Below are 56,468 nucleotides of genomic sequence, written 5' to 3'. Positions count from 1 at the left end.
ATCGGCTGAAAGCGCGGGGGCTGTTTCGCCCGCGGGCGTCAGCACCGGCGCGGTGATCACGGCGATCGCCCGCTCCAGCGGCAGCGCGGTCGAATAGCCCACCGTCAGCGAGGCGCGCATGTCCTCTTGCGTCAGCTTGTAGCTTCGATCGCCCAGTTGCAGCGACTGGCCCGAGGGCAGGTAGGCGATCACTTTATTGGGTTCGTATCCCAGAGCGAAGAGCTGCGCAAAGGGTGCGCTCCAGTGCCACAGGCCGCCCTGATCCTTCAGTTCGGGCTTGTCGAAGGTGAGATCGAAGCGCGAGGGGAAGCCCGCCAGCGAGACCGATTGCGCATCGCCCCAGCCTTCCTGCCGGGCCTGCGCGAGCATGTCGCGCGCGCCGTTTTCGATCTTGTGCGCGCCGTAGAACCAGTAGCCGCAATAGGCCAGCGTCGCGACCAGCACCAGAATGATCAGTTTGCGCATCTTCGCCTCTTTGCAAATCGGGTGAACCCCATGTAAGCCGTGTTCTCATGCAGGACCAGTGCGACGACAACAGGATCTGGGTCTTCGGCTACGGCTCGCTGATCTGGAACCCCGGCTTCGATTTTGACGAGCGGATGCTCGCCCGTGCGCCGGGTTGGGAGCGCAGCTTCTGCCTGCGCTCGCTGGTGCATCGCGGCACGCCCGAAGCGCCGGGGCTGGTGCTGGCGCTCGACGAGGGGGAGGGCGCCTGCGCGGGGCTCGCCTTCGCGATCCGGCCCGGACAGGAAGACGAGGTGATGGCCTATCTGCGCGAGCGCGAGCTGGTGACCTCGGCCTATCTGGAACGTGAAATCGATGTGGAACTCGACGACGGGCGGCGCCTGCGCGCGGTGACCTATGTGATCGACCGCCATCACGATCAGTATTGCGGCGGTCTTTCCGATGACGAGCAGGCGCGGATCATCGCCAGCGCCACCGGCGGGCGCGGGCCAAACCGCGATTATCTGTTCAATACTGCCCAGCATCTGCACGAATTGGGCATCCCGGATCCCCATCTTGATGCATTGGTGGCACGGCTGCACGACTTGTCGTGATAGCCCTTGGCGAAGGGCTGCACCCTCGCTAGGCTCTGCGCAAACAGGCAAGAGGGGCAATAATGGAAGAGCCGATCCGGCTGGAGCCGCAATTCTCACAACCCGTGCGTCAGGTGATCCTGATGCTTCTGGTGCTCGGCTTGGTCGCTACGGGGGGCTACTTCGCCTATTCGCGCATCTTCCCGATTTTCCTCGCCAATCCCTGGCTGAACGGGGTGATCCTCGCGGTCTTCGTCTTCGGCATCCTCGCCTGTTTCTGGCAGGTGGTGCAGCTGGTGAAGGCGGTGAACTGGATCGAAAGCTTCGCCGCTGACCGCCCGGGCCGCCCGCAGGTGCGCCCGCCGTCGATGCTCGCGCCGCTTGCGTCCCTTCTGGGCTCGCGCGAGGCACGCCGCGCGGTGTCGTCGTCTTCGGGGCGCTCGATCCTCGAATCCGTCGCGACCCGGATCGACGAGGCGCGCGACATCACGCGCTATATCGCGGGGCTGCTGATCTTCCTCGGCCTTTTGGGGACGTTCTACGGCCTCGCCACCACCGTGCCTGCGGTGGTCGAGACCATCCGCGCACTGGCGCCCAAGGAAGGCGAGAGTGCGATCGGCGTGTTCGACAACCTGATGACGGGGCTGGAGGCGCAGTTGGGCGGCATGGGCACGGCGTTCTCCTCCTCACTCCTGGGTCTTGCGGGCTCGCTGGTGGTGGGCTTGCTGGAACTGTTCGCAAGCCACGGTCAGAACCGGTTCTACCGCGAGCTGGAGGAATGGATTTCCTCGATCACGCGGCTTTCCTTTACCGCTCTCGAAGGGGGCGATGGCGAAGGCTCGATGGTGGCGGGTGTCCTCGACCACATGTCCGAGCAGATGGACCAGATCCAGACGCTGTTCGTGCGCTCCGATGCCGGTCGCGTGCAGACCGAGGCGCGGATCGCGCATCTGTCGAACGCCATTCACGACCTGTCGGAACGGCTCTCGGCAGAGATGGATGCGCGTCACCGCCAGCAAGGCGCGCTGCAGCAGATGGCCGAGGGGCAGGAGCGGCTGATCGGCGCGCTCGATCACCTCGCGCAACGCACGGCTGAAGGCGCTCCCGAGGCGGAGGCGCTGATGGAGACACGGATGCGGCTGCGCTCGATCGACCAGCAGATGATGCGGATGCTCGAGGAAGTCAGCGCCGGGCGTCAGGAAAGCATGGCCGAGCTGCGCCACGATTTCGCGGGGCTGACGCGCGCGATCCTCGGCTACAAACCGCATCGCGAGGATTAATTCATGGCTCTGGCACGGCGCGGTGGCAATCGGTTCTCGACCAATATCTGGCCGGGTTTCGTAGATGCGATGACGGCGCTTCTTCTGGTCCTGATGTTCGTGCTGTCGATCTTCATGATCGTGCAATCGGTGCTGCGTGACACGCTGAGCACCAAGGAAGGCGAGCTGATTCAGCTGAACGAACAGGTGTCGAACCTCGCCAAGGCGCTGTCGCTGCAACAGACGAAGACGCAGCAACTGACCGGCGAGTTGGAGAATGCGAAGGACAAGGCCGATCAGCAGGACTCGCTGATCTCGACGCTGACCTCGCAGCTCGATGACCGCAAAGCCGCGCTGGCCGATGCCAAGCAGAAGATCACCGAATTCGAGGCGCGTGTCGCGCAATTGGTGGGCGAGCGCAACGCCGCCCAGCAGGATGCAAGCGCGAAGGCCGACGAGATCCGGCTGAGCAAGGAAACCATCGCCGATCTGCGCGACAAGCTGACGAAATCGGGCGATGAGGTCGCGGCGATGACGCTGCAGCTCGAAGAGGCGCGCAAACAGGCCGAAGACACGCTGACCAAGCTCGCCGCTGCGCAGACCGCGAAGGACGACCTGGAAAAGCAACTCGGCAAGCAGCTGTCCGAGGCCGAGAAACAGGCTGCGCTGAAAGCCACCGCGCAGAAGGCTCTGGCAGATCAGCAGGCGATCTCGGAAGGCGCGCAGAAGAAAGTCGCGCTGCTCAATCAGCAGGTTGCGGCGTTGCGCGGTCAACTCGCGCAGCTGCAGAACGTGCTCGACGAGGCGCAGCAGAAGGATGCCGCGGCCAAGGTGCAGCTCGACAATCTCGGCCAGCAGCTGAACGCGGCGCTCGCCCGTGCGGCCTCCGAGGAGAAGAAGCGCGCGGACCTGCAGGAGAAGATGCGCAAGGAGGCCGAGGCCAAGGCGAAGGATCTGGAGAACTACCGCTCTGAATTCTTCGGCAAGCTGTCGCAGCTTCTGAAGGGCAAGCAGGGCGTGAAGATCGAAGGCGACCGCTTCGTCTTCTCCTCCGAGGTGCTGTTCGCGCCGGCCTCCGCCACCCTGTCGGATGCGGGCCGCGCGCAGATCAAACAGGTGACTTCGCTGCTCGATCAGCTGCGTGGAGAAATCCCGGGCGATATCCCGTGGATCATCCGCGTTGACGGCCATACCGACGACACGCCGCTGTCGGGGCAGGGCGAGTTCAAGGATAACTGGGAGCTGAGCCAGGCCCGCGCGCTGTCTGTGGTGAAATACATGGTCGAGAGCCTCGGCTTCCCGCCGCAACGCCTCGCCGCCGCCGGCTTCGCGCAGTTCGACCCGGTGAACACCGCCGACACGCCCGAAGCGCGCGCCCAGAACCGCCGGATCGAGCTGAAACTGACCGAGCGCTGAGGCGTCGGTCAGCTGGGTTCCGTCAGCCAGTCGAGAAACGCGCCGAGCCGCCCCTCGGCACTGCCCTGCAAGCTGCGGAATAACCGCGCCCAGATGACAAATGAAAAGGCTGCCGGGCAAAGCTCCGGCAGCCTTCTGCGATAATCGCGTTTACCGAGGGCCGCGAAGCCCCCGGCTGCGTGCTTATTTCGCGATCCGGTCGAGGATGCGCGCCCAGGAGCGGATGCCCTTGTGGAAGCTTTTCACGTCGTATTTCTCGTTCGGCGAGTGGATCGCGTCGTCGTCATTGGCGAAGCCGATCAGCATCGCGTCCATGCCGAGGATCGACTTGAAGTAGTAGCCGATCGGGATCGAGCCGCCCATGCCGACGATGACCGCCTCGCGGTTCCACTCGTCCGAGAGCGCTTGACGGGCAGCTTCGAATTCGGGGCGCGACGTGTCCATGACGGAGGCCGGTGCGCCATCGAGATCGCCGTCCCAGGTGATGCGTGCATCGACCGGCAGGCGTGCCTCGACATGGGCGCGCAGCGCCTTGCGGACGTGGGCCGGATCCATGTCGCCCACGAGACGGCAGGTGATCTTGCAATGCGCCTCTGCAGGGATCACGGTCTTCGAGCCCGCACCCTGATAGCCGCCCCAGAGGCCGTTGATCTCCAGCGTCGGGCGTGCCCATTGCTGCTCCAGCGCCGAATAGCCTTCTTCGCCATGCGGCACGGTCATGCCCGCGTGCTGAAGATACTCCTTCTCGTCGAAGCCGCAGGTCTTCCACGCTTCGAGCTGCTCGGCCGGGACTTCGTGGACGCCCTCGTAGAAGCCGTCCACCGCGACGCGGCCCTGATCGTCATGGAAGCTCGCGATGATCTTGGAAATCTCGCGCAGTGGGTTCAGGGCAGGGCCACCGTAATGGCCCGAATGCAGATCGATGCGCGGCCCGTGGAGGGTGAATTCCTCTTTCAGCATCCCGCGCAAGGAGCCTGCGATCGAGGGCACGCCGGGCGAGACCATCGAGGTGTCGCAGATCAGCGCCAGATCGGAGGTCAGCTCTTCGCGGTTGTTCTCGAGGAAGGGCACCAGCGAGGGCGAGCCCGATTCTTCCTCGCCTTCAAGAAAGATCACAAGATTGCCAGGAAGCTCGCCGTTCACGGCCTTATAGGCGCGGCAGGCCTCGATGAAGGTCATCAGCTGACCCTTGTCGTCGGACGCGCCGCGACCGCGGATGACGCGACCGTTCTCGGTATCCTCGATCTGCGGCTCGAAGGGGGGCGTATTCCACAGCTCCAGCGGGTCCACCGGCTGCACGTCATAGTGGCCGTAGAACAGCAGGCGCGGGCCGTCGCCCTTGGAATGCGCAACCACCATCGGGTGGCCCGTGGTCGGACGCAGTTCGGCGTCGAAACCCAGCGATTTCAATTCCTTGACGAGCCATTCCGCAGCTTCGTGGGTCTCTTCGCGATAGGCCGGATCGGTCGAGATCGAGCGGATTTTCAGCAGCTCGAAAAGACGGTCCATCGCGGCATCCAGGCCGCTATCGATTTCGGTGAGAACCTCGTTCAGTGCCATGCAGGCCTCCTTTATTTTGGCCTCAGCCTAGGGCTGCGCGCGGGACTGTCCAGAGGGGGTGACGCAAGGGCGCGACAAATTGCGAAAACTGAATGTTTGCTTTTCATGACTATTTGCGACATTTTTGCGCTTCAGGGAGAGGAATTTGACATTTATCAATGTCGCGCTTTGTGGTGCCCGGTAGGGCAGACCCAGCGAACAGTCATGCAAGGGAAGCACGAGATGGATTACGACCGCGCACTCGATCAGGCGATTGACAAGCTGCACGAGGAAGGCCGCTATCGCGTCTTCATCGACATCGAGCGCGAGAAGGGTAATTTCCCCCACGCCGTCTGGACCAAGCCGGACGGGTCGAAGCAGGACATCACCATCTGGTGCGGCAACGACTATCTGGGCATGGGCCAGCATCCGGTCGTGCTGGCCGCGATGCACGAGGCGCTGGACGCCACCGGCGCAGGCTCGGGCGGCACGCGCAACATCTCGGGCACCACGGTCTATCACAAGCGGCTGGAGCACGAGATCGCCGATCTGCACGGCAAAGAGGCCGCGCTGGTCTTCTCCTCGGCCTATATCGCGAATGACGCGACGCTGAGCACGCTGCCCAAGCTGTTCCCCGGCCTCATCATCTATTCCGACGAGTTGAACCACGCCTCGATGATCGAAGGCATTCGTCGCAACGGCGGGGCGAAGCGCATTTTCCGCCACAATGACGTGGCCCATCTGCGCGAATTGCTGGCCGCCGACGATCCGGCTGCGCCGAAGCTGATCGCTTTCGAGTCGGTCTATTCGATGGATGGCGATTTCGGCCCGATCTCCGAGCTGTGCGATCTGGCCGAGGAATTCGGTGCGCTGACCTATCTCGACGAGGTGCACGCGGTGGGCATGTATGGCCCGCGCGGCGCCGGTATCGCCGAGAAGCTGGGCGAGATGGACCGGATCGACATCTTCAACGGCACGCTGGGCAAGGCTTTCGGTGTGTTCGGTGGCTATATCGCGGCTTCGGCCAAGATGGTTGATGCCGTGCGCTCCTATGCGCCGGGCTTCATCTTCACCACCTCGATCCCGCCGGCGGTTGCGGCAGGCGCTGCCGCGTCGATCGCCTTCCTGAAAGGCGAGGGCGGTCAGGAACTGCGCGACAAGCAGCAGCTGCACGCGAAGATTCTCAAGATGCGCCTGAAGGGCATGGGCATGCCGATCATCGACCACGGCTCGCATATCGTGCCCGTGATCATCGGAGATCCCAAACATACCAAGGCTTTGTCGGACATGCTGCTCGACGAGTTCGGGGTCTATGTCCAGCCGATCAACTTCCCGACCGTGCCGCGCGGCACCGAGCGTCTGCGCTTCACGCCCTCGCCGGTGCACGACACCGGTATGATTGACGGTCTGGTCAAGGGCATGGACGCGCTTTGGGCGCGCTGTGAGCTAAATCGCGCCGAAGCCAGCGCGTAAGCCACATAGGCGCGTGCGCGGCTCGCTTGCTTGTGATAAGCCTTTGTTAATCGAAGGGGCTATTGGCTCCGAATCGACGCAGGCGGGAAAACGGCAGGGACAGGCAGCATGATCGGGCGAAGGGCTAAACCTTCGACGGGGGACGAAGTCAAACCTAAAGGGTTCGACGATTTCGAACTTCGTCTTGGCGATGTGATGCGCGGCGAGCGGGCGACGCTCGCCAAATCGCTCCTTGATGTCCAGCGCGAACTCCGGATCAAAGCAGCCTATATCGCGGCCATCGAAGCCTGCGATGTCGAAGCTTTCGACACGCCTTCTTTCATCGCGGGCTATGTGCGCTCCTACGCGCGCTATCTCGGCCTCGACCCCGAATGGTCGTTCCAGCGTTTCTGCAACGAGGCTGGCTATTCGCCTGCCCACGGCATGTCCGAAGCCGCCTCCGGTCCGAAGCCGCAGCGCGACCCGAAGGACATGGCCGAGGCGCTCGCCAATCCCGCCTTCATTCCGCGCAAGGAATCGATCTGGACCAAGATCGAGCCGCGCGCCGTCGGTGCGCTCTTCGTGCTGGCGCTGATCGGTGGCGGTATCGGCTATGGCGGCTGGACCGTGTTGCAGGAAGTGCAGCGCGTGCAGCTGACGCCTGTGGATCAGGCCCCCGGTGTGATGGCCGATCTCGACCCGCTCGACTCGGTCAAGGACGGGCCCGAGATGGCGCAGGCCGACGACACGCTGCCCGAGGTCAACCAACCCGAGCGCTCCGCGCGCATCTACCGTCCGGCGGCCCTCGACGCGCCGGTTCTGGTGTCGCGCGACGGGCCGATCGCCTCGATCGATCCCAATGCGACCGGCGCGCTGGCCGGGCAGGGCGTGGGTGCAGCCGCTCCGGGTCTGACGCCCAATCTCATCGGTCTGGCGCAATCCAACACGTCCCCGAACACGCCGCAGGGCACGCAACTCGCCTCGGCGGCGGGCCCCGAGAACAATATCCAATCCGCCGTCGCCAAGGCGCTGGGAGCGGATCAGCCCGATGTCGTCGTGCTGGCCGTGCGGCCGTCCTGGGTGCGGATCAAGTCTGCCGATGGCGCGACCCTATTCGAGAAGGTCATGGATGCGGGCGAGCGTTACGTGCTGCCCAAGCTCGAAGAAGCGCCGACGATGCGCACCGGCGAATCCGGCGCGATTTATTTCGCGGTCAACGGCGTGACGCATGGCCCGGTCGGCAAGCGCGGTCAGGTCACGAAGAACATCAAGCTGTCTTCGGCCGCACTCGACGAGGACTATCCGGTCGCCAATCTCGCGCAGGATAAGGACCTCGCGAAGATGATCGCCGTGGCGGATGCGGGCGATGCTGCCGCGCCGGCGCAGACCGACCAGCAATAAACCGCAGATCACGATCCGCCCCGGCCCGTTGCACCGCAGCGGGCCTTCGCGTATCAGGAGCCGAGGTCTCGAAGGAGCGTTTGCATGTCTCTCAACCCGGTCCGTCCGTGGCGCAATATCTATCGCCGCAAGTCTCGCCAGATCATGGTCGGCAATGTCCCCGTCGGGGGTGATGCGCCGATCTCGGTGCAGACGATGACCAATACCGACAGCTCGGACGTGCGTGCGACGCTCGATCAGGTGATCCGCGCGGCGGAAGTCGGCGCGGATATCGTGCGTGTCTCGACCCCGGACGAGTCCAGCACGCGCGCCCTGCGCGAGATTTGCCGCGAGAGCCCGGTGCCGATCGTGGCGGATATCCATTTCCACTACAAACGCGCGATCGAAGCGGCGGAGGCGGGGGCGGCTTGCCTGCGCATCAACCCCGGCAATATCGGCGATGAGAAGCGTGTGGCCGAGGTCGTGCGCGCCGCCAAGGATCACGGCTGTTCGATCCGGATCGGTGTGAACGCGGGCTCGCTCGAGCGCCATCTGCTGGAGAAATATGGTGAGCCGTGCCCCGAGGCGATGGTCGAGAGCGCGATGGACCATATCCGCATTCTAGAGGATCACGATTTCCGCGAATACAAGATTTCGGTGAAGGCCTCGGATGTGTTCCTCGCCGCCGCGGCCTATCAGGGCATCGCCGAGGCGACCGACGCGCCGATCCACCTTGGCATCACCGAGGCAGGGGGGCTGACCTCCGGCACGGTGAAATCCGCGATCGGGCTGGGCAACCTCCTGTGGATGGGTATTGGCGATACGCTGCGCGTCTCGCTCTCGGCCGATCCGGTCGAAGAGGTGAAGGTCGGTTTCGAGATCCTGAAGTCTCTGGGGCTGCGCACCCGCGGCGTGCAGATCATCTCCTGCCCGTCCTGCGCGCGTCAGGGCTTCGACGTGATTGCGACCGTGGCGGAGCTGGAAGAACGGCTCGAACACATCAAGACGCCGATCTCGCTGTCGATCATCGGCTGCGTCGTGAACGGTCCCGGCGAGGCGCTGATGACCGATATCGGCTTTACCGGCGGTGGTGCCGGATCGGGCATGGTTTACATGGCTGGCAAGCAGGATCACAAGCAGTCCAACGCGGATATGATCGACCATATTGTTGAATTGGTTGAGAAAAAATCGGCCGAGATCGAAGCGGAGAAAGCCGCCGCCGAATAAGCGGAAAAGTGCCGCAGTGCCCCCGAAATCGGCCCTTATCACGCTGCCGTGATGAGGTGTCGGGGGAACGAATTGGCCTCCCTCCTCATTTCCCTCCCCACAACGGAGAGAGGCCGTCCCTCGCGACGGTCAGGGTAATAAAGGAGGTAATTCCAATGACCCGCAAGTTCGCAACTATCCTCGCTGCTGCCGCCAGCACCACGATGATCGCCGGTACCGCTTTTGCCGAAACCAGCCCGCCGCTGATGGCCACCGCCCAAGGTGAGTTCGATATCCACGCCGGGATCGAGGCCTCGTCGAAAACGATCGCGACGGTCTCTGACGGCACCATCGTTCCGGTGGAAGGCTGTCTGCCTGATGGCACGATCTGTCAGGTGACTTTCGATGGTATGAATGGTTATGCGCCCGCAGGTCAGCTGGGTGTGATGGTTGACGGCCAGATGGCGCTTTTGTCGACCGGCCCGCAATCGGTGACCGTGAACCAGATTCAGGTCCCGGGCGACAACGCTAACAAGGATGGCCAGGGTGCCGCGGCGCTGACCGGTGCGGCTGCCGGTGGCGCAGCCGGTGCGGCCGTGGGTGGTCCCGTGGGCGCCGTGGTCGGCGCGCTGATCGGCTCGGCCGGTGTGGGCGCTGCGGCCAAGCCCGAGCCGACCACGATCACTTGGGTCGAGAAGCACCCCGTCGCGCCGGTCTATCTCGACGGGGAAGTCGAGACCGGCAAGGTCATTCCGGACATGGTGACGCTGACGCCGGTGCCGGACAGCACCTATGCCTATGGCAACATCAACGACAACACGGTCTTCGTGAACCCTGATAGCCGTGCGATCGTCTACGTCGTGCCCGCCTCGTAAGGCTCGATGATAGAGACCATAAAGAAAGCCGGCGCCTCACCGCGCCGGCTTTTTTTCATCGCGGTAGGCATTTTGCACGCAGTCCTATCCGGTTCGCGGCCCAACGCGATCGGCTTGCCGCGTCGCGGGCCTCGGCGAGCGGCATGGTCCTCGCCGCGGTCGAGCGCTCCGGCTATTGAGCCGGGCCAATCGTCAACTCGCTCGCGGAAGCGCGTCTCGGTCCTCCATCACAGCGGGGGAGGTCGAGAATTGCGTCACGGCTTCGCGCAGCGCCTCGGCGAGGTCATCGAGCATTTTGCTTGCAGCGGTGGTTTCTTCGAACATCGCGACATTCTGGCGGGTGGCGTGGTCGAGCTGTTCGACCGAGCCGTTGATCGCTGCTAGTGTGCGGGACTGCTCCTCGGAGGAGCGGGCCATCTGGGCGACGCGCTGTGAAATCTCTTCGACCGATTTAACGATGCCTTCGAGAGAGGCGACGGTCTTGCTGACCAGTTCGACGCCAGTGCTGACCTGTTGGCCCGAGGCTTCGATCAGTGCGGTGATCTCTTTTGCGGAGGCGGAGGAGCGCTGCGCGAGGTCGCGCACTTCAGAGGCGACGACGGCGAAGCCGCGACCGGCCTCACCTGCGCGGGCGGCTTCCACACCGGCGTTGAGCGCAAGGAGGTTGGTCTGGAAGGCGATATCGTCGATCACCGAGGTGATGCGCTCGATCTGTTTCGAACTGGTTTCGATTTCGTTCATCGCGCGGATCGACTCGCTGACCACCGCAGCGCTTTCCTTGGCGACGGTTTCCGCATTGCTGGCCGCACTCGCAGCTTCGGCTGCCATTTTCGCGCCCGATTGCACCGAGGAGGTCAATTCGTTGAGCGAGGCGGCTGCGTCGGCAAGGGTGCCCGATTGCTTCTCAGCCCGGGTGGAGAGCGCGGCCGAGGCGGCGCTGATCTCGCCGATCTGTTGGCGGATGTCGACGCTGTGGCCGGTAACGAGGGCGATGGCGCCTTCGAGTTGTTCGATCGCCGTGTTGAAATTGACGGCAAGCCGAGCGTAATCCGCATCCACCTCACCGAGCCGGGCCTTGAGGTCCTTGCGCGAGAGCTGTTGCAGTGCGATTTCGAGCGCCTCGACGACGCGAGTCTGGCGCGCTGTGGTTTCGGCGCGTTCCTGGGCGAGATCCTCTTCGGCCAGGCGAGCGAGGCGGGTCGCTTCTTCGACCTCGCGCGCGTTGCGTTCCGCATCGATGCGCAGCGCCTCTGCCTTGTGGGCGGCCTCGCTGGCGGCGTCCTGCATCTGCTGGGCGCGCGTGGTCTCTCCCTCCGCTTGGCGACGGGCTTCGTCGGCTTGGGCGGTGGCGTCGATCGCCTCTGCCATACGCTCTTCCATCGAGCTTTCCATGCGGCGGCGGTTGAGAACGGCATAGACGAGCACCGCCGTTTCGATCGCGACGGTCGCGCCGTGGAAAAGCGACCGCGAGACATTTTCCCAGATATCCGCGCTGGGATAGATCAGGCTGGGCATCAGGACGGAGAGCGCGAGGTGGTGCACCACGATGGTCGCTGCGGCGAAGAAGATCGCGCGGTTGTCGACCATCACGATCAGCACGGCCATCAGCGCGAAAAACGAAAGGTGCGCATCGATTTGCCACGGATGCCCGGAGAGTGCGGCGGTGAGGGCCACGGCCTGGCCGATCACCCCTTGCGCGAGGATGGTGTTGCCGCGCCGCCGATCGCGCATCCGCCACCCGAGCAGAGCGGCAGAGGCGAAGACCCAGGCGGTCACGCTGGCCACGAGGGAGGCCGTGCCCACCAGATAGGCGGTTGCCGTGACGATGGCGGCCATGGCGACTGTCCCGAAGGCCAGCAATTTCCGCACCTGGCGCATATGCGCGTCTTTTTGTGGCGCTTGCACAGTGGTCGGCCCAGCGGTGTTCCCGTCAATCATCAGAGGTCCCTCAAATCTCGGCCGCCCCGCAGAGCCAGGCCATTTTCTTGGCGTCGAGAACGACCCATGCGCCCGCCGCCCGCAGCCGGGCGAGCGTGCCCGGCGCATCCGCTGCCGCGAATTCCCCCAACGGAGCGCGCACCGGTCCCACGGGATGCGCCCCTGCGGCGGTGATCACCTGATCGGCGGCGCGCCAGGGCGGAACCACGACGAGGTAAAGCCCCGGTCGGTCCTCTGGCAGCATGCCGAGGGCGGCGATCGGCGCGCAGAGCACCGAGAGGGTCATAAGCAGCAATTCGAGTCGCATCACAGTCCTTTTCGAGGGCAGGCTACGCCCGATCCATTAACGGCCCCCTAAGATGTGAAAACTTCGGACTCTCACGGTAAACGACATGAAAACGCCGCCCGGATCGCGATGGACCCGGACGGCGCTTGCTATCTTAAAAATCTCAATCCTAAGAAGGCCTTGTGCGGCGTTCTTCAGATGCGGATCACTCGGCGTTGCGCTCTTCTGCGACCATTTTCGCCATTGCCGCTTCCGGCGCATAGCCGCGCAGCAGCTGCCCGCCGATCACGAAGGCCGGGGTGCCCGAAATCGCCATGCGCTGTGCCAGTTGGTAGTTCTGGCGCAGCACCTCGGTCACCTTTTCGTCGTTCATCTGCTTGAGGATCGGAGCGGGATCTAGGCCCTGATCCTTGGCGATCTGGCTCAGGCTCTCGACGGTGAGATTGCCGCGCGCTTTCATCAGGGTGTCGTGCATCTTCGCATAGGCGTCGTCGCCGTCGATCTGCTTCGTCGCGACCGCGAAGCGCGCCGCCAGTTCCGACTGCTGGCCGAGGATCGGGAACTCCTTGACGATGAAGCGGATATTGCCGTCCTTCGAGATCAGGTCCGAGACCTCGTCATAGGCTTTTTTGCAGTAGGTGCATTTGTAATCCATGAACTCGACGACGGTGATGTCGCCATCGGGATTGCCGCCGACCCAGCTGTAACCGTCCTCGAAGATATCCTTCGCATTAGTCTTGATCAGCTGCTTGTCATTATCGGCCTGCTGCGCCTGCTGCTTGGCTTCCAGCTCGTTGATCGCCTCGACCAGAACCTGCGGATTGGCCATCAGATACTCGCGCACGGCGTCGCCGAATGCGGATTTCTGGCTGTCGGTCATGTTGGCGAAGTCGAAATCCTGCGCGGCTGCCGGGGTGAGCGGGGCGGCCGTGGCGAGCGCGGCGAAGGCGGTCGCGGCCAGAAGCGTGCGGAGCATGGGCGTATCCTTTGGATCGGGTCCTGTTGGTTCGCAAGCAACCTGACCGCTCGGGCGCGCGGGATCAAGAGGGCGTTAGCGCGCAGGGCGCGGCTTCATCGCGAGGCGCGCGCCGACAGATGCGTGCAGTGACGCCGCATTGACGCTCGGGCGGCTTCGGCCTAACCCCTTGGGCGAAATCTCAAGCGGCAAGGAGTTGGCAGGATGCGGCAGTCGAAACGCGGGCAGGTGGAACCGTTCATCGCGATGGATGTGCTGCGCATGGCGGCAGAGGCGGAGGCTGCGGGCCGCGACATCGTGCATATGGAAGTGGGCCAGCCGGGCACCTCCGCGCCGAAAGCCGCCAAGCGCCGTCTGGCCGAGGCGCTCGAGAGCCAGCCGATGGGCTACACGGTGGCGCTGGGGCTGCCCTATCTGCGCGAGGGGATCGCAAAGCTCTACAAGCGCTGGTACGACATCGATCTGGATCCCGCGCGCGTGGTCATCACGTCGGGCTCTTCCGGGGCGTTCCAGCTGGCCTTCACGGCGCTGTTCGATGCGGGCGACAAGGTGGGGCTGGGCGAGCCGGGCTATCCGAGCTACCGCCAGATCCTCAAGGCGCTCTCGATTGAGCCGGTGGGCATTCCGACTGAGGCGCAGAACCGCTACCAGCCGACGCCCGAGGAAATCCCGGACGATCTGGCCGGGCTGATCGTGGCCTCTCCGGGCAACCCGTCGGGCACGATGCTGGGCAAGCCGGAGCTGCAGGCGCTGATCGAGCATTGTCAGGCCCGCGACATCGCCTTCATCTCGGACGAGATCTATCACGGGCTGCAATATGAGGGCCGTGCGGTCTCGGCGCTGGAAATCAGCGACGATGTCTTCGTGATCAACTCCTTCTCGAAATACTTCTCGATGACGGGCTGGCGCGTGGGCTGGATGGTGGTGCCGGAAAGCCATCTGCGCACCGTGGAGCGTCTCGCTCAGCACATGTTCATCTGCGCCCCCCATGCGAGCCAGGTGGCGGCCTTGGGCGCGCTGGAGAGCCTCGACGAGATGGCCGAGAATGTCGCGCGCTATGGCGAAAGCCGGCAGATGCTGCTCGAAGAGCTGCCGAAGATGGGCTTCACCCGGATCGCGCCGCCCGATGGGGCGTTCTACCTCTATGCCGATGTCTCGGAACTGACCGAGGATAGCGCCGCTTTCGCCGCGGAAATCCTCGAGAGCGTCGGGGTGGCGGTCACGCCGGGGATGGATTTCGACCCCCATCGCGGCGCGCAGACGATCCGGTTTTCCTATGCGCAAAGCCCCGAGCGGGTCGCCGAGGGGATCAAGCGACTGCGGAGCTTCATGGAGAACCGCTGAGGTTTGCGATGAGGGGTGAGCCGGATCAAGCGGCCTTCCTGTGGAAGGACGTCCGGCGAACGCCCGTAGCGCAAGCGGAGGGCCAGACAGGCGCGGCTCGGGCTGGTCGCCCGCGCCAACGTGCCCATTCGCCCTTTGCTCCGCGCGACCCCGGCCGCTATAGTGCCCGCAAAACGAAAGCGCATAAAAACGGGGCGCGTATGATCGGGCGGTTCATTCTTCTTCTCGCGATGTCTCTCGCGCTGGCTCTGCCTGCGCGGGCGCAGGACCTGTCGGCCTTGGCGCAATATGCGCCCGACCGCAGCCAGATCGCGCAAAACGGCGATAAGGTCGCGATCACGCTCGGGATCAGTCAGCCCGTGCCGTATCGCGCCTTTCTGCTGGCCGATCCCTACCGGCTCGTCATCGATTTCCGCGAGGTGAATTTCGGCGCTAACCCGCCGGAAACCCTGCTGAAAGGCAGCGATGCGATCAAAGGGCTGCGCTGGGGCAAGTTCCGGCCCGGCTGGTCGCGGATGGTGGCCGAACTGGCCCATCCGATGCGCCTCGTCACCTCGGAGGAACGCACCAAGGGCGACCCCGAGATCGCGCTCACGCTGGCGCAGGTGCCTGCCGCCAAGTTCAGCCCGCGCAAGGGGGCTGCCGATTCCGCGCTGTGGGATCTGCCGCAACCCGCGCCGACCGTCGCGCCGCATCGCCGTCAGGACGGGACGCGACCGCTGAAAGTGGTGCTTGATCCCGGCCATGGCGGCATCGATCCGGGGGCGGAGGATGGCGGCGCGCATGAGGCCGATATCGTGCTGGGTTTCGCCCGCCAACTGCGTGACGCGATGCGCCGGGCAGGGATGCAGGTGGTGATGACCCGAGATCAGGACGTGTTCGTGCCGCTCGAAACCCGCGTGACGGTGGCGCGGGCGTCGGGCGCGGATCTCTTCATCTCGCTCCATGCCGATTCCATCGCTGAGGGGAAGGCGACCGGCTCCACCATCTATCGGCTCGCGGATCACGCCGAAACCGAGGCGACCCGCAAGCTCGTGCAGCGCCACGACCGCGACGATATCCTCGCGGGCGTCGATCTGAACGGGCAGGGCGATGCGATCACCCATATTCTCGTCGATCTGGCGCGGCGCGACACGCAGCCGCGCTCGGTCCGGCTTTCGCAGGTGCTGGCGGGCGCGATCAAGGGCGCGGGACTGCATATGCACAAACGCCCGGTGCAGGGCGCGAATTTCTCGGTGCTGAAATCGCCCGATATCCCTTCGGTCCTCGTGGAGCTGGGCTTCCTGTCGTCGCCCGCCGATCGCGCGCGGCTCAAGGATCCCGATTGGCGCGCACGAATGGCCGAGGCGATCACGAAAGGCGTCGAGACATGGGCGCAGGGCGATGCGGCGGAAGCGAAGCTTTTGCGCCAGTAATCGCGGGTTGTTCCCGGTCTGACGCGCGGTCATCCGCCCATTGAGCGGGATTGTGACCACGCGGAGTCTTCTCGGAAGCGTGAGCGCACGTTACTTTGACCGTCACGAAGGCGCGATGTATAGGCTGGCGCGATGGGGTGATCTGCCCCGAGGCAAGGGGTGTATCTGTGATCCGTTTCATTCTCGGCTCGATCGGCGGCGTGTTTTCCTGGGTTGTGACCGGGCTGTTCTTTGCCGCGCTCACCATCGGGGCGATCTTCTGGATCTATTCGCGCGATCTGCCGAGCTACGACCAGCTTGCGCAATACCGCCCGAAGACCATTTCGCGCATCTATAACGGCGACGGCCGCCTGATCGACGAATTCGCCGAGCAGCGCCGCCTCTTCGTGCCGATCCGCGACATCCCCGACCGGGTGAAGGGCGCCTTCGTCTCGGCCGAGGACAAGAATTTCTACATCCACCCCGGTTTCGACCCGCGCGGGATCGCGGCGGCGATGTTCACCGCCGTGAAGTCGGGCGGGCGCGACGTGCGCGGGGCCTCGACGATCACCCAGCAGGTGACGAAGAACCTGCTTCTCTCTGCAGACCGCTCGGTGGAGCGCAAGATCAAGGAACTGATCCTGTCCTCGCGCATCGAACATGTGCTGAGCAAGGATCGTATTCTCGAACTCTATCTCAACGAGATCTATCTCGGCCAGAACTCCTACGGGGTCGCTGCTGCCGCGCAGACCTATTTCAACAAACCGCTCGCCGATCTGACGGTGGGCGAGGCCGCCTATCTCGCGGCACTGCCGAAGAAACCCGCCGATCTGCATCCCGTGCGCGACTACAAGACCGCGGTGGAGCGTCGCAACTACGTGCTCCGCCGGATGTATGAGGATGGCCGGATCGACAAGGCGACGATGGAGGCGGAGCAGAACAAGCCGCTGAAATCCGTGCAGAACGGCGATTACGCCCCGTTCCGCGCGCAGCTTCCGCCGCGCGACTATTTCACCGACGAAATTCGCCGTCAGCTGTCGAAGAGCTTCGGCGAAGAGGAATTCTTTGGCGGCGGCCTCACGATCCGCGCGACCGTGAACCCCGATCTGCAATCCCATGCGACGAAGGCGCTGCAACATGCGCTGGAGAAATACGACCGCGAGCAGGGCGTCTGGCGCGGCACCGGGGCGAAGATCGCCGAGGACAAGCTGAAGAACGAGGCCGACTGGCGCGCCGCGCTCTCCGATGTCTCGACCGCGAAAGCCCCGCGCGACATCGACGGCTGGCACCCGGCTGTGGTGCTGGGCTTCGAAGGCAGCTCGGCCCGCATCGGCATCGAAGGCATCGAGCAAGACAAAGACGGCCACTGGATCCCGCCCGAGGACGTGACCTGGGCGCGCAAACTGAAGGATGACGGCAAGCTCGGCCCGCGCGCGAAACAGGCGCAGGACCTGCTGGAGACTGGCGATGTCGTCGAGGTCCGCGCGATGACGAAGGATAGCGATGGCTCCTTCATCCGCTGGACGCTGCGCCAGGTGCCGAAGGTCGAAGGCGCCTTCATGGCGATGGACGTGAATACCGGCCGCGTGCTGGCGATGCAGGGCGGCTTCTCCTATCAGTCCTCGGTCTACAACCGCGCCACGCAGGCGATGCGTCAGCCGGGCTCGAACTTCAAACCCTTCGTCTATGCGGCGGCGCTGGATTCCGGCTTCTCGCCCGAGACGATCGTGGTCGACGCGCCGATCGAGATCAACACGCCCCAAGGCATGTGGCGTCCGAAGAACGCGTCGAACAAATATTACGGCCCGACGCCGATGCGCACCGGGCTCGAGCATTCGCGGAACCTGATGACGATCCGGATCGCGCAGGAAATCGGCATGGAGACGGTTGCGGCCTATGCCGAGAAATTCGGCGTCTACGACCATATGCGCCAGTTCCTCGCCAATGCGCTCGGCGCGCAGGAAACGACGATGTTCCGCCTGATCTCGGCCTATGCGATGTTCGCCAATGGCGGCGAGCGGGTTGAGCCGACGCTGGTCGACCGGGTGCAGGACCGCTATGGCCGCACGATCTACCGCCACGACCAGCGCAGCTGCGCCAATTGCGAGGATCCGAACCTGCCCGAGGGGCAGGGGCCGAAGATCGTCAGCCACCGCGACCAGATTATCGACCCGATCACCGCCTATCAGATGATCTCGCTGATGGAGGGCGTGGTGAAGCGCGGCTCCGGCTACGGCGTCGACCTGCCGGTTCCGATCGCGGGCAAGACCGGCACCACGAACGACGCAAAGGACGTGTGGTTCACCGGCTTCAGCTCGAACATCGTGGCCTCGTGCTACATGGGCTATGACAACCCGCGCTCGCTGGGCCGTCACGCCTATGGCGGCACGCTCTGTGTCCCGGTGTTCAACGAGTTCATGCGCGAGGCGATCAAGGAATTCGGCGGCTCGAAATTCAAAGTTCCGCCGGGCGGCACCTGGGCGAAGTTCAACCGCTATACCGGCGAGCGTCTCTCGGATTCCGCCACCGGCGAGTTCGTGCAGGCCGAATATCTGCGCCCCGGTCAGGACATGTCGGGCCTCGGCTCGCTGGTCGTCGATGGCGGCTTCGCGATGGGCTCGAACCTGCCGCTGTTTGCGCAGGGCGAACGCGACGATGCGGGCTCCACCACGGTCACCACCTCGACCGGCCAGCAGAAGGTCATTCCGAAGAAGAAGGCCGATTTCGGCTCGCTCTCGGCGGGTGGCCTCTACTGAGCGCGCCGCGCGTCACAACCGACAGACATTAAAAAAGGGGGGCGCTGGCCCCCCTTTTTCCGTTTCTGCTCGATTATACGTGCAAGAGCCCTCGCGGTGCGGGGGCCGCGCCCCCGATCCCCGCTCAGAACCCTTCGTTTCCGTCGCCCTGCCAGGGCTTGGCCAGATCCGAGAAGCGCGTGAACTGGCTCTCGAAAGCCAATTCCACCGTGCCGATCGGCCCGTGACGCTGTTTGCCCAGGATCACCTCGGCCTTGCCATGCACGCGCTCGGCCTTCTGCATCCACTCGGCGAATTTCGGATCGTCTTCCGGTGGCTTGAGACGCTCGTGATAATATTCGTCGCGATAGACGAACATAACCACGTCGGCATCCTGTTCGATCGAGCCGGATTCCCGAAGGTCGGAGAGCTGCGGGCGCTTGTCCTCGCGGCTTTCCACCGTCCGCGACAGCTGCGACAGCGCGACCACGGGGATGTTCAACTCCTTCGCGATGGCCTTCAGACCCATCGAGATTTCGCCGATCTCCTGCACGCGGTTATCGCCGCGACCCGAGCCGCGCAGCAGCTGCAGGTAGTCGACGATCACCACGTCGAGCCCATGCGTCCGCTTCAGGCGGCGACACCGCGCGGCGACCTGACCGATCGGCAGAGCGGGCGTGTCGTCAATGTACAGCGGGCATTTCTCCAGCGCCTTCGCGGCCTCGACGAAGCGGCGGAATTCGCTCTCCGTCATGTCGCCGCGGCGGATGCGCTCCGAGGGCACTTCCGAGGCTTCCGACAGGATACGCGCGGCCAGCTGTTCGGCGCTCATCTCGAGCGAAAAGAACCCGACGACGCCGCCTTCGATCGCGCCCTCGACCCCGTCATGGCGCATGCCCTTCTTGTAGGCCTTGCCGATATTGAAGGCGATGTTGGTCGCAAGCGAGGTTTTCCCCATCGAGGGACGCCCTGCGAGGATCAGCAAATCCGACGGGTGGAAGCCGCCGAGCTTCTTGTCGAGATCGACAAGCCCGGTCGAGACGCCCGCAAGCCCGCCATCGCGCTGATAGGCGGCATTGGCCGATTGCACGGCCTCGGTCACCGCCGACAGGAACGAGGTCCAGCCCTTCTGCGCCTGACCCTCTTCGGCGAGGTTGTAAAGCCGCTGCTCGGCGGAGGCGATCTGCTCCTTGGGATCGTCGTCGATCTGCGGCTTGCCCGCGCGAGACGAGATATCCTGACCCAGTTCGATTAGCCCGCGCCGTACCGCCATCTCGTAGATCATCAGCGCATAGTCGCGCGCCGCATAGGCCGAGATCGCCGCCCCCGCCAGACGCGCCAGATAGGCCGGGCCGCCCAGTTCCTGAAGGCCCGCATCGTCTTCGAGATAGGCTTTCAGCGTCACCGGCGAGGCGAGCGCGTTCTTCTGAATCTTCGCCGCCGCGACTTCGTAGATGCGCTGGTGCACCGGCTCGTAGAAATGCTCCGGTTTGATGACGGATGCGATCCGGTCGAAGATGTCGTTATTGGTGAGGATCGCGCCCAGAAGCTGCTGTTCCGCTTCGATATTATGGGGCAGTGCGGTGCCCTCTGCGGGCAAATTTCCGGGCTGTCCCTCATCGGGTCGTTGTGCCTGATCGTTCATGTACCTGCCTCGGTGTCCCCGTCCCTCTGCGCGGTCTTCTAGCCGCAGTCGGGGGAAAAGGGAATCTGGATAAGATTGGGGAAAACCCCGCTGTTTCAGCGGAGTTTTCGGAATTTATGGTGTTTGCTCGTAGGGAGCCTACCACATCTCGCGATTATTTTCGAAGCGCGAGATTCGGGGCCAAAACGCTCCCCAGAGCATCCACAGGATCATCCACAGGAATCTCCGGGCTGTTTCAGCCCTTGCGCGCGTCCTGCCACGGGCGCGGATCGCTCAGGAAGGCTTCGACCTCGTCGAGAGTCTCTTTCGAGAAGCTGCCCTGAGCGCGCGCCTCGGCCAGCACATCCCACCATGTGCACAGGTGATGCAGCTCGACGCCATGTTCGCGCAGTTTCGGCACGGTCTCGGGGAAGATGCCATAGTAGAAGATCACCGCCGTATGGCCGCAGGTCGCGCCGGTGTCGCGGATCGCATCGACGAAGCTGAGTTTCGAGCCGCCATCGGTGGTCAGATCCTCGACCAGCAGCACGCGCTGGCCTTCGGTCATCGCGCCTTCGATGCGGGCGTTGCGCCCGTAACCTTTGGGCTTTTTGCGCACATAGGTCATCGGCAGGGCCAGACGCTCGGCCACCATCGCGGCGAAGGGGATGCCCGCCGTCTCGCCGCCCGCGATATTGTCGAAGGCCTCGAAACCGGCCTCGCGCATCACCGTCACGGCGAGGAAATCCATCAGGGTCGAGCGGATACGCGGGAAAGAGATCAGCTTGCGGCAATCGATATAGGTCGGCGAGGGCAGGCCGGAGGCGAGCGTGAAGGGCTCGTCGGCGTTGAAATGCACCGCTTCGATTTCCAGAAGCATCCGCGCGGTCAGGCGGGCGATTTCTTCTTTGCTGGGGAAGGAGCTGGGGATCATCATCTCGTCCTTATCAAGGCTGGTTTCGGCTTGGTCTAAATATCCCCCGCGGAGCGTCCCTCGGCTGGCCCGGGAGCCTCCGGCGGGGATATTTGCGCCAAGGCGAAACTCAGCGTTTTACATGCCAATGGACCGGGAAACCCGGATCGAAGAGGGTGACAGGGCCCGCGCCGGTTTCGATCTTGGCGGGCCAGCTGTTGGGCTGGTCGGTCTTCTCGAGCGTCAGCGTGCCCTCGTTGACCGGCAGGCGGTAGAAATTCGGCCCGTTGCGCGAGGTGAAGGCCTCCAACTTATCGAGCGCGCCCTCGGCTTCGAATACATGCGCCAGAAGCGGCATCGTATGGGTCGCGGTGAAACAGCCCGCACAGCCGCAGGCGGTTTCCTTGGCGGCGTCTACATGGGGCGCGCTATCGGTGCCGAGGAAGAAATGCGGGTTGCCCGAGGTCGCGGCCTCGACCAGCGCCAGCCGATGCGTTTCGCGCTTGGCCACCGGCAGGCAGTAGTAATGCGGTTTGATCCCGCCCACGAGGATATGGTTGCGGTTGATGATCAGGTGATGCGTGGTGATCGTGCCGCCCATGTCGTCGCCCTGCGCGGCCACGTAATCCACGCCGTCTTTCGTGGTGATATGCTCCATCACCACGCGCAGACCGGGGGTCTTGCGCCGGATCGGGTCCAGCACGGTCTCGATGAAGACGGCCTCGCGGTCGAAGATGTCGACCTCGGGGCGGGTCACCTCGCCATGCACGCAAAGCGGCAGGCCGATCTCGGCCATCTTCTCCAGCACGCCGCGCACCTTGTCGAAATCGCGCACGCCGGAATCGGAGTTCGTCGTGGCGCCCGCCGGATAGAGCTTCACCGCCTTGACCAGACCGGAGGCGGCGGCCTGCGCCACGTCTTCCGCGTCGGTCTTCTCGGTCAGGTAGAGCGTCATCAGCGGCTCGAAATCGCTCCCTTCCGGCAGCGCCTTCAGGATGCGCTCGCGATAGGCGGCAGCATCGTCTCCGCGCACCACGGGGGGCACGAGGTTCGGCATGATGATCGCGCGGGCGAAATCACGGGCGGTTTCGGGGGCGACACCTTCCAGCATCGCGCCATCGCGCAGATGCAGGTGCCAGTCATCGGGGCGGGGCAGGGTGATCGTGCTCATGAGAAAAGTCCTTAGCCCGAGGCTGCGTGCAAATCCAGAGGGAGCGCGCATGCCGCGCTGCAGCATTTGCATGGCGGGGATGCGGAGATGGCGGTACCACTGGCAGTAAAGCTGACCTAAATTCAGTGCCAAGGGAGAAAACGACCTGAACGCTGAACCTCAGGAGGTTTCCAATGGCATTCGTTACCACCGCCCATGGCGAACAATCGATCTTTGCCCGTATGGGCCACGCAATCGCACAAGGCTTCGTCGCCTATATGGAGCGCCAGTCGCGCCAGGAGCAAATCCGTGCGCTCGACGCGAAAAGCGACGCCGAGCTGGCCGATATGGGTCTGACCCGTGACGGCATCGTGCGCCACGTGTTCCGCGACCGCTTCTACATCTGATCGCGGTCCGGGGCGCCCGGGCGTCTCGCATTGAAAAAGGGCGTGCCCCCGCCGGGGCGCGCCCTTTTTACGTTTCAGTCTCTCGATCGGGGTTCAGGCCGCGCCAGCCCGTTCTTGTGGCTCCGGCAACTCGACCCCCTGCTCGGCGAGCTTCTGGGCGAGCGCCTCATAGCGGTTGCGGAATTTCGGACGGTTCTGGCTGGTCCCGACCGCGCGGCACAGGATCGCTTCCAGCACCGGGCGGCGCGCTCGGCGCAGGTGGTCGACCAGCCGGATCACGTAGCGTTTCGAGAGCCGCCGGGCGCGGAAGAAGGTCCAGAACAGGGACGGGGTCAGCTTGCCCGCGCCTGCCGCGATCAGAATCTCGTCGAGAATATCCATATCGAGCAGCCCCGCCGCCGGGTCCGGGCCGATATGCCGGCACGGCATCAGTGTCACGCAAGGCCGCGCGAACAGGGCCGCGTGCATCGCGTCGAGCCGCTCGAACGGGTCATAGAAGACGAAGGCCCGCTCCACGCCGTCGAGCATTTCAGGCGCGAAGCCGTAGCGGTCGGTGAAAGACATCCGGCGGGTTTGCGGGAACCGGTCATCCCAGCCCGCGAGTGTCGGATCGAGTGTCGCCTGCGGTGCGAGCGCGACCACCGTGGCGCCGGGTGCTGCGACCGAGAAGGCCGCCGCCGCGTAGCCGCCGGGGCCCGCGCCGTAGAACACCACACGGTCGAAATCTTCGAAGAAGGCCTCGTCGACGAGACGGTCGAAATAGGCATAGATGGCGGGGTCGCGGAACCAGCTCTCGTCCGAAGCGATCACGCTGAGTGCAGACCAGCCCTCATCGCGGGCGATCTTGTAGCCGAAGGGCAGGGCCTCTTCGCGATCGGCCTCGATCTGTGCGCGAGTCTCGAAGCTGACGATCAGGACGGGCGAGTCGTCGTGGAACAGCACTTCGTGATCGGCGCCGAGCGGCTCGTGATAGCCGGTCTCGTCCGCGATCGCTTCCAGCCGTGCACGCCAGTCCGTGTCTGCCTTGTTCACCTTCGCCTCTTTTCAGCTTTCGTGCGCGCGTCGCTTGCTGCGGGCGCGGGCGGGACACCGCCGGTTCTGCTCAACCAACGTATCACCGCAAGAAAGGGGCACAAATAGGAGCCAAGCGAGGAATCTGCCGCCACATTTCTTAATGGGCAACAATCGGCCTAGTTGGCGGCGTTTGTTCACGGGTTCTCGGTAATTGCCGCTTTTGCGAGGCGGACCATGAGTTTAGCGGCCTGCGGTGAGAGCGGGCGGCTCTGCGGACAGAGGAGAAGCCTGCCAAAAAGCGCGCGATACGGCTCCTCGCGCAGAAGCGCGCGGGCCTTCTCTTTGCGCCACATAATCGCCTTTTTGTGCAGGCCGGGCAGGTCGGAATCGGCGGTCAGCTCGGCAAGGGCGGCCTGCGTGCCCGCATCGTGGCGACGGATCGAATCGTCCTCCACGTCCGAGAAATTGCGCTCCACCCAGTAGGACATGTCGAAGGCGCCTGCCTGCCGGTTCGAGCGGCCGCGGTCGCATTTCACGAGGTAGCCCTCCATCGACCCAAGCGGATAATGGTTGAGCTGCACCAGATCGTAAGGCGCGCTGCCGGGCGGGGTGAACAGTTTCTGGCGCTGATAGTGAGGCGGCAGTTTGCGTCCCGATCCGTCGACCCAGAGCGTGCCCGGCAGCTTGTCGTCCTGTGGCGCGCGGGGGCGGTGGACGCCGAGCTTGGCATAGGCGCCGGTATTGGCAAACAGCGTCTTGAACATCGACGCGCGCCACGGCCAGAGCATGTCCGGCGGCGCGCAGCGGGGGAACTGTTGCGTGACGGGGCGATCCTCGAAGCCAACCACGCCGCAATTGCCGAACAGTCGCCATGTCATCGCGAAAGCGGTGGCCTGCGGGACGGCCTCGATCAGCGCGTCCAGCGTGCCGTCGCCGGTCTTTATGGTGACGAATTCGTCAACGTCGATCACCGCGATCCAGTCGGCCTGAGCCACCAGCGGATGCGCATCGCCCTGTTTCAGCGCGGCCCATTGCGGCCCTTCCTTCCACGGGCCGGGATTGGGCACATGGGTCAGCCAGCCGATTTCCTGCAACCGATCCAGCATCGCATCGGTGCCGTCGTCGCAGTCATTGGAAAAGACGAGGAAATCCGTGAAGCCGATGGCGCGGTGATGGGCCAGCCATTCCAGCAGAAACGGGCCTTCATTCTTGACGGATGTGATCGCAAGCGCACGCATTTCGCCACTGTAGTGAGGCCGCGCGCGCCCGCAAGTGTCTGGGATCACACGGCGACGTGGCGCGGCAGGGCGGCCACGCTTGCCGCGATTTCCTCGGTGCCGTCGGTCAGCTCGAGGATTTCGTGGCTGATCTCGGGCGTGTCGATCAGCGCCGCCAGCACAGCCGCGACATGGCCACGCGCGACCGAGCCGTAATCGAGCGCATGGGCCAGCGCCACGCGCCCGTCGCCGTCCTCATCCATCAGCGTGCCGGGGCGCAGGATGACATAGTCGAGCCCGCTCGCCACCACAGCGGCGTCGGCCGTCTTCTTCGCCAGCATGTAATGCTCGAAGCCCGGCTTGATCTCCTTGCCGCGCCCGGCATCGGGGAAGGCGGAGACGAGGTAAAGCCGAGGCACGCTCATCCGGTTCATCGCGGCGATCACGTCGAGCGGTGCCTCGCCGTCGATCCGGGTGGTGCGCTCGAGGCCGGAGCCCGCAGCCCCCGCCGAGAAGACAACCGCGTCATGGCCCTCGAACATCGGTTCGAAATCGCCTGCGGTCAGTTCCATCAGGTCGCCTTGGACGGGCGTCGCGCCCATCGCGCGGAGGCTGTCGGCCTGCTCGGATTTGCGGTGCAGCGCGGTGACCTCGTGTCCTGCCTCAATTAGAAGCGGGACCAGTCGATGCCCGACGCCGCCTGTCGCGCCGATGACGAAAATGCGTGCCATGTTGTGTGTCCTTTCCTTTGCTCGGAGAGCTAGGTCAGGGCACGCTGGGGTAAAGGCGCCGCCTTCAGTGCGTCGCCTCGTCGGGCGCTTCGACCGTGAAGAAGAAATCGTCGGGCAGATCGCGGGCATGCAGGTCGTCGGGGATGACATGCGGGCCGGTGTTGAACACGGCTGAGCCGAAGACATGCAGCATCCGCGAGAGCGCTTCGAACCGTTCCGAGGTCAGGGTCTCGTAGAACTCCCGCTGATCGGCGCGCGCCATCAGCTCCTCGATCTTCGCGCGGTGGCAGGCGACGGAATGGTGGTGCGCGGCGGCGATCTCGGGATCGGCCATCATGCGGTCGAACTCGGCGCGAGCGGCCGGCAGCATCCGCTGGATCGAACGATCCTCGACCGCGTTATGGTTCATCCGGAACCAGTAGTTCAGCCCCTGATCGCGATCGACATGGTTCACCCGGCCCCGGTCGCGCTTAACGAGGAAGCTCTCGGCCGAGCGCACCGCGTAATGGTTAAGCTGCACCCAGTCATAGCCATAGGTGTCGAGCGTCGAGCGCCAGCCGTTGCGGAACATCTCGCGCGGCATCGGCTGGCCCGAGCCGTTGAGCCAGTTCACCTGATCCCAGAGGTCCGGGTTCAGCCCCTTGGGACGGTGGACGCCCAGTTTCTTGTAGAGCGCGATATTGCGAAACAGCGTCTTGAAGCCCCAGGCCTGATGCGGTTTGCGCACGATCTCGGGGGCGCAGCGGGTGAATTGCCCGGTGATGAAGCTGTCCTCGTATGCATGGACATCCGCATTGCCGAAGAGCCGCCAGGTGAGCGCGATCATGTTCGCCTTGCCCATCGCTTGATACAGCGATTTCAGCGTGCCGTCGCCGATCTTCACATTTATGAACTCGTCCACATCCATGCAGATCGACCAGCCCGCCTTGGTGATGACCGGCTCATTCTCCGCCGCCGCCAGCGCCGCGTGCTGCGGCTTCATGTCGACCATCGTGCGGAACGGGTTCTCGCGGTGCTGGACGTAGCCCTTCGCCTGCAGCAGGTCGAGCATCGTATCGGTGCCGTCGGTGCAGTCGTTGGTATAGACGAGGAAATCATCCACCCCGATCGCGCGGTGATAGGCGATCCATTCGAGGATGAAGGGGCCTTCGTTCTTCATCGTGGTGACGATGGCGGTGCGGCCTGCCTCGACCGCCTGCGCGGGCGCGTCTTTCACCTTCGAGACCGGCGGGCGCACTGGCTTGAACCCCCAAATGTCGCGCGACAGATGTAACAGGCGCTCGTCCTCGATCAGCGAGGTCTTGGGCGCGAGTTCCGCAGGCGAGGTCCCCGGCACCCGCAGCGCCATCGCGCGCCAGAAGCAGTAGGTCAGCCCCGGATCGGGCCGGCAATAGCTGACCCGCAAGAGGCGCCACGTATTCTCGAGCCCAGCCTTTTGCGGCGCGCAGCCCCAGCGGGCGATACCGCGCCGCGCGTCGAACTGGCGGCAGATATGGTCGGGGAAGCGCGCGGGCTGATCGTTGCGCACGCGCCAAGGGTAGATGCGGCGGCCCACCAGAAGGATTACGCCGTTCTCGGCCTCTTGCGTGGCTTCGAAGGCCGAGGGCTGCCCCGGCTCGCGCGCCGCCAGCAGATCGGTCACGTCGAGCACCAGCACTGAGGCCGCCTTCGCGAAGAAACGCCATTTCGCGATCTCGAAGATCAGCGCCTGACCCAGCGGGCTGCGCTGCGGATCGGGGGCAGGCGGCTCCATCCGGTCCTTGCCGGGGGCGTCGGGGGCGAGGAAGACATGGTTCTCCGGTCCCATCCCCGGCTTGCCGAGCGGCAGCGGGCTTTCAAGGATCGCGACCGGCAGGTCCAGCTCGCGCAGCGCCATGCCCGCCTCGAGCGCATCGGCGAAAGTCTCGCCGGTGCCTGCGGGGCTGTCCACGGGCGCGCGGTTCACGATCACCGCGCCCGTCGCGCCGTGATAGTCGTGATGCCAGCTCAGCCAATCGAGCACCGTCTCGACGCTTTCCTCCAGCCGCAGCCCGAACAGGCAGTTGCGGCCTTCGAAAATCTCCCAGTCGGGGGTGGCGGGGGTGATCTCGCGCAGGGTAGGGCCGTCCGGCCCAGTCATCGCGGCCTGAATCGGGCCCGGCGCGGTCGGCTCGTAGATCGCCATCACCGCGCCCGCGACATTGCGCCCCTCGGCCAGATGCGCGGCCCCGGGTACGGCGTCGAAGCTGAGATCCTCGGCTTGCGCGGGGGCGGCGAAGAAGGCGCGCAGGTGATGGCGGGGCCCGAGATCGGTATCCTCGGTCCAGCCCACCGCGTCGAGCAGCGCGGGCTGGCCCGTTTGCGCCTGCAGGATGCGCCGGATCACTCGTTGCTTGCCCATGTCGATCTCGAAACTGCCTCTCGTTCCACCTAGCACGCCGGGAGCGGCCCGATAAAGAGCGCGCAACCGCCGGTCACCCGATTCCGGGTCGTGCCTGTCCGGGGTTCGATTTCGCCTCCGAACGGGGCGATTTCGCGCGGTGGGAATGGCGAAACCGGGGCAATCGCGGAGGAGCACGCGCAAGACCGGATGGGACGGGAAGAAAAAGGCGCTGAAAGTTCGATCGGGGCGAGTCGCTCGCGTGATCGCGCCGTGTGTCTTGAGAGCCCGAAAAGACAGGTCCGAAGCCGGAGCGTCGGGCTTCCGGTAAGGTTTTCCTCACACGCGGCTCACCAACCCTGCCAGAAACGTGACCATTGGAACAGTTTGTCGCAGTTCAAACCGGATGAATTTTGACCTAAGTCAAGTTCAGCACACGGATACTCCCATATCACAAGTGCATCGGGTTCTTGATCTCCCTGACGCGGCCCAAACCGCACAGAACCCGACCAGAGGAACAGACGTTCTCCCTCGTCTTTTCCCCAAAATGCGCCGCGGGTCTCCCTCCCGCGGCGCTTTAATTTTCCATCCCCCCGAAACGCGAGAACCGCCCGCGACGGGTCATGAAAAAACCCTCCCGGTGAGGGGAGGGTTTAAACCATCTCGCGATGCTCGGGCGCTTATTTCGCCGGGGCGATCATCATCACCATCTGGCGGCCTTCGAGCTTGGGCATGTTCTCGACCTTGCCCAGTTCGCCCACATCGGTGCGGACGCGGTTGAGAAGCTCGAGACCGAGATCCTGGTGCGCCATCTCGCGACCACGGAAGCGCAGGGTGACCTTCACCTTGTCGCCGTTCTCGAGGAACTTCACCACGTTGCGCATCTTGACGTCGTAATCGTGCACATCGGTGCCCGGACGGAATTTGACTTCCTTGATTTCGATCGTCTTCTGCTTCTTGCGGGCTTCGGCTTCGCGCTTTTGCTGTTCGTATTTGAACTTGCCGAAATCCATGATCTTGCAGACGGGCGGATTGGCGTTGGGCGAGATCTCGACGAGATCGAGCCCGGCCTCTTCGGCCATGGACATCGCTTCGCGCGGGGTAACCACGCCGACATTCTCGCCTTCCGCGCCAATGAGTCGAATCTCGTTCGCGCGGATACGGCCGTTCACTCGGGGGCCGGTGTCACGGGTCGGCGGGGCGTTATGGGGTCTGCGGGCTATGGTGGGAATCCTTCTGTAGCCATTGAGTAATTTCGGGCGGAAAAGATAGTCCCGAGTGCCGCCGTATTCAACCGCAAAGGCACGGGAACCGGGCGGTGAGGATTTGCGTTGTGTCCTGCCGGGCAGGGCAAAGGCATTTGCGGCGCGATTGCGGTCCGTATGCGTGGCTGCGCCCAGTGGTCGAGGCGGGGTGAATAGCGCCCGCAGAGAGAGACAATCAAGGGAAAAAGCGTGATGAACAAGATTGTGGCAGCGGCGATCGTGGTGTTGGCGGTGGCCGCCGGATTGATCATCCTCAATACCGATATCACAGACTCGCCCGACGCGACCGATACGACAACCAACGCAGCGGCTGGCACTGAGTCTGGCGACAAGAGCATGGCGGACAAGGCCAGCGATGCGGTGAAGTCTGCAGGCGAGTCGGTGAAGGCAGCCGCTGACAAGGCGAGCCAGGCGGCGTCCGACGCGGCCGACAGCGTGAAGGAAAAGGCCTCGGGCGCGATGGATACAGGCTCGAACGCGGCGGCGGATGCTGCCGATGCCGCGAAAGAGGCGGCGCAGAGCGGAGCCGATCAGGCACAAAGCGCCGCCACCGACGCCGCTCAAAGCGCCGCCGACACCGTCTCGAAAGCGACCGAGACCGCGCAGCAGGCGGCAAGCGACGCGAGTGACGCGGCCAAGGACGCCGCCTCCGCAGCAAGCAAGGCCGCGACAGCCACGATGGATTCCTCAAGCGATACGGCCAGCGCGGCTGCCACCGATGCCGCGAAGGCCGCCACGGCGGCGGCGGAAGCGGCCGCGAAAGCTGCGAATGCGGCCGCCTCGGCGGCTAGCGGCGCGCAAGAGGAGGCGACCGATAGCGCTGTCGAAGGCGCGAGCACGGCGGCGAAAGCGGCAGCCGATGCCGCCAGTCAAGCCGCCAATGCCGCAGCCGATGCCGCAGCCGCTGCGACCAATGCCGCACAGTCGGCGGCCCCCGCAGGTGCCGCGAGCGGTGGCGACACGCAAAAGCCGGTGCCGGCGCAGGGCGTGATGAGCGCGGCGAAGGCGCTGACCGTGGAAGGGTTCGACGCGGACAGGGTGATAGATATCGTCGACACGTCCGAGCTGCCCGAAGCGACGAAGGAGCAATTGCGCACGGCGGTGCAGAGCGCGCGTGACAATCCGCAACTCGTCGAAGGCGTGGTCGATCAGGTCCGTGCGGCGCTGGGCTTCTGATCCCCATCTGCCGCCACATTGGCTGAGACCAAAGGGTCGCGCGATATCCCATCGCGCGGCCCTTTTCTTTACCCATTCGGGGGGCGGGGTGGGAACGTCTGCGCAAAGCCTCGCGTTCGCTCTTCAACGAAAGGAGCCCGCCATGAGCACCCGTCTCGAATTGCAAAGCATCTCACCCGTCACCCATGACACGCATCACCTCGTCTTCCCGCGCCCCGAAGGGTTCGACTTCGCCCCCGGTCAGGCGGTCGATCTGAACCTGACCCGCGAAGGCTGGCAGGGCGAGCAGCGTCCCTTCACCTTCACCAACCCGGTGGATGGCGACACGCTGGAATTCGTCATCAAATCCTATCCCGACCATGACGGCGTGACCGAGCAGATCGCGACGCTCACGCCCGGCGAGACCGTCGAGGTCTCCGATCCCTGGGGCGCGATCAAGGACGAAGGCCCCGGCACGTTCATCGCAGGCGGGGCAGGGGTGACGCCCTTCATCTCGATCCTGCGTGCACGTCTGGCCCGCGAAGGGACGCTGGAGGGCTGCCGCCTGATCTTCTCGAACAAGACGGAAGCCGACATCATCCTACGCGACGAGTTCGAGGCGATGAAGGGGCTGGAGACCGTCTGGACCGTCACCGATCAGGACGATCCCGGCAAGGGCGTCATTTCGATGTATGTCGATCGCGGCTTCCTCGCGCCCTACGTCGAGAAGGAGAGCGGCAAGTTCTACATCTGCGGCCCCGACAAGATGGTCGATGAGATCGAGGCCACGCTGAAGGAGCTTGGCGTCGAGGAAGACCGAATCATCCGCGAGGATTTCGACTGAGGTTGTCCGATCACGTCTAAGTGGCCTGTGACCGCGCGCCCTGCGCCTTCCCGCCCCCTTGCCCCCGGTGAGGGGGCGGCCTAGTTTGCCCTCGCGCAACTTTTTGCCGAGAACAGGCGACAGACAAGCCGGGGGTCCGCACGCATGAGCGAGAAACGCAGCATCTTCGAGGAAGTTGGATCGGAGGGCACCACCACGCGGGCCGAACCCAAGGGCGGCATGATCGACGCAAAGCCGCGTGGTGCGCGCCGGGCGATCCGGATGTGGCTGTTCGTGCTGTTCACGCTGGTCGTGGCGATGATCGCCGTGGGCGGGGCCACGCGCCTCACCGATAGCGGGCTGTCGATCACGCGCTGGGATCCGATCTCGGGGGCGATCCCGCCGATGAGCGATGCGGACTGGCAGGCGGAATTCACCCATTACAAAGAGAGCCCGCAGTTCAAATACATGAACCCGAACATGACCGTGTCCGAGTTCAAGGGCATCTTCTGGTGGGAATGGGGGCACCGGCAGCTGGGCCGCCTGATCGGCATGGTCTGGTTCATCGGATTCATCGGCTTCTGGCTGACGAAGAAGATCCCGACCGGGTGGACGGGTCGACTGTTCAGCCTCGGGATATTGGGCGGTCTGCAAGGCGCGATCGGCTGGTGGATGGTGTCTTCGGGCCTCGTGGGGCGGATGACGTCCGTGGCCTCCTATCGGCTCGCTACCCATCTGGGCCTCGCCTTCATCATCCTCGGCCTGATCTCGTGGTTCGCGCTGCAACTCTCGCGCCCGGAATCGGCGCTTCTGCAGGCCCGCCGCCTGGCGGAGCCGCGCCTGACCCGGATCGGCTCGGTGCTGATCGGGCTCGTGTTCGTGCAGATCATCCTCGGTGCGCTCACGGCTGGGATCGATGCAGGGCTCGCCTTCCCGACATGGCCCTCGATGAACGGGCAGTTCCTGCCCTCCGAGAGCTTCGATTACACGCCGCTGTGGCGCAACTTCTTCGAGAACCCGGCGCTGGTGCAGTTCATGCACCGTATGGTCGGCTATCTCGCCTTCGCCTCCGGCCTTTACGCCGCATGGCGCGCGCGCAGCTCTGCTCATCCGCGCACCAAGGAAGCCTTCGCGCTGATGGCCGCGATGATTTTCTTCCAGATGGTGCTGGGCATCACCACCGCGCTTGAGCTGGTGAATTACTGGTGGCTGGGCCTCATCCACCAATTCGGTGCTATCATCACCTGGGTCCTCGTGATCCGCGCGCGTCACATGGCGCGCTTCCCCCTTGTTCGTTCCATCCGGGAGGGCCGCGTATGAGCGCCTATCAGGACCTGCTCGCGCATCAGCGCGAAACCGAAGCGCTGGGCAATATCGCCGGGCTGCTAAGCTGGGACCAAGAGGTGATGATGCCGCGCGGCGCCGCCGATCAGCGCGCCGAGGAATCCGCCGCGCTGGAATCGGTGCTGCATGCGCGCCGCACCGATCCGCGTATCGAGGACTGGCTGGCCCGCGCCGAGGCCGATGACGCGGTCAGCGCGCGCGTCCTCGATCTGGTGGGGCGCAGCTACAACCGCGCGACCCGCATCCCGGCGCGCCTTGCGACCGAGATGGCGCGTCTGACCTCGCTGTCCCAAGGCATCTGGGCGGAAGCCCGCGCGAACGAGGACGCGTCCGCCTTCCTGCCGACGCTGGAAGAGGTCGTGCGCCTCAAGCGTGAAGAGGCCGAATGCCTGTCCGAGGGCAATCTCTACGATGCGCTGCTCGACGATTATGAGCCGGGTGCGACGTCGAAGGAAATCGCCACCGTCTTCGACCGGATGCGCGGCCCGCTGGTGGAGCTGCGCGACCGGGTGCTGGGCTCGGAGGTCTCGCCGCAGCCCGTCGACAAGGTCTTTCCCGAGAACGCGCAACTGCGGCTCGCGCGCAAATGCGCCTCCGCTTTCGGCTATGACTGGACGCGCGGGCGGCTGGATATGTCGGTGCACCCGTTCTCCTCGGGCGGCGGCGACGATGCGCGCATCACCACCCGGATTTCTGAATCCGACCCGTTCGGCAATATCTACTCGACGATTCACGAGGTCGGCCACGCCACATACGAGCAGGCGATCAACCCGGCCTATCGCTTCACGCCGCTGGGCCATGGCGTCTCGATGGGCGTGCACGAAAGCCAGAGCCGGATCTACGAGAACCAGCTTGGCCGCTCGGCCCCGTTCACCGGCTGGCTGCATCAGCGCATGACCGACGCCTTCGGCGATCTCGGCATGGATACGGAGGCCTTCCACGCGCTGGTCAACCGCGTCGATATGGGCTTCATCCGCACGGAATCGGACGAGCTGAACTACAACCTCCACATCATGCTGCGCTTCGATCTGGAGCGCGATCTGATCTCGGGCAAGCTGGAGGTCGCGGATCTCGAAGAGGCGTGGAATACCCGCTTCGAGCAGGATTTCGGCGCGAAGGTCACCAAGCCCAGCCAAGGCTTCCTGCAGGATGTGCATTGGTCAGTGGGGCTGTTCGGCTATTTCCCGACCTATGCGCTGGGCAATGTCTATGCCGGTTGCCTCGATCAGGCGATGCGCGCGGTCACGCCCGGCATTGACGCGGCACTCGCCGAGGGCGATGCGAGCCCCGCCAAGCAATGGCTCGACGAGAACCTGCGCGTCCATGGTGGGTTGCGCACCCCGCGCGAGACGATCCAGAACGCCTGCGGCTTCGAGCCGACCGAGACGCCGCTGCTGGCTTATCTGACGCGGAAATTCGAGGGCATCTACAAGCTGTGATGCGCCGCACTGGTTGAGGGGGCAGGCGCCTCCGGCGGGGATATCTGGATTGAAAAGAAGGGGCGCGCGGCCCCTTCATCGATCTCAGTCCTGCTCGGCGGTTTCCAGCTTTTCCAGCGCCGCCATCCAGAGCGCCTCGGCCTTCTCCATCGCCTTGGTCGCCTCGGTATGCTTCGCCTGCCAGATCGCGAGATCCCTCGCTTTTTCAGGCTCGTAGAGCGTGGGATCGGCGAGTTTCGCGTCGAGCTTCTCGAGCATGTCGCTCAGCTTCTCGACCCGGGCCTCGCAGTCGCGGACCTCACGCTTCATCGTCGTCATCGCACAGCGCGACGGCTTCGCGGCTTTCGATGCGGCCGATTTGGCAGGCTTGTCCTCCGGCGGCGGCGCCAGCAACTCGGCCCGGTAGCTTTCCAGATCGCCCTGATAGGGCGCGACCGCGCCGCCTTTGACCAGCCAGAGCCGGTCCGCGACCAGACCCAGCAGGTGCATGTCGTGGCTGACAAGGATCACCGCGCCGGAATATTCGGTCAGCGCCGTCACCAGCGCCTCGCGGCTCTCGATGTCGAGGTGGTTGGTCGGCTCGTCGAGGATCAAGAGATGCGGCGCATCGAGCGTCGCCAGCAGCAGCGACAGCCGCGCCTTCTGCCCGCCCGAGAGCTTGCCCACCGCCGTCTCCGCCTGATCCGCGCCGAGGCCGAAGCCCGCAAGCCGCGCGCGCAGCTTGGCGGGATGCTCGTCGGGGCGCTCGCGTTTGAGATGGGTGAGCGGCGTCTCTTTCAGGTCCAGCTCGTCGACCTGATGCTGCGCGAAATAGCCGATCCGCAGTTTGGACGAGCGCGTGATCTTGCCGTCCATCACCTGAAGTTTGTCCGCCAAGAGCTTGGAAAGGGTGGATTTCCCCTCGCCATTGCGTCCCAGCAACGCGATCCGGTCGTCCTGATCGATACGCAGGTTGAGCTGCTTGAGGATCGCGGGCCCGCCATAGCCCACGGCGGCACCTTCCATCGCGATGATCGGCGGCGAGAGCTGTTCCGGCGCGGGGAAGGTGAAGACCTGTTTCGCCGCTTCTTCCGGGGCGGTGATCGGCTCCATTTTCTCGAGCATCTTGACGCGCGCCTGCGCCTGCTTGGCCTTGGTGGCCTGCGCGCGGAAGCGATCCACGAAGCCTTGCAGATGGGCGCGGCGGGCCTCCTGCTTCTTGGCCTGAGCTGCCTGCGCCTCGCGGCGCAGCCGGCGAGTGCGGGCAAACGTGTCGTAGCCGCCTTGATAAAGCGTGAGTTGCCGATCCTCGAGATGCAGGATCGAGCCCACGGCGCGGTTCAGAAGATCGCGGTCGTGGGAGATCACGATCACCGTATGCGGGTAGCGCATCAGATAGCTTTCCAGCCAGAGCGCGCCTTCGAGATCGAGATAGTTCGTCGGTTCGTCCAGAAGCAGCAGATCGGGCTGCGCGAACAGCACGCCCGCGAGCGCCACGCGCATCCGCCAGCCGCCGGAGAAATCCGAGCAGGGGCGCTTCTGCGCCTCCATGTCGAAGCCGAGACCCTTCAGGATGGCGCTCGCCCGCGCCTCGCCCGACCACGCGTCGATATCGACCAGCCGCGTCTGCACCTCGGCGATGCGATGCGCGTCGGTCGCCGTCTCGGCTTCGGCCAGAAGGCTCGCGCGTTCCTCGTCGGCGGCCAGCACCGTATCGAGCAGCGAGGTCGAGGAGGACGGCACTTCCTGCGCCACGCCGCCGACCCGGGCGCGCGAGGGCAGGCCGATCTCGCCGCCATCCAGCGTCAGCTCGCCGCGGATCAGCCGGAACAGTGTCGTCTTGCCCGCGCCGTTGGGGCCGACGAGGCCGACCTTGTGGCCTTCGGGAATGGTGGCGGAGGCGTTCGCAAAGAGCGGACGGCCGTCGATCGAAAAGGAGATATCGGAGATGCGCAACATGGGGCCTGACTTGGCGCAGGGGCGGGCAACAGTCAATCGCTGCTGCGCGCCGCTGCCCCTTCGGCTTGGCAAAAATATCCCCGCCGGAGGCATCTGCGGGCGCAAACCCGCGCAACGACCTGCCGATCGGCCTTGACCAAACGGTCACAAACCCAATCTAGAGTCGCCGCAGCCCCGCCCATGAGGGCTTTTCAAGGCTTCCCCTGCATGGTAGCAGGCGCGGCAGATATTTCGGACCGGATACCGGCCACGAACCACAAGGAAAGGGTCACACATGGCCATCGAACGCACGCTGAGCATCATCAAACCCGACGCGACCAAGCGCAACCTCACCGGCAAGATCAACGCCAAGTTCGAGGAAGCGGGTCTGCGCATCGTCGCGCAGAAGCGCATCCAGCTGACCATGGATCAGGCCGGCAAGTTCTACGAAGTCCACAAAGAGCGCCCCTTCTACGGCGAACTGTGCGAGTTCATGGCGTCCGAGCCGGTCGTCGTTCAGGTGCTCGAGGGTGAAGGCGCGATCGCCAAGAACCGCGAAGTGATGGGCGCGACCAACCCGGCGGAAGCCGACGAGGGCACCATCCGCAAGGAATACGCGCTCTCCGTGGGTGAGAACTCGGTGCACGGCTCCGACGCTCCGGAAACCGCTGCGGAAGAAATCTCGTTCTTCTTCTCGGGTCTCGAGATCGTCGGCTGATCTAGCGTTTCGCGATCAGACCAATTTCCGAGAGGGCCGCGTCCAGCCGGGCGCGGCCCTTTTCTTTTGCGGATTGGGTGGTGCTGTCGCTCGCCGCGATCCGCGCCTTAAGTGCATCGAATTTCTTGCGGAATTCGGCCTTCTCCGTGCCGCGACAGTCGTTCCACGGGCGCCCTTGCAGTGCCATGTGCAGGGCGTAATAGCCGATGAAATGGGCGGGATTCCCGACCTCGATCCAAGCGGCATAGGCGGCGTCCGCGCCGATCTCGCGCAGTTCCTCTGCCGAGGTGATCCCGGCGCGGATAAAGCCCTCGGCGGTGGCGGGGCCGATCCCCTTTATGGATGTGAGAGAGGTGCTCATCGTGCCGGACGGTCCTTCGGGGCGCGCGGTATCAGTGTCGCGCGGGCTGGCGTCGGGACAGTTTGAGAGCAGACTTCGCGCCACGCAAGAGCAGCGCGAAGGAGAGATCGAAGGGGAGGCGGCGCGAAAACCGGCGGTGAATGAAGATGCCGGTTGCGGAGCCTGCCTGCGCCGCTATCATAGCGACGCGAGAAAGGGCGTCAGATGGACGCCCAGTCGTCGAATACGGTGCCGTTCTGTTGGGTCGTATTGCCCGTTTGGCCTTGTTGCTGGCCAGGACGGTTCGTGCCGCCTTGCTGTTGCTGGCCTGATTGAGTGCCCGATTGCTGTTGCATGACCTAAGCCTTGTGATGAGTCGCGTTTAGCGGGGTCTTCCCGTTGGTGCGACAAGTAGACACAGGCTCTCGCCGGGAAAAGGGGTGGTCAAGCGAAACTGAATTTTGATCTCTTTGCCGTGAGCGGGTGTCATGAAACTGTGACGTTGCCGCCACGAAAACGCTGCTGCGCACGGGAATGCGTCAGAAATAGGGACCTATCGGCGCGTCATGTCGCGGCGGTTATTCCGCGGCGCGTGCGGTTGCGCAGATCGACAGCGGCTGCAGGCCGGGCAGGCTGAGCATCGCCTCCAGCGCGGTGTTGTTGTCGACCAGATCGGCGAGCGTCTTGCGGTCCAGCGTCCCGTAGAAGGCCTCGAGCGCATCGGTCAGAGCATCGCGGAACAGACAGGCGTCGCGCAGCGGGCAGGTGTTGGTCTCGGTATCGAAACATTCGGCGAAGGGCAGGGCGGCCTCGAAGGCGCGCAGCACTTTGCCCACGCCGATCTCTTCGGGCGGGCGGGCAAGTTGCATCCCTCCGGCGCGGCCGCGCAGGGTGGTGATGAAATTCTCGCGCGCGAGCGTGTTGATGACCTGCGCGAGATGGTTCTCGGACGCGTTACAGGCCTCCGCGATCTCATGTTTGCGCACGGTGCGATGCGGATTGACCGCGCAGAACATCAGCACGCGCATCGCGAGATTGGTTCGTGTGGTCAGACGCATCGCAACTCCTCCAGCTCACGAAGCGGTGATATAGGTAAGTTTACCTCGCAGGTTTGACCTATGTCACGTTCCTTGAAAATTTTCGTCACAGAGCGGGGCTGGCGCAAGCGGGGATCCGCCAGAGGCAATATGCGCGGGACGTAGATGCGCGCTGCGCCCGGCGCGGCGAATGCGTCCATTTGTCAGACTCCTCACACACGGATGCGTGAGTAAATGAGAGGTGTGATCCCGCCGCGTGGGTTGGTCCGGCGCGGCGCGGGTGATCTGATCCGTCGCGTTGTGGGCCGTTCGGCCCCGCGCGGCGATGGCCACCGGGAGGGCAAGATGAGCAGTCTGGCTGAAACGAGTGCCGCGCATAGCCGGCTCGAGCATTTTCCGATCACCTTCTATGCGACGACGATGGGGCTCGGGGGCTTCACGCTGGCGCTGCGCGCGGCGGCCAAGCCGCTCGGGTTGGGACCGTTGCCCTATCAGGTGATGTTCGCGGTGACGGCGACCGTTTTCGTGCTGATCTCGGTCTTCTATCTCGCCAAGGCGCTGAAGCATCCGCAGGGCGTGAGCGCAGAATGGCATCACCCGATCCGGCTGGCCTTCTTCCCGACCGTCGCGATCTCGCTGTTGCTGCTGGCGACGGGGGCGTTGACGGTCTCGACCCCGCTTGCGCTCCTGCTGTGGCTTGCAGGCACGACCCTGCAGGGGATCATGACGCTCGCGGTCGTGACCAACTGGATCGGGACGCGCAGTTTCAAGCACGGGCAGCTGAACCCGGCATGGTTCATCCCGGCGGTGGGCAATGTGATCGTGCCAGTGGCGGGCGCGCAGCTCGGTTTCATCGAGATCAGCTGGCTGTTCTTCTCGGCCGGGATGCTGTTTTGGCTCGTGCTGCTGACGCTGGTGTTCAACCGTCTGATCTTCCACGATCCCCTGCCGAGCAAGCTGCAGCCGACGCTGGTGATCCTGATCGCGCCGCCCGCGGTGGCCTTCATCGCGTGGCTGCGCCTGACCGGCGAGCAGATCGTGCCCGGGGCCGAGATCGGACAGGGCGTCGATCCTTTCGCGCATATCCTTCTGTCGCTGGCCTATGTCTTTGCGGCGCTCGTCGCGGTGCAACTGCCGCGCATCCTGCGGCTGCCCTTCGCGATGAGCTTCTGGGCGCTGAGCTTCCCCATCGCGGCGCTGACCATCGCGACATTCCTGCATGCCGAATACGCCCATTCAGAGCCGCATCTGCGCATGGCGGTGGCGTTTCTCGCGATCCTTGCCGTGGTGATCGTAGGGCTCGTCTGGCGCACGGGGCTTGCGATCCTGCGCGGAGAGATTTGTCAGCCGGAGTGAGGGGGCGCGCCCCGAGGGGATGATCGTTTGTCTTTGCATGAGGTCAGGCGCTGCTCGGGGCTCGTCGTCCCGGGCGGAGCTATGCCCAAGCGCTGGAAGTCGGACGCGCCCCTCATCCCCTCGCACGGCAGCTTGACCTCCCGCGAGGGCTGGCGCAGATTTCGCGGGCGAAAAGGAGGGGCGATCATGGCTCTGGAAGATGCGAAAACCCAAGTGGATCAGGCTTTTACGCGGGCAGAGGCACGTGGCCTGAGCTTCGAGAATACCTTCGGCGGGGCCACCAGCTTCCTGCGGCGGCGCTATACGAAGGACCTCGCGGGCGCGCAGATCGCCGTGACCGGCATCCCCTTCGATCAGGCGGTGACGAACCGCCCCGGTACGCGTTTCGGGCCGCGGGCGATCCGCGAAGCCTCGACGCTGCAGGCGTTCGACGCGCCCTATGGCTGGGGTTACGACCCGTTCTCGGAACTCGCCATCGTCGATTACGGTGACATGCCCTTCGACTATGCCAATGTGCCGGAAGTGCCGGGCCGGATCGAGGCGCATCTGGGCGCGATCTTCGGGGCGGGCGTGGTGCCGATCACGCTGGGCGGCGATCACTTCATCACGCTGCCGATCCTGCGTGCGGCCGCTGCCAAACATGGGAAGATCGCGCTCGTTCAGTTCGACGCGCATTCCGACACTTGGGCCGATGACGATATGGACCGGATCGACCACGGCACGTTCCTGTATAAGGCGATCAAATCGGGCGTCGTGAAGGCGGAGAACACCGTCTCGGTCGGTATCCGCACCGACAATCCCGATACGCTGGGCGTGACGATCGTGGATGCGCCTTCGGTGCATCGCGAGGGCGTCGAGGCCACGCTGGAACGCATCCGCGCGGTCGTGGGCGACAAGCCCTGTTACATCACCTTCGACATCGACGGGCTCGACCCGGCCTTCGCGCCCGGCACCGGCACGCCGGTCTGGGGCGGTCTGGCCAGCTGGCAGGCGGCAGAGCTGTTGCGCGGGCTGAAAGGGATCAACCTGATCGGTGGCGATGTGGTCGAGGTCTCTCCGCCCTACGATCCGACCGGCGTGACGGCCATCGCGGGCGCCCATGTCGCGACCGAGCTGATCGCGCTGGCCGGTTGGGGGCTGCGGGAGGGCGCGGCATGAATCGGGCCGTGACGATCCTCGCGCTCGGGTTGGCTGCGGTTGCCGTAGCCGATGGCTGGGTGCGCTTCGCCCCGATCGACCCTGCGCGCTACAAGGTCGAGGGCTTGGCGAAAGCGCCCGGCGATCACCCCGAGACGGGCGGGTTTCAGGCGGCCCGCGAGGTCTCCGATCCGCTGGTGCAGATGGCCGCACTCGACAAGATCATCCGCGCCACCGCGCGCACGAAACAGGTGGCGGGCAGCGTCGATGAGGGGCATGTGGCCTATGTCACCCGCTCCGCCTTCTTCGGCTTTCCCGACGTCACCACGCTTTGGGTCGAGGGCAACACGCTGCAAATCCGCGGCCATCTCGTCTACGGCAAATCTGACCTTGGCGTGAACAAGGCCCGGATCATGGGCTGGCTCGACGAGGCGGGGCTGTAGGGGGGGCTGATCCGAGGCGCGCTTGCCGGGTCACAGCGATCAACTCTGACGGCGCGCTCCCTTGCGAAGAGAGGGGGCGAAGCCTAAGTGAGGCTCCATGCAGCCGGAGCCAGCATGACCACCATGTACCGTTATTTCTCCTGGGCCATCGCCGTCACCATCGCGGGGCTGGTCGGGTCGTTCGCGCTGGGATTTGCCCAGACCGGCGGGCTTGGCGGCGCGGTCTCTTTCCTGATGATCACGGCGGTGCTCGCCGTGCTGGAAATCTCGCTGAGCTTCGACAACGCCATCGTCAACGCCAACAAGCTGCACCAGATGACGCCAAAATGGCAGCGTCGTTTCCTGACCTGGGGTATTCTGATCGCGGTCTTCGGGATGCGTATCCTGTTCCCGCTGCTGATCGTCGTGATCGCCGCCGGGATCGGACCGTGGGAAGCGGTGCAACTGGCCGCGAAACATCCGGCGGAATATGCCGAGATCATCGAGGACGCGCATCTGTCGATCGCGGGCTTCGGCGGCGCTTTCCTGATGATGGTCGCGCTCACCTATTTCATCGACGAGGGCAAAGAGGTTGACTGGATCCGAGCGTTGGAGCGCCGTCTGCGCGCGCTCGCCTCGATCCGCGGCCTCGAGATCGGGCTCGTGCTGCTCGTCATTCTGGCCTTTACCTGGATCCTGCCCGAAGGGCGTGAGGACGAGTTCATGTTCGCCTCCATCTGTGGGCTTGCGACCTTCCTCGGGGTCGAAGTGCTGAGCCACGTGCTCGACCGGACGAATATCGCCGCCGAGACGGCCAAGGCGGGCCTCGGCGCGTTCCTCTATCTCGAAGTGCTCGACGCGTCCTTCAGCTTCGACGGGGTGATCGGGGCCTTCGCGCTGACCCAGAACCTGTTCCTGATCGCGATCGGTCTGGGGATCGGCGCGATGTATGTGCGCTCGATGACGCTGATGCTGGTGGAGCGCAACACGCTCAGCGAATTCCGCTATCTCGAGAACGGCGCCTTCTGGTCGATCCTGATCCTCTCGGTCGTCATGTTCGCGCAGACGTTGGTGGAAGTGCCCGAGGTGATTACCGGGCTGATCGGGGCGGGGCTGATCGGGCTGGCGCTGCTGTCCTCGATCCGTTTCAACAAGCGCAGCAGAGCCGCCGTCGAGAGTTGAAATTTTCTTGACAGACTGCGGCGCGCGCGGCACAGCAGGGGCACTTCGGTTCCGCCTTGGCGGATGAAAAGGGAACCCGGTGCGATGCGTGCATTCATTCCGGGGCTGCCCCCGCAACTGTGAGCGGCGAGTGACGGCTGACTGAGCCACTGGGGCGACCCGGGAAGGCCAGCCGAAACCAAGACCCGCGAGCCAGGAGACCTGCCGAGGCGCTCATCCTTTCTGCCTGTGCGGGGCGCGCAGCGGAGGCGGTCTTCCGTCAGTGGTGACATTCTCACCGTCGGCGGAAATTCCAAATTTCCAAAGACTTACGATACGAAGTTCACGCGACCACAGAGTCGCGATACGAGGGAATTGGATATGATCCGCACCCGTTTGACCGTGGGCCTGATGCTCACCACCGCGCTGGCAGCCCCCGCGCTCGCGCAAGACAGCCAACCTTACCAACTCGATGAGATCGTGATCTACCACGGCGCGCTCGAGCCGCAATCGTCGGACAAGACCGCGCAGGCGGTCACCGTGCTGTCGCGCAACGAGCTGGAGCGTTCGGGCCAGACCCGCCTTGCCAATCTGATCGCGCAATCGCCGGGCGTCGGCATCCTGTCGCGCGGGCCGATGGGCGCGCAGACCGGCTTCACCATCCGCGGCGTGTCGCAGAACTACGTCAAGGTTATGGTGGACGGGATCGACGTCTCCGATCCGTCCGCGACGCAGGTGCTGCCCGATCTGGGCCGGTTCAACACGTTCAACTACGACCGGGTCGAGATCATGCGCGGCTCGCAATCGGCGGTCTATGGCGGGCAGGCGGTCGCCGGGGTCATCAACCTCGACACGCCGCGTCCGACCGAGGATGGCGTGAGCCAAAGCGTCAAGGTCGAGCTCGGTTCCTACCAGACCGCGAATGCGGCCTATAACTTCGGTTGGAAGAAGGGTGACGACGAGCTCGCGATCCAGCTCTCGAAAGTCTACACCGCTGGTTTCTCAGCCGCCGACAAGAAGAACGGCAATACCGAGAAGGACGGCTACCGCGCCGACCGCGTGAGCCTGCGCGCGCAGAAGCGCATCTCCGACAATCTGCTGATCGGCTTCAACGGCTTTGCGCAGAACGACCGGGGTGAGTTCGATAACGGCTTCAGCTCGCCGCCCACGGACAGCAACGAATACACCATCCACAAGGAGCGGGGCGGGCGTCTCTTTGCCAAATTCGCGACCGGTCCGCTCGATCACGAGCTCGGTCTGACCTATTACACCACCTCGCGCTGGTATCCGGTCTATGACTATGGCTACGAGGGCAAACGCCGCAAACTCGACTGGAAAGCCTCGACCGATCTCGGGCCGGGCCGCGTGACCTTCGGCGCGGATCGCACGCTGGAAACCTATACCGGCACCTATGTCACGGGCGATGTTCTGACCGCGGATACGGGCGTCTTCGGCGAATATGCCTTCTCGCCGATGGACGGCGTGAACGTGACCGCCTCGGCGCGCCATGACGATCACTCGGATTTCGGCGGCAACACCACGGGCCGTCTCGGCGTCACCTGGCAGGCCGATGCCGCGACCCTCTTGCGTGCCTCGGTGGGCAACGGGTTCCGCGCGCCGTCGGGCTACGAGCTTTATGACGGCTATGCGGGCAATCCCGATCTCAAGCCCGAGAAATCGCTGAGTTACGACCTTGGGGTCGAGCGTGATTTCGGTGCGCATAAGCTGACCGCGACGCTGTTCCATATCGAGGTGAAGGACCTGATCGACTACAGCAACACGACCTACAGCTATTACCAGACCTCGGGCACCGCCAAGCGGCAGGGTCTGGAGCTGGGTCTGAAGGGGCCGATCTCCAGCACGGTCAATTACAGCCTCGGCTATACCTATCTGGATTCGAAGAACCCCGACGGGCTCTCTGCCGGCTCGACGTGGAACTCGGCCTTCGGGCGCCACACGCTGACCGCCGGGATCGACGCGCAGGTGACTGACAAGCTCACGCTCGCCGCCGATATGCGCGTGGTCACCGATCGTCAGAGCCAGCCCGATTACGGCCTGCTGAACGCGCAGATGACCTACGATCTGGGCAATGACAAAGAGGCCTATCTGCGTATCGAGAACCTGACCGACACCGATTACCAGCTCTGGCCGGGCTACGGCACCTCGGGTCGCGCCGCCTATGTGGGGCTGCGTGCGCGGTTCTGATCTGAAAGGGGCGGTTTGCGCCGCCCTTTTCGCCGCCTTGGCGGCGACCTCCTCCGCATGGGCGGGGGAGACTGCGGACGACGTGCCGCAGCGTGTCGTGTCCATGAACCTCTGCACGGATCAGTTGGCGCTGGCGCTGGCCGATCCGTCGCAGATCGTCTCGGTCAGCCATTTCGCGACCGATCCGTCGATGTCGGTGCATTGGAAACAGGCTGAAGACCTGCCTGTAAACTACGGGCGTGCCGAAGAAATTTCTATTCTCCATCCCGATCTCGTTCTGGCCGATACATGGTCGAACCCGGATACGATCCGCATGTTGCGCACGCTCGGGATCCGGGTCGAGCAACTGCCGCCCGGCACCTCGCTGCCCGAAATTCGGGGCCGGATCGAGACGATGGGTAAGCTGCTTGGCCATCCCGACCGCGCGGCAAAGATGCTCGCGGATTTCGATGCGCGGCTGGCAGCGATCGAGACGCCCGCGCCGGGGCTGAAAGCTGCGATCATCGGGCCCTCGGGCTATGGCTACGGGCCGCGGACCCTTGAAGGGCAAATCCTTGAAATGGCAGGGTTTGAGAACGTCGTCAGCGGGCCGGGGCTCGACTGGGGCGGACGGTTGCCGCTGGAAGATCTGGTGATGGATCGCCCCGATCTGGTGGTCGTCGGCGGCTCGCAAGGCGGCACCGGCACGAGCCGCGCGCAGGAGGTGTTGGCGCATCCGGTGCTGCGCGATCTGCCGGTCGTGCGGGGGCTGCGCGATGCAAGCTGGACCTGTGGCGCGCCCGCGATGCTGAATGCGGTGGAGATGCTGGCAAAGCTCGGGCGTGAAATCGAGAAAAAGAAGTTGACGCAATGAGTTATCGCACGATCTTCATTCTTCTCTCCGTCCTCTGTGCGGTGCTTTTCGCAGCCTCGCTGCTGATCGGGCCGTCGGGCATTTCGCCGCTTCACGGCCTCTCCGCGCTGATCTCTGGCGATGGAGCCGCAGGGCTGGTGATGCGCGAGTTGCGCCTGCCGCGCGCGATCCTCGGGATCGGCGTCGGCGCCGCACTGGGGCTGTCGGGCGCCGCGATGCAAGGCTTCCTGCGTAACCCGCTGGCCGAGCCGGGACTGATCGGGACCTCTGCCGGCGCGGCGCTCGGCGCTGTGATTGCGATCCAGACCGGGCTCTACGCGCTCTTCGCTCTGGCTCTGCCGCTGGCGGCGCTGGCGGGCGCGGGTGTGGCCGTCGCACTGATCCTGATCCTTGCGGGGCGCGAGGGTCGGGCGCTCGTGCTGATCCTTGCGGGGATCGCGGTCTCGGCGCTGGCGGCGGCGGCGACCGCGCTGGTGCTGAACCTCGCGCCGTCGCCCTATGCCGCGGCCGAGATCGTGTTCTGGATGATGGGCTCGCTCGCCGATCGCTCGATGACCCATGTGGCGCTGGCGCTGCCGTTCCTGATCGTCGGCGCGCTGATCCTGCTGCGCGCGGGGGCTGGGCTGGATGCGCTGAGCCTTGGGGAAGATGCTGCAGCTTCGATGGGCATCTCTTTGAAAAAGCTCAGGCTTCAGATTGTCTTCGGCACGGCGCTGATGGTGGGCGCGGCCACGGCTGTAGCGGGCGCGATCGGCTTCGTCGGCCTCGTCGTGCCGCATCTGCTGCGCAAATCCGTGGGCGCGCGGCCCTCGCGGCTGCTTCCGGCTTCGGCGCTTGGCGGGGCGGCGATGCTGACGCTGGCCGATATCGCGACGCGGGTGATCGCGCCCGAGCGCGACCTGAAACTGGGCGTTCTGACCGCGCTGGTCGGGGCGCCGTTCTTCCTGTCGATGATACGCAAAATGGGGCGCGAGGGCTGATGCTGGAGTTGGAAAACCTCACCGTTCTACGCGGCGAATGTCCGGTGGTCGATCGCGTCTCGGCGCAGGTCGGGCCGGGCGAGGTGATCGGGCTGATCGGGCCCAATGGTGCGGGCAAGACCTCGCTGCTGCGGGGCGCGATGGGGCTTTTGTCGCATCGCGGGGACAGCTCGCTTTCCGCGCTCGACCCGATGGCGCGGGCGCGGGCGGCGGCGTGGCTGCCGCAGGCGCGCGAGATTGCCTGGGGGCTGTCGGTCGCCGATCTCGTCGCGCTGGGGCGGCTGCCGCATGGCCGCGATCAGGCGACGCGCGGGGCGGCTGCAGTGGAGGAAGCGCTGCGTCGGATGGGGCTCGACAACTACCGCGACCGTGCCGCCACGCAGCTCTCTGGCGGCGAGCAGGCTCGGGTGCTGATCGCGCGGGCGCTCGCGCAGGAAAGCCCGCTGATCCTCGCCGACGAGCCTATCGCAGGCCTCGATCCGGCGGCGCAGATCGCGACGATGCAGGTCTTCACCTCCCATGCGCAGGCGGGCGGCGCAGTGGTCACTTCGCTGCATGATCTCGGGCTGGCGGCGCGCCATTGCACCCGACTTTGGGTGATGGATCGCGGGCGGCTGGTCGCGGACGGTGCGCCCGGCGAGGTGCTGACCGCGACGCTTCTGGCCGAGGTCTTCCACATCCGCGCGCACTTCAAGAACACGCCGGAAGGCCCCGTTTTTCAACCGCTTTCCACATTGGGGGTCTGATGGCATTTCCGGCCGAGCGCATCGTCTGCCTGACCGAGGAGGCGGTCGAGACACTTTACCTTCTGGGTGAGGACGCGCGCATCGTCGGCGTCTCTGGCTACGCGGTGCGACCCAAACGGGTGCGTCAGGAAAAGCCGCGCGTCTCGGCCTTCATCTCCGCCGATCTGCCGAAGATCCTCGCGCTGAAGCCGGACCTCGTTCTGACCTTCTCGGACCTTCAGGCCGATATCGTCGAGGGGCTGGTACGCGAGGGCGTCGCCGTGCACGCGTTCAACCAACGCTCGGTCGCGGGCATCCTCGACATGATCTGCACGGTGGGCGCGCTGGTGGGCTGCACCGAGCGTGCGGAACTGCTCGCCGCGGGTTACGAAACGCGTCTGGCGGAGATCGCCGCGAAGCCGCGCCCCAACCGTCCGCGCGTCTGGTTCGAGGAATGGGACGAACCGCTGATCTCTGCCGTGGGCTGGGTGTCGGAGCTGATCGAGATCGCAGGCGGGCGCGATGTCTTCGCCGATCTGGCGAGAGAGGGCAAAGCCAAGGATCGCATCGTCACTCCCGAACAAGTGATCGCCGCCGCGCCCGAGGTCATCGTGGGGTCGTGGTGCGGCAAGAAGTTCCGTCCCGAGAAAGTTTCCGCAAGGCCAGGCTGGCAGGACGTTCCGGCTGTTGCGCGAAACCGGCTGCACGAGGTCAAATCCACCCTGATCCTGCAGCCCGGGCCTGCAGCGCTGACCGACGGGCTCGACGCGCTGGAGGCCGCGATCTGGTCCGATCCGGGGTTGCGGGCGTAATAGTTCTTAGACATAGAGCCCTCGCGCGCTAGAGTGTCCGCGCAGGAACAGAGGCTACTTACCCCGCGGGAGGGGGCATGTTCACGCGTTTTATACGGTTTTCACCACTCGTCTTGTCAGCTCTGCTGACGCTCGCAGCAGTTTCCGGTTTGATCCTTACCGATTGGTTTCTGGTCATCGCGATCCTCTTCGGTTTCCTGACGCTGGTCGGGATCCACGATCTGATCCAGACCAAACACGCGATCACCCGGAACTATCCGATCCTCGGCCATCTGCGCTTCTTCTTCGAGGAAATCCGCCCCGAGATCCGCCAATACCTGATCGAGGGGGACGACGAAGACATTCCGTTCTCCCGCGCGACCCGCACGATCGTCTATCAGCGCGCCAAGGATATCGAGGATGCCAAACCCTTCGGCACCCGTATCCGCGTCTCGGAATCGGGCTATCAGTGGATCACCCATTCGGTGAAGCCGCGCCATATCGAGGATAGCGATTTCCGCGTCGAGATCGGCGGGGAGGCGTGCAAGCAGCCCTACAAGGCGTCGATCTACAATATCTCGGCCATGTCCTTCGGGGCGCTGTCGGCGAATGCGATCATGGCGCTCAACAAGGGCGCGAAGATGGGCGGCTTCGCGCATGACACGGGCGAGGGCGGGATTTCGCGCTATCACCGTGAGGGCGGCGATCTGATCTATGAGGTCGGCTCGGGCTATTTCGGCTGTCGCAACCATGATGGCAGCTTCAACCCCGAGAAATTCGCCAAACGCGCGCAGGACCCTCAGGTCAAGATGATTGAGCTGAAGCTGAGCCAGGGCGCGAAGCCGGGCCATGGCGGCATGCTGCCTGCGGCCAAGATCACCCCCGAGATCGCCGAGGCGCGCGACATCCCGATGGATCGCGACTGCATCTCGCCCGCCTCGCATTCGGCCTTCTCGACCCCGCTGGAGATGATGGAATTCATCGGCCAGCTGCGCGAGCTGTCGGGCGGCAAGCCGGTTGGCTTCAAGCTCTGCGTCGGTCACCGCCGCGAATTCATGTGCATCGTCAAGGCGATGCTGGAAACCGGCATCACCCCCGATTTCATCGTGGTCGATGGCAAGGAGGGCGGCACCGGGGCCGCGCCTCTGGAATTCGCGAACCACATGGGCTTCCCGCTCGTGGAAGGCTTGAGCTTCGTGCATAACACGCTGCGCGGGGCGGGGCTGCGCGATCAGGTGAAGATCGGGGCGTCGGGCAAGGTCGTGACCGCCTTCCACATCGCCAAGGTTCTGGCGATCGGGGCGGATTGGGCGAACTCGGCGCGGGGCTTCATGTTCTCGATCGGCTGCATTCAGGCGCAGTCGTGCCACACGAACAAATGCCCGACCGGGGTGACCACGCAGGACCCGATCCGTCAGCGCGCTCTCGTCGTGCCGGAAAAGTCGACCCGCGTGGCCAATTTCCACCGCAACACGATGAAGGCGCTGGCCGAGATGACGGGGGCTGCGGGCCTCACCCATCCGGGGCAGTTCCTGCCGCATCACCTGCTGGTGCGCGACCGCGAGCGCGATTTCAAAGTGGGCGACGAGATCTATCACTACATGCCCGAAGGGTTCCTCCTGCGCGAGGATGACGACCGCTTCGGCTATCTCAAGCGCTGGAAACGGGCCCGCGCCGAGGCGTTCGAGCCCTTCGACAGCGGCGTGTGAGATCGGATCTCACGGTGTCTTGGGAGAGGCGGCGACGGAGGTTGCCGCCTCTCTTTTTGGCGATGAGGGAGCGCCCGACCTCGGGTGGGCGCAGGCAAGGTCTCAGTGGTCTTCGCTTTATCGTGCCTTACACCTCCAACGCTGATGCGCGCGGTCTGGCTGCAAAAGCGCCCTCCCGGGGGGAGGTCGGGCGCTGCCCGGTGTTGGTCACACCGGGCTGGTCTTACTCACTGCGCGAGCAGGGCTTTTGCCACGGTCTGTTCGGCTGGCCCTTCGAAAGGGCCATGCGTGAAGGCGGCGGCGGTGCGGCCTGTCTCGGGGCAGCGATAGACGGCGTTGGAGCTGAACGGCCCCGCGCCGGAATGGCCGAAGACGCGGGTGTCGCCCCAGTCGCCGCACATCAGCCCCAGCCCGTACCCATGCCGCGTCCAGGGGCGGTCGGGCAGTGCGCCTCCCAACTCGCGGCAGGCGGTCATGCGGGCGAAAGCGCGTGGCGGCAGCAGCCCGCGCAGCCCGTGCAATAGCCGCGCCGCATCGCCCGCCGTGCCGATCAGCGTGCGGTGATAGACCCAGCCGGGGTGGTAGTCGCGCGCCTCGGGCCAGTGAAGCGGGGCGAAATCAGCGGGCGCTTCCGCGAGCCGGACGCTCTCCAGCCCTAACGGCCTCGCGATCCTCTCTTGCACCAGCTCCGCGAGGCTCCGGCCTGCGGCGCCTTCGATCACCTCGCGGGCGAGCATGTAGCCGAGGTTGGAATAGCGCCACCCTTCGCCGGGCGGAAATGGCGCGCGCTGTGCCAGAACCCGCGCCACCAGCAGATCGCGCGGCCAAGGCGTGCGCCCGGCTACGACATCCGCGTGATAGGCGGGTAGGGTGCCGTAATCGGGCAGGCCCGCGCTGTGCTCCAGAAGCTGCGCCAGCGTACCCCCCGCAACCAGCTCCGGCAGATCGAGCGGCGCGTCCAATTCGAGCCGCCCCTCGGCCTCGAGCATCAACGCCAGCGCCGCGATCACGGGCTTGGTGAAGCTCCAATAGGGAAAGAGGGGCGCGCTTTCCTGCGCCGTTTGGCAGCGAGCGTCGCGGTCAATCGTCGCGGTGAAGACGGTGGCGGGTTGGGTCAATGCTTTGTCTTTAAGTGATTTTTCCGGCGGGTCGGGCAGGGCGTTTCCCGAGTTTATGTCATTTGCCGCATCGCGGCGCTGAAAAAAGTTGAAACGGCTTTGGCGATTTGTATCATCACCTATGAATATGATCATGGGAGGAAGGGAGGCTTTCATGAGAGACGCACCCAAAGCATTTTGGTCACCGCTCGCCGCCGGCACCGCGCTCGGCCTAGCGCTGCTGTTGACCTTCGTCGTGACCGGGCATGGGCTCGGCGCATCCGGCTTCGTGACCCGCTTCGCGGCACAGGCCAATGACTGGGTCGCCCCGCAGGCGACCGCTGACAATTCCTATTTCGGCCCCTTCATGGCGGCGGGTAGCCCGCTTCTGAGCTGGATCACCTGGGAAGTGGTCGGCGTCCTGATCGGGGCGTGGCTCGGCGCGAAAGGCGCGGGCCGAATCTCGGTCAAGGTAGAGCGCGGCCCGCGCACCACGAGCGGTAATCGCCTCGTTTACGCGCTGATCGGCGGGGCGCTGGTGGGCTTCGGCGCGCGTCTGGCGCGCGGCTGCACCTCGGGTCTGGGTCTGTCGGGTAGTGCGACGCTCGCCGTGGCGGGCTTCGTCTTCCTGATCGGCTTCTTCGCGGCGGGCTTCGCCGTCTCGATGATGATGCGGAGGATCTGGCAATGAGCATCCCTCTTTACGATAGCGGCATAGCCTCGGGCCTCCTGTCGGGCATTCTCTTCGGCTACGCGCTGGAGGCGGCGGGCTTCGGCTCTCCGCGCAAGCTGACGGGGCAGTTCACCCTGCGCGACTTCTCGGTCTTCAAGGTGATGTTCACCGCCGTGATCGTCTGCGCCGTGGGGCTTTACGTGCTGCGGACGATGGGCTGGATGGGCCCCGCTGCGGTCTTCATCCCGACGCTCTTCTTCTGGGCGATCCTGCTGGGCGGCGTCTTCATCGGCGCGGGCTTTGCCGTGGGCGGCTATTGCCCGGGCACGTCCGTGGTCGGCGTGGCCTCGGGCCGGATCGACGCGGTGGTCTTCGCGATCGGCATGGTGCTCGGCACCTCGGTCTTCGCCTGGGTCTTCGACCCGATCAAGGATTTCTACCTCGCAGGTCAGGGGCCGACGGCACAGACCCTGCCGCAGCTCCTCGGGCTGCCGGAATGGGTGATCCTGCTGGCGCTGATCATCATCGCCGCCGTGGGCTTCCGCCTCGGCACGATCCTCGAGCGGTCGCGCGGCGGTCCGTTCACCGCCGAAGAGGTCTGCGCCCCGGATGACGAGGCCGACGAGTTCGCCCTCACGTCCGCATCGGCAGATGCGCGCGGGTAACGGTTTGTAATACGGACGAAATTCTAGGGAGGAAAAAGTCCATGAAACTGCATAAGAAACGCAAGAGCCTGCTGCGCGCCGCGATGGTGCCGGTGACTGCGGTCGCGATGAGCGCCGCCGTTCCCGCCACCTCCAGCGCGCAGGCGACCAACCCCTGCGCTCCGGCTGTGACGAACCCCTGTGCGCCGGCCAACCCCTGCGCACCGGCGGCCGCCAACCCTTGCGCACCGGCGGCTGCAAACCCCTGTGCGCCCTCGGCGGCCAAGGCCGCGGATGCGGGCAGCGACGCGGCACCGATGGCCAGCGGGCCCTATGACACCACCGTCAAGGCCACGCAGGCGCCCTATGGCGACAAGATGCCCCCGATCGTCGACAATTACCTGCGCGCGACGCCCTATGTCGGCACCGGTGGCTTCATCGATCCGACGGGCATTCCGATGCTCAAGATGCTCGGCTTCAAGACCGTCGTCAGCCTGTTGAAGCCCGACGAGGGTGCGCCGAACGAGGGCGACTTGGTGCAGAAGGCCGGGATGAACTACATTCAGATCTCCGTGCCGACCAAGGCGCCGACCGAGGAACAGGTGGCCGAATTCGCGAAGATCGTCGAAGACCCGGCGAACTACCCGATCCTGCTGCATTGCGAGAGCTCGAACCGGGTGGGCGCGATGTGGGCGCTCTATCGCGCGTCGAAGGGCGTGCCGAACGAGATCGCCATCGAGGAAGGCCGTCAGGTCGGTCTGAAGACCTCGCGCGAACCGGCTGTGCGTGAAATGCTCGGCATGGAGCCGCTCTGAGCGCAGATGTCGCGATGACAAGGACGGGGTCAGCGCCTAGGCTGGCCCCGTTCGCATGAGGAGAGACCGATGACCCGACCCGAAACGCCCTCCGAGATGTCACCCGACAGCGCCAACCCGGCGACGCCAGCGCCCACGCTGCGCATCGCCAATCCCGGGATAGAGGGGCTGCCCCGCGCGCGCCTGGAAGAGATGCATGACGCGGCCGAGACCGTGCTCGAATGCGAGACGGTGCTGGCGAAGTCGGGGATGAGCGTGGTGTCGGAAGTGCTGCGCGGGCAGGGGGATTTCCTCGTCTGGTCGCGCTATCCGCAGGGCGATGTCTTCGACACCGAGACGCATTGCCACTATTTCTACCACGCCCATGATGCGCGCGAGATGGCCGAGGGCGAGAACGGGCATTTCCACCTGTTCATGCGCCCCGAAGGGATCATTCCGGGGCTGGAGCCGTGGGACCTGCCCGGTGCGAAAATCCCCGAGGATACGGCTGCGCGCTTCGTCCATATCGGCGCGATCAGCGTGGATGCGAAGGGCCGGGCGATCCGCATTTTCACCACCAATCGCTGGGTGACGGATGAATGCCTCTACCGTGCCGAGGATATGATCCGGCTGCTCGATCATTTCGCGATCGAACTGGCGCATCCGAACTGGGCGGTGAACCTGTGGCTGAGCGGAATGGTCACGCTCTATCGTCCGCAATTCGCGGCGCTCCTGCGCGCGCGGGATGCGCAGATCGAGGCATGGCTGGCGGATCATCCGGGCAGCGAGGTGCTGGAGGATCGCAGCTTGCAGAATATCAGCCAGTGGCCCGTCGATCCGGTCGCCCAGATCGGCGCGATCGAGGACAAGCTCGACCTCTGAGGCGCGGGGCTACACCGGCACGCTCGACGGCGCGCAGTCATTGACCGAGAGGATCTCGGGCGCGCGGGTCTTCGCGTTCCATTCCACCTCCCAGGCGCGGCAGGGGCCGGATTTGTTCTTCAGCTGCCGCCAGCGCAGCCGGGGCGAGTCCACCCCCTCGCGCAGCAGCTTGTCGTAGACGGGCATCGCGTGCCAGCGCGTCTCCGCCGCGTTCGAGCCGCCATCGGGCAGGATCAGGCATAGCCCCGTGGCGCGGCCCTCCTTGGCGGCCAGTTGCAGCCGCCGCCCGGCCGTCAGCCCGATCTCGCGCGGCAACTCCCCGATCACCAGCGGCACCGAGCCGTCGCGCAGCGCCTCTTCCATCACGGCAAGCGTGTCGGTCTGGTCCTTGCCGCGCGCCAGCAGCAACCGCGCCGGGTCGAAGAAGCTCACCAGCCCGCGCGGATTGAGCCCCTCGCGGCGATGGCGTTCGTTCACCCAGAGGATCGGCCCCGTGGTGCTGGCGCAGACCGCGCAGGCGAAGCTCGTGGCGCCGATGCCGCAAACCTCATGGGTGCGGCCTTCGCGCAGGGGGAACGGGTGGGGCGTGGTCATCGGTGCGGCAGCGGGTCGGGGTGAAACAAAGCATGAACATTGTAGGCAAGAGAAACCCGGCCTGCAAGGGATCGCAGGCCGGGTAAACAGAATGCCGAAAGCGGCGGGGCGTTACCTCAGGAACTCGAGCAGCGCGATGTTGAACTCTTCCGAATGGGTCACGTTGCAGCCATGCGGCGCGCCCTTGATCGTGAAGAACTGGCTGTCGGGGATCGCGTGGTAGGTACGCGCACCAGAGCCTTCGAGCGGCACGATCGCGTCGCTGTCGCCGTGGATCACCAGAACGGGCACGCGCACCGCCTCCAGATCCTCGCGGAAATCGGTGGTGCCGAACGCCTCCATGCAGCCAAGCGCCGCGCTCTGGTCGGACTGGTTGCACAGGGTCACCGCCTGTTCGCATTCCTCGGCAGAGGCTTTGAGATCGCCGTCGACGCTGTAGAAATTCTCGACGAATTGCGGGAAGAACGCGTCGCGCCCGTCGCGCAGGCCCTGTTCCATCTCGCCTGCGGCTTCCTTGGTCAGCGGGCCGTCGGGATTGTTCTCGCTTTGCATCAGGCAGGGCGTCACGGCGGAGGCGAAGACAGCGGCGCGCAGTCGGCCTTCGCCGTAATTGCGGATGTAGCGCGCGACCTCTCCGCCACCCATCGAGAACCCTACCAGCGTCACGTCGTGCAGATCCATCGCGGTGAGGATCGCATCGAGATCGGCGGCGAGCGTGTCGTAATCGAAGCCCTCGGTCGGTTTTTCCGCCAGACCGAAGCCGCGACGGTCATAGGTTATGACGCGGTGACCGGCAGCGATCAGCGCCGGGACTTGTTTTTCCCACGCCTTGCCCGAGAGTGGCCAGCCGTGGATCAGGACCACGGGCCGACCCGAGCCGCCATGGTCGATTGCGTTGAGTTGGCCGGGGCCGAGCGGGGCTGCTGTCATGGGGTCCTCCTGCGTCTTCAGCGTTTGAAGATCTCACCTGTTCACTGAAGTAACGCGGGCGGCGCGGGCAAAGGTCCGAAATCTCATATATTTTTTGCATGTTTTCACGCCTCGGCGGGAGGGCGCCGAATTCCGTCGATCGCGGTGCCGTGCAACCCCCTCACATGCTTTGATCATTGCAATTAGAGCCCGTTCGCCTTATGTATTCTCTCGCTACGTTTGATTCCCAGATGCACTGTCTCCTTACGGCTTCAGTTTGCTTTCAAGAACTGACTACGCCGAGCTGACGCATTTCGCAGGCAGCATAATTTAATAGGAGACTCACGATGGCCGAAGGCACCGTGAAATGGTTCAATAGCACCAAGGGTTATGGCTTCATCGCACCGAACGATGGCGGCAAAGACATCTTCCTTCACATCTCCGCCGTTGAGCGCGCTGGCATCCAGCGTCTCGATGACGGTCAGAAAGTGACCTACGATCTGGAAACCGGCCGTGACGGCCGCCAGTCGGCAGGTAACATCGCGCTCGCGTAAGCTGAGCCCGTGTGACGGTTTGAGACGGCCCGTGCGATCGCACGGGCCGTTTTCATTTGGGCCTTACCAAACGTCCGGGTCGATGCCCTTCGCGCTGAGTTCCGAGAACTTGTCCTGCAAGAAGCGCTGGAATGGCTGATCGGCGTAAGCGCCGCTCGCCACGTATTCGAGTCCCGCCAGATGGTGGAAGGGCTTGAAATAGCCCGGCATTCTGAAGGCTTCGGCCTCGCTCAGGCTTTGCGCGCCTGCATTCGCGGCCGGGATCAGCACCTGCGTCGGCGTGAAGTTTACCGCCCATTTCTGTGCCAGCGCGCGCTCCTCCAGCGCCTCGCCGTCGAAATCGGTGACCTCGCGCGCGCCCCAGAGATCGAGCTGCACGACCATGTAGCTCTTCTCGATCAGCCCGGTAATCTCGGGCCGCTCGAAATTCACCAGATGCATCTCGCGGCAATAGGGGCAGCCGCGCTGCTCGAAGAGCACCAGAAGCCCCTTGCCCTGATCGGCGGCCTCCTGAAGGTCCTCTCCCAGATCGAGAAAACCCTCGTGGAAGAAGGGCTGCTGATAGAGCCCGCCATCGCCCATCACCGCCTCGGCCTGCACGGGCCACGCACCTCCCAACGCGCCTCCCACTGTCATCGCCCCGACTGTCAGGGCCAACATCTCGCGTCTGTTCATCGCGTCGTCCTCCCTTG

Annotated in this window: 51 protein-coding genes and 1 riboswitch (1 of these 52 only partly in view); of the genes, 31 read left to right on the top strand and 20 right to left on the bottom strand. The window is 64.7% G+C overall.

Annotated features, from left to right (window positions below; all coding sequences use genetic code 11):
* On the bottom strand, positions 1-465 hold the beginning of the coding sequence (locus tag BMI87_RS09735; protein ID WP_078520973.1) for a DUF2125 domain-containing protein. Its footprint begins 591 nt before the window's first position; only the first 465 of its 1,056 coding nucleotides appear in the window; the start codon lies at positions 463-465; its stop codon lies off the left edge, out of view.
* A gap of 47 nt (positions 466-512) precedes the next feature.
* On the opposite strand from BMI87_RS09735, the gene BMI87_RS09730 reads away from it, so the two are divergent.
* The 3 genes from BMI87_RS09730 (at position 513) to BMI87_RS09720 (ending at position 3,712) form a co-directional block, all read left to right on the top strand.
* A complete protein-coding gene (locus tag BMI87_RS09730) occupies positions 513-1,058 on the top strand; it encodes a gamma-glutamylcyclotransferase (RefSeq protein WP_210402469.1) in 546 nt (181 codons plus the stop codon).
* A 62-nt stretch (positions 1,059-1,120) separates the two neighbouring features.
* On the top strand, positions 1,121-2,317 hold the full coding sequence (locus BMI87_RS09725) for a biopolymer transporter ExbB (RefSeq protein WP_078520972.1): 1,197 nt from the start codon (positions 1,121-1,123) through the stop codon (positions 2,315-2,317).
* Between the two features lie 3 nt (positions 2,318-2,320).
* Positions 2,321-3,712: a peptidoglycan -binding protein gene (locus BMI87_RS09720; protein WP_078520971.1), complete on the top strand. Its 1,392-nt coding sequence runs from the start codon at positions 2,321-2,323 to the stop codon at positions 3,710-3,712.
* Between the two features lie 183 nt (positions 3,713-3,895).
* On the opposite strand, the gene BMI87_RS09715 is transcribed toward BMI87_RS09720, so the two are convergent.
* Positions 3,896-5,272 (bottom strand): dipeptidase, encoded by a 1,377-nt coding sequence (locus BMI87_RS09715; RefSeq protein WP_078520970.1) that lies wholly within the window; start codon positions 5,270-5,272, stop codon positions 3,896-3,898.
* Between the two features lie 222 nt (positions 5,273-5,494).
* On the opposite strand from BMI87_RS09715, the gene hemA reads away from it, so the two are divergent.
* The 4 genes from hemA (at position 5,495) to BMI87_RS09695 (ending at position 10,164) form a co-directional block, all read left to right on the top strand.
* Positions 5,495-6,724, top strand: a complete 1,230-nt coding sequence (gene hemA, locus BMI87_RS09710) for a 5-aminolevulinate synthase (RefSeq protein ID WP_078520969.1) — start codon at positions 5,495-5,497, stop codon at positions 6,722-6,724.
* Between the two features lie 108 nt (positions 6,725-6,832).
* Positions 6,833-8,104, top strand: a complete 1,272-nt coding sequence (locus BMI87_RS09705; protein WP_078520968.1) for a helix-turn-helix domain-containing protein — start codon at positions 6,833-6,835, stop codon at positions 8,102-8,104.
* A gap of 84 nt (positions 8,105-8,188) precedes the next feature.
* Entirely contained in the window at positions 8,189-9,310 is a 1,122-nt protein-coding gene (gene ispG, locus BMI87_RS09700; protein ID WP_078520967.1) for a flavodoxin-dependent (E)-4-hydroxy-3-methylbut-2-enyl-diphosphate synthase, read from the top strand.
* Between the two features lie 155 nt (positions 9,311-9,465).
* Positions 9,466-10,164, top strand: coding sequence for a DUF1236 domain-containing protein (locus BMI87_RS09695; protein ID WP_078520966.1), 699 nt, complete (start codon positions 9,466-9,468; stop codon positions 10,162-10,164).
* 192 nt (positions 10,165-10,356) lie between these two features.
* Here the strand turns inward: BMI87_RS09695 and BMI87_RS22060 are convergent, their stop codons facing one another.
* The 3 genes from BMI87_RS22060 to BMI87_RS09680 all read right to left on the bottom strand — a co-directional run bounded on the left by BMI87_RS22060 (position 10,357) and on the right by BMI87_RS09680 (position 13,364).
* Positions 10,357-12,042: a methyl-accepting chemotaxis protein gene (locus tag BMI87_RS22060; RefSeq protein ID WP_168175188.1), complete on the bottom strand. Its 1,686-nt coding sequence runs from the start codon at positions 12,040-12,042 to the stop codon at positions 10,357-10,359.
* A gap of 70 nt (positions 12,043-12,112) precedes the next feature.
* On the bottom strand, positions 12,113-12,409 hold the full coding sequence (locus tag BMI87_RS09685) for a hypothetical protein (protein ID WP_078520964.1): 297 nt from the start codon (positions 12,407-12,409) through the stop codon (positions 12,113-12,115).
* Between the two features lie 184 nt (positions 12,410-12,593).
* Complete coding sequence (locus BMI87_RS09680; RefSeq protein WP_078520963.1) at positions 12,594-13,364, bottom strand: DsbA family protein; 771 nt, start codon at positions 13,362-13,364, stop codon at positions 12,594-12,596.
* 204 nt (positions 13,365-13,568) lie between these two features.
* Here BMI87_RS09680 and BMI87_RS09675 point away from each other — a divergent pair, with 204 nt between their 5' ends.
* The 3 genes from BMI87_RS09675 to BMI87_RS09665 all read left to right on the top strand — a co-directional run bounded on the left by BMI87_RS09675 (position 13,569) and on the right by BMI87_RS09665 (position 18,858).
* Complete coding sequence (locus tag BMI87_RS09675) at positions 13,569-14,708, top strand: pyridoxal phosphate-dependent aminotransferase (protein WP_078520962.1); 1,140 nt, start codon at positions 13,569-13,571, stop codon at positions 14,706-14,708.
* Positions 14,709-14,908: 200 nt separating this feature from the next.
* Positions 14,909-16,123: an N-acetylmuramoyl-L-alanine amidase gene (locus BMI87_RS09670; RefSeq protein ID WP_246832678.1), complete on the top strand. Its 1,215-nt coding sequence runs from the start codon at positions 14,909-14,911 to the stop codon at positions 16,121-16,123.
* Between the two features lie 167 nt (positions 16,124-16,290).
* Complete coding sequence (locus tag BMI87_RS09665; RefSeq protein ID WP_078520961.1) at positions 16,291-18,858, top strand: penicillin-binding protein 1A; 2,568 nt, start codon at positions 16,291-16,293, stop codon at positions 18,856-18,858.
* 124 nt (positions 18,859-18,982) lie between these two features.
* On the opposite strand, the gene BMI87_RS09660 is transcribed toward BMI87_RS09665, so the two are convergent.
* From BMI87_RS09660 to pyrC, 3 genes are all read right to left on the bottom strand, one after another.
* Positions 18,983-20,482 (bottom strand): replicative DNA helicase, encoded by a 1,500-nt coding sequence (locus BMI87_RS09660; RefSeq protein ID WP_078520960.1) that lies wholly within the window; start codon positions 20,480-20,482, stop codon positions 18,983-18,985.
* 235 nt (positions 20,483-20,717) lie between these two features.
* Positions 20,718-21,395 carry an orotate phosphoribosyltransferase gene (locus BMI87_RS09655; protein WP_078521053.1) on the bottom strand — a complete coding sequence of 226 codons (678 nt, stop codon included), beginning with the start codon at positions 21,393-21,395 and terminating at the stop codon, positions 20,718-20,720.
* A gap of 109 nt (positions 21,396-21,504) precedes the next feature.
* Complete coding sequence (gene pyrC / locus BMI87_RS09650) at positions 21,505-22,545, bottom strand: dihydroorotase (RefSeq protein ID WP_078520958.1); 1,041 nt, start codon at positions 22,543-22,545, stop codon at positions 21,505-21,507.
* Between the two features lie 173 nt (positions 22,546-22,718).
* Between pyrC and BMI87_RS09645 the strand changes: the two genes are divergently transcribed.
* A complete protein-coding gene (locus tag BMI87_RS09645) occupies positions 22,719-22,931 on the top strand; it encodes a DUF1127 domain-containing protein (protein WP_078520956.1) in 213 nt (70 codons plus the stop codon).
* Between the two features lie 93 nt (positions 22,932-23,024).
* Here BMI87_RS09645 and BMI87_RS09640 read toward each other — a convergent pair whose 3' ends face one another.
* The 5 genes from BMI87_RS09640 to infC all read right to left on the bottom strand — a co-directional run bounded on the left by BMI87_RS09640 (position 23,025) and on the right by infC (position 29,475).
* Positions 23,025-23,963, bottom strand: coding sequence for a hypothetical protein (locus tag BMI87_RS09640; RefSeq protein WP_078520955.1), 939 nt, complete (start codon positions 23,961-23,963; stop codon positions 23,025-23,027).
* A gap of 176 nt (positions 23,964-24,139) precedes the next feature.
* Positions 24,140-25,183, bottom strand: coding sequence for a glycosyltransferase family 2 protein (locus BMI87_RS09635; RefSeq protein ID WP_078520954.1), 1,044 nt, complete (start codon positions 25,181-25,183; stop codon positions 24,140-24,142).
* 44 nt (positions 25,184-25,227) lie between these two features.
* Complete coding sequence (locus BMI87_RS09630) at positions 25,228-25,893, bottom strand: SDR family oxidoreductase (protein ID WP_078520953.1); 666 nt, start codon at positions 25,891-25,893, stop codon at positions 25,228-25,230.
* A 64-nt stretch (positions 25,894-25,957) separates the two neighbouring features.
* Positions 25,958-28,273: a glycosyltransferase family 2 protein gene (locus BMI87_RS09625; protein WP_078520952.1), complete on the bottom strand. Its 2,316-nt coding sequence runs from the start codon at positions 28,271-28,273 to the stop codon at positions 25,958-25,960.
* Between the two features lie 659 nt (positions 28,274-28,932).
* Positions 28,933-29,475 carry a translation initiation factor IF-3 gene (infC, locus tag BMI87_RS09620; RefSeq protein WP_078521052.1) on the bottom strand — a complete coding sequence of 181 codons (543 nt, stop codon included), beginning with the start codon at positions 29,473-29,475 and terminating at the stop codon, positions 28,933-28,935.
* A 234-nt stretch (positions 29,476-29,709) separates the two neighbouring features.
* Here infC and BMI87_RS22055 point away from each other — a divergent pair, with 234 nt between their 5' ends.
* The 4 genes from BMI87_RS22055 (at position 29,710) to BMI87_RS09600 (ending at position 34,278) form a co-directional block, all read left to right on the top strand.
* Positions 29,710-30,693, top strand: coding sequence for a hypothetical protein (locus BMI87_RS22055; RefSeq protein ID WP_168175174.1), 984 nt, complete (start codon positions 29,710-29,712; stop codon positions 30,691-30,693).
* Between the two features lie 142 nt (positions 30,694-30,835).
* Positions 30,836-31,516, top strand: coding sequence for an FAD-binding oxidoreductase (locus BMI87_RS09610; RefSeq protein ID WP_078520951.1), 681 nt, complete (start codon positions 30,836-30,838; stop codon positions 31,514-31,516).
* 144 nt (positions 31,517-31,660) lie between these two features.
* Positions 31,661-32,815: a heme A synthase gene (gene ctaA / locus BMI87_RS09605; RefSeq protein ID WP_078520950.1), complete on the top strand. Its 1,155-nt coding sequence runs from the start codon at positions 31,661-31,663 to the stop codon at positions 32,813-32,815.
* Positions 32,812-34,278, top strand: coding sequence for a carboxypeptidase M32 (locus BMI87_RS09600; RefSeq protein ID WP_078520948.1), 1,467 nt, complete (start codon positions 32,812-32,814; stop codon positions 34,276-34,278). The genes ctaA and BMI87_RS09600 overlap by 4 nt, the downstream gene beginning before the upstream one ends.
* An 84-nt stretch (positions 34,279-34,362) precedes the next feature.
* Here the strand turns inward: BMI87_RS09600 and BMI87_RS09595 are convergent, their stop codons facing one another.
* Positions 34,363-36,216 carry an ABC-F family ATP-binding cassette domain-containing protein gene (locus tag BMI87_RS09595; RefSeq protein ID WP_078520947.1) on the bottom strand — a complete coding sequence of 618 codons (1,854 nt, stop codon included), beginning with the start codon at positions 36,214-36,216 and terminating at the stop codon, positions 34,363-34,365.
* 274 nt (positions 36,217-36,490) lie between these two features.
* On the opposite strand from BMI87_RS09595, the gene ndk reads away from it, so the two are divergent.
* Positions 36,491-36,913 (top strand): nucleoside-diphosphate kinase, encoded by a 423-nt coding sequence (gene ndk / locus BMI87_RS09590; protein ID WP_078520946.1) that lies wholly within the window; start codon positions 36,491-36,493, stop codon positions 36,911-36,913.
* 1 nt (position 36,914) lies between these two features.
* On the opposite strand, the gene BMI87_RS09585 is transcribed toward ndk, so the two are convergent.
* On the bottom strand, positions 36,915-37,274 hold the full coding sequence (locus tag BMI87_RS09585) for a TfoX/Sxy family DNA transformation protein (RefSeq protein WP_078520945.1): 360 nt from the start codon (positions 37,272-37,274) through the stop codon (positions 36,915-36,917).
* A gap of 557 nt (positions 37,275-37,831) precedes the next feature.
* A complete protein-coding gene (locus BMI87_RS09580) occupies positions 37,832-38,311 on the bottom strand; it encodes an Rrf2 family transcriptional regulator (RefSeq protein WP_078520944.1) in 480 nt (159 codons plus the stop codon).
* A 324-nt stretch (positions 38,312-38,635) separates the two neighbouring features.
* Here BMI87_RS09580 and BMI87_RS09575 point away from each other — a divergent pair, with 324 nt between their 5' ends.
* The 10 genes from BMI87_RS09575 to BMI87_RS09530 all read left to right on the top strand — a co-directional run bounded on the left by BMI87_RS09575 (position 38,636) and on the right by BMI87_RS09530 (position 49,629).
* On the top strand, positions 38,636-39,646 hold the full coding sequence (locus tag BMI87_RS09575) for an SLAC1 anion channel family protein (RefSeq protein WP_078521051.1): 1,011 nt from the start codon (positions 38,636-38,638) through the stop codon (positions 39,644-39,646).
* A 186-nt stretch (positions 39,647-39,832) separates the two neighbouring features.
* The gene (speB, locus tag BMI87_RS09570; protein ID WP_078520943.1) at positions 39,833-40,804 is read left to right on the top strand and encodes an agmatinase; all 972 of its coding nucleotides are present in this window, start codon (positions 39,833-39,835) and stop codon (positions 40,802-40,804) included.
* Positions 40,801-41,226: a DUF1499 domain-containing protein gene (locus BMI87_RS09565; RefSeq protein ID WP_078520942.1), complete on the top strand. Its 426-nt coding sequence runs from the start codon at positions 40,801-40,803 to the stop codon at positions 41,224-41,226. The genes speB and BMI87_RS09565 overlap by 4 nt, the downstream gene beginning before the upstream one ends.
* A gap of 114 nt (positions 41,227-41,340) precedes the next feature.
* A complete protein-coding gene (locus BMI87_RS09560) occupies positions 41,341-42,387 on the top strand; it encodes a DUF475 domain-containing protein (protein ID WP_078520941.1) in 1,047 nt (348 codons plus the stop codon).
* A gap of 29 nt (positions 42,388-42,416) precedes the next feature.
* A riboswitch (cobalamin riboswitch) is annotated at positions 42,417-42,611 on the top strand.
* Positions 42,612-42,747: 136 nt separating this feature from the next.
* Positions 42,748-44,571 (top strand): TonB-dependent siderophore receptor, encoded by a 1,824-nt coding sequence (locus BMI87_RS09555; RefSeq protein ID WP_078520940.1) that lies wholly within the window; start codon positions 42,748-42,750, stop codon positions 44,569-44,571.
* Positions 44,558-45,424 (top strand): ABC transporter substrate-binding protein, encoded by an 867-nt coding sequence (locus BMI87_RS09550; protein WP_168175187.1) that lies wholly within the window; start codon positions 44,558-44,560, stop codon positions 45,422-45,424. Before BMI87_RS09555 ends, BMI87_RS09550 begins: the two co-directional genes overlap by 14 nt.
* The gene (locus BMI87_RS09545; RefSeq protein ID WP_078520938.1) at positions 45,421-46,404 is read left to right on the top strand and encodes an iron ABC transporter permease; all 984 of its coding nucleotides are present in this window, start codon (positions 45,421-45,423) and stop codon (positions 46,402-46,404) included. Before BMI87_RS09550 ends, BMI87_RS09545 begins: the two co-directional genes overlap by 4 nt.
* The gene (locus BMI87_RS09540) at positions 46,404-47,150 is read left to right on the top strand and encodes an ABC transporter ATP-binding protein (RefSeq protein WP_078520937.1); all 747 of its coding nucleotides are present in this window, start codon (positions 46,404-46,406) and stop codon (positions 47,148-47,150) included. Before BMI87_RS09545 ends, BMI87_RS09540 begins: the two co-directional genes overlap by 1 nt.
* Positions 47,150-47,941 (top strand): cobalamin-binding protein, encoded by a 792-nt coding sequence (locus tag BMI87_RS09535; RefSeq protein ID WP_078520936.1) that lies wholly within the window; start codon positions 47,150-47,152, stop codon positions 47,939-47,941. The genes BMI87_RS09540 and BMI87_RS09535 overlap by 1 nt, the downstream gene beginning before the upstream one ends.
* Positions 47,942-48,018: 77 nt before the next feature.
* Entirely contained in the window at positions 48,019-49,629 is a 1,611-nt protein-coding gene (locus tag BMI87_RS09530; RefSeq protein WP_078520935.1) for an FMN-binding glutamate synthase family protein, read from the top strand.
* Between the two features lie 227 nt (positions 49,630-49,856).
* Here BMI87_RS09530 and BMI87_RS09525 read toward each other — a convergent pair whose 3' ends face one another.
* A complete protein-coding gene (locus tag BMI87_RS09525) occupies positions 49,857-50,747 on the bottom strand; it encodes a serine hydrolase (protein ID WP_246832676.1) in 891 nt (296 codons plus the stop codon).
* Between the two features lie 154 nt (positions 50,748-50,901).
* Between BMI87_RS09525 and BMI87_RS09520 the strand changes: the two genes are divergently transcribed.
* The 4 genes from BMI87_RS09520 (at position 50,902) to BMI87_RS09505 (ending at position 53,719) form a co-directional block, all read left to right on the top strand.
* Positions 50,902-51,417 (top strand): YeeE/YedE thiosulfate transporter family protein, encoded by a 516-nt coding sequence (locus BMI87_RS09520; protein ID WP_078520933.1) that lies wholly within the window; start codon positions 50,902-50,904, stop codon positions 51,415-51,417.
* Positions 51,414-52,064 (top strand): DUF6691 family protein, encoded by a 651-nt coding sequence (locus BMI87_RS09515; RefSeq protein WP_078520932.1) that lies wholly within the window; start codon positions 51,414-51,416, stop codon positions 52,062-52,064. Before BMI87_RS09520 ends, BMI87_RS09515 begins: the two co-directional genes overlap by 4 nt.
* Before the next feature lie 41 nt (positions 52,065-52,105).
* Positions 52,106-52,858 (top strand): beta-lactamase hydrolase domain-containing protein, encoded by a 753-nt coding sequence (locus tag BMI87_RS09510; RefSeq protein WP_078520931.1) that lies wholly within the window; start codon positions 52,106-52,108, stop codon positions 52,856-52,858.
* A gap of 69 nt (positions 52,859-52,927) precedes the next feature.
* A complete protein-coding gene (locus BMI87_RS09505) occupies positions 52,928-53,719 on the top strand; it encodes a hypothetical protein (RefSeq protein ID WP_078520930.1) in 792 nt (263 codons plus the stop codon).
* 9 nt (positions 53,720-53,728) lie between these two features.
* Here BMI87_RS09505 and BMI87_RS09500 read toward each other — a convergent pair whose 3' ends face one another.
* Together BMI87_RS09500 and BMI87_RS09495 are read right to left on the bottom strand one after the other, a co-directional pair.
* Positions 53,729-54,313: an ImuA family protein gene (locus BMI87_RS09500; protein WP_078520929.1), complete on the bottom strand. Its 585-nt coding sequence runs from the start codon at positions 54,311-54,313 to the stop codon at positions 53,729-53,731.
* A gap of 111 nt (positions 54,314-54,424) precedes the next feature.
* A complete protein-coding gene (locus BMI87_RS09495; RefSeq protein WP_078520928.1) occupies positions 54,425-55,243 on the bottom strand; it encodes an alpha/beta fold hydrolase in 819 nt (272 codons plus the stop codon).
* A gap of 326 nt (positions 55,244-55,569) precedes the next feature.
* Between BMI87_RS09495 and BMI87_RS09490 the strand changes: the two genes are divergently transcribed.
* Positions 55,570-55,776, top strand: a complete 207-nt coding sequence (locus tag BMI87_RS09490; protein WP_078520927.1) for a cold-shock protein — start codon at positions 55,570-55,572, stop codon at positions 55,774-55,776.
* A gap of 63 nt (positions 55,777-55,839) precedes the next feature.
* On the opposite strand, the gene BMI87_RS09485 is transcribed toward BMI87_RS09490, so the two are convergent.
* Positions 55,840-56,451: a thioredoxin family protein gene (locus BMI87_RS09485; protein ID WP_078520926.1), complete on the bottom strand. Its 612-nt coding sequence runs from the start codon at positions 56,449-56,451 to the stop codon at positions 55,840-55,842.
* Between the last annotated feature and the right edge of the window lie 17 nt (positions 56,452-56,468).

Source organism: Thioclava sp. F28-4, from assembly GCF_002020045.1.
Classification (GTDB): domain Bacteria; phylum Pseudomonadota; class Alphaproteobacteria; order Rhodobacterales; family Rhodobacteraceae; genus Thioclava; species Thioclava sediminum.
This window is presented reverse-complemented; position numbering and strand designations above follow the sequence as displayed.

Bases quoted from the DNA above. Each gene is read 5' to 3' on its own strand.
- BMI87_RS09495 (WP_078520928.1), bottom strand. From the start codon at position 55,243: ATGACAGCAGCCCCGCTCGGCCCCGGCCAACTCAACGCAATCGACCAT.
- BMI87_RS09725 (WP_078520972.1), top strand. From the start codon at position 1,121: ATGGAAGAGCCGATCCGGCTGGAGCCGCAATTCTCACAACCCGTGCGT.
- BMI87_RS09530 (WP_078520935.1), top strand. From the start codon at position 48,019: ATGTTCACGCGTTTTATACGGTTTTCACCACTCGTCTTGTCAGCTCTG.
- BMI87_RS09730 (WP_210402469.1), top strand. From the start codon at position 513: ATGCAGGACCAGTGCGACGACAACAGGATCTGGGTCTTCGGCTACGGC.
- BMI87_RS09535 (WP_078520936.1), top strand. From the start codon at position 47,150: ATGGCATTTCCGGCCGAGCGCATCGTCTGCCTGACCGAGGAGGCGGTC.
- BMI87_RS09515 (WP_078520932.1), top strand. From the start codon at position 51,414: ATGAGCATCCCTCTTTACGATAGCGGCATAGCCTCGGGCCTCCTGTCG.
- BMI87_RS09675 (WP_078520962.1), top strand. From the start codon at position 13,569: ATGCGGCAGTCGAAACGCGGGCAGGTGGAACCGTTCATCGCGATGGAT.
- BMI87_RS09595 (WP_078520947.1), bottom strand. From the start codon at position 36,216: ATGTTGCGCATCTCCGATATCTCCTTTTCGATCGACGGCCGTCCGCTC.
- BMI87_RS09510 (WP_078520931.1), top strand. From the start codon at position 52,106: ATGAAACTGCATAAGAAACGCAAGAGCCTGCTGCGCGCCGCGATGGTG.
- ispG (WP_078520967.1), top strand. From the start codon at position 8,189: ATGTCTCTCAACCCGGTCCGTCCGTGGCGCAATATCTATCGCCGCAAG.
- BMI87_RS09645 (WP_078520956.1), top strand. From the start codon at position 22,719: ATGGCATTCGTTACCACCGCCCATGGCGAACAATCGATCTTTGCCCGT.
- BMI87_RS09540 (WP_078520937.1), top strand. From the start codon at position 46,404: ATGCTGGAGTTGGAAAACCTCACCGTTCTACGCGGCGAATGTCCGGTG.
- BMI87_RS09575 (WP_078521051.1), top strand. From the start codon at position 38,636: ATGAGCAGTCTGGCTGAAACGAGTGCCGCGCATAGCCGGCTCGAGCAT.
- speB (WP_078520943.1), top strand. From the start codon at position 39,833: ATGGCTCTGGAAGATGCGAAAACCCAAGTGGATCAGGCTTTTACGCGG.
- BMI87_RS09500 (WP_078520929.1), bottom strand. From the start codon at position 54,313: ATGACCACGCCCCACCCGTTCCCCCTGCGCGAAGGCCGCACCCATGAG.
- BMI87_RS09625 (WP_078520952.1), bottom strand. From the start codon at position 28,273: ATGGGCAAGCAACGAGTGATCCGGCGCATCCTGCAGGCGCAAACGGGC.
- BMI87_RS09655 (WP_078521053.1), bottom strand. From the start codon at position 21,395: ATGATCCCCAGCTCCTTCCCCAGCAAAGAAGAAATCGCCCGCCTGACC.
- BMI87_RS09680 (WP_078520963.1), bottom strand. From the start codon at position 13,364: ATGCTCCGCACGCTTCTGGCCGCGACCGCCTTCGCCGCGCTCGCCACG.
- BMI87_RS09705 (WP_078520968.1), top strand. From the start codon at position 6,833: ATGATCGGGCGAAGGGCTAAACCTTCGACGGGGGACGAAGTCAAACCT.
- BMI87_RS09670 (WP_246832678.1), top strand. From the start codon at position 14,909: ATGATCGGGCGGTTCATTCTTCTTCTCGCGATGTCTCTCGCGCTGGCT.
- BMI87_RS09560 (WP_078520941.1), top strand. From the start codon at position 41,341: ATGACCACCATGTACCGTTATTTCTCCTGGGCCATCGCCGTCACCATC.
- ndk (WP_078520946.1), top strand. From the start codon at position 36,491: ATGGCCATCGAACGCACGCTGAGCATCATCAAACCCGACGCGACCAAG.
- BMI87_RS09695 (WP_078520966.1), top strand. From the start codon at position 9,466: ATGACCCGCAAGTTCGCAACTATCCTCGCTGCTGCCGCCAGCACCACG.
- BMI87_RS22060 (WP_168175188.1), bottom strand. From the start codon at position 12,042: ATGCGCCAGGTGCGGAAATTGCTGGCCTTCGGGACAGTCGCCATGGCC.
- BMI87_RS09660 (WP_078520960.1), bottom strand. From the start codon at position 20,482: ATGAACGATCAGGCACAACGACCCGATGAGGGACAGCCCGGAAATTTG.
- BMI87_RS09545 (WP_078520938.1), top strand. From the start codon at position 45,421: ATGAGTTATCGCACGATCTTCATTCTTCTCTCCGTCCTCTGTGCGGTG.
- BMI87_RS09685 (WP_078520964.1), bottom strand. From the start codon at position 12,409: ATGCGACTCGAATTGCTGCTTATGACCCTCTCGGTGCTCTGCGCGCCG.
- ctaA (WP_078520950.1), top strand. From the start codon at position 31,661: ATGAGCGAGAAACGCAGCATCTTCGAGGAAGTTGGATCGGAGGGCACC.
- BMI87_RS09505 (WP_078520930.1), top strand. From the start codon at position 52,928: ATGACCCGACCCGAAACGCCCTCCGAGATGTCACCCGACAGCGCCAAC.
- BMI87_RS22055 (WP_168175174.1), top strand. From the start codon at position 29,710: ATGAACAAGATTGTGGCAGCGGCGATCGTGGTGTTGGCGGTGGCCGCC.
- BMI87_RS09720 (WP_078520971.1), top strand. From the start codon at position 2,321: ATGGCTCTGGCACGGCGCGGTGGCAATCGGTTCTCGACCAATATCTGG.
- BMI87_RS09600 (WP_078520948.1), top strand. From the start codon at position 32,812: ATGAGCGCCTATCAGGACCTGCTCGCGCATCAGCGCGAAACCGAAGCG.
- BMI87_RS09580 (WP_078520944.1), bottom strand. From the start codon at position 38,311: ATGCGTCTGACCACACGAACCAATCTCGCGATGCGCGTGCTGATGTTC.
- BMI87_RS09565 (WP_078520942.1), top strand. From the start codon at position 40,801: ATGAATCGGGCCGTGACGATCCTCGCGCTCGGGTTGGCTGCGGTTGCC.
- hemA (WP_078520969.1), top strand. From the start codon at position 5,495: ATGGATTACGACCGCGCACTCGATCAGGCGATTGACAAGCTGCACGAG.
- BMI87_RS09490 (WP_078520927.1), top strand. From the start codon at position 55,570: ATGGCCGAAGGCACCGTGAAATGGTTCAATAGCACCAAGGGTTATGGC.
- BMI87_RS09520 (WP_078520933.1), top strand. From the start codon at position 50,902: ATGAGAGACGCACCCAAAGCATTTTGGTCACCGCTCGCCGCCGGCACC.
- BMI87_RS09485 (WP_078520926.1), bottom strand. From the start codon at position 56,451: ATGAACAGACGCGAGATGTTGGCCCTGACAGTCGGGGCGATGACAGTG.
- BMI87_RS09555 (WP_078520940.1), top strand. From the start codon at position 42,748: ATGATCCGCACCCGTTTGACCGTGGGCCTGATGCTCACCACCGCGCTG.
- BMI87_RS09630 (WP_078520953.1), bottom strand. From the start codon at position 25,893: ATGGCACGCATTTTCGTCATCGGCGCGACAGGCGGCGTCGGGCATCGA.
- BMI87_RS09610 (WP_078520951.1), top strand. From the start codon at position 30,836: ATGAGCACCCGTCTCGAATTGCAAAGCATCTCACCCGTCACCCATGAC.
- BMI87_RS09635 (WP_078520954.1), bottom strand. From the start codon at position 25,183: ATGCGTGCGCTTGCGATCACATCCGTCAAGAATGAAGGCCCGTTTCTG.
- BMI87_RS09585 (WP_078520945.1), bottom strand. From the start codon at position 37,274: ATGAGCACCTCTCTCACATCCATAAAGGGGATCGGCCCCGCCACCGCC.
- BMI87_RS09715 (WP_078520970.1), bottom strand. From the start codon at position 5,272: ATGGCACTGAACGAGGTTCTCACCGAAATCGATAGCGGCCTGGATGCC.
- pyrC (WP_078520958.1), bottom strand. From the start codon at position 22,545: ATGAGCACGATCACCCTGCCCCGCCCCGATGACTGGCACCTGCATCTG.